This is a genomic window from Neobacillus sp. NPDC093127 (assembly GCF_044754175.1).
Classification (GTDB): domain Bacteria; phylum Bacillota; class Bacilli; order Bacillales; family Cytobacillaceae; genus Neobacillus.
The window spans coordinates 1-57,671 of the sequence record NZ_JBIVOP010000024.1 but is presented as its reverse complement, the minus strand read 5'-3'; the positions used below and the strand labels follow the sequence as shown (position 1 = coordinate 57,671).

Sequence of the window (57,671 nt, the reverse complement as noted above, 5' to 3'; positions counted from 1 at the left end):
ATCGGATTTATCGTTTATGCAGTTAAAGGCGGAAACCTAATGATCGGTTTCTTGGTTATGGCTGTTATCTGGTCAACGCTTGGAATGATTGGCGGAAAAATTACTTGGGATCAAGCGATGACGCAGATTTTCCAGGGCGGACCGGAAAGCTGGGGAGCGACGGCCGTTGTCGTTGTTTTTGGTAGCTGGTTTGGTCAAGTATTAGTAAAAACAGGTGTCGCTTCAAAGATTATCCGGATGACAGTTGAACTCGGCGGGGACAAGCCTCTCGTAACAACAGTACTATTATCAGTCGTTACAGGTTTAATTTTTACAAGTACATTTGGTGCTGGCGCAGTTGTAGCCATCGGGGTTATTGTTCTTCCGATTCTATTATCACTGGGTGTACCGAAATCTTTGGCTGTTTCTTCCTACATCATGTCAGTCGGTTCAGGTATGTATGTCAACATCGTGTTATTTAAGCAAATGCAGGCGATATTTGCAGGTTTTGAATACGATGCAAACTATTTAAAATTCGGTTTTACAGCGATGGCTGTTCAATTACTCATTGTCATTCTCATGTTGAGCATCAGACTTCGTAAATCAAAAGTTAGTCATGCGTGGGCTGCTACAGCTTCCACTAGTAATGTTCAAAACGTACCAGGAATTGCGCTAATCACTCCGTTATTGCCCGTTGTTCTTGCAATTGGATTTAACTGGCAGCCGATTCCAGCGTTCATAGTATCCGCTTTATTTGCGCTATTTATTACTGGAACAATTAAATCTTACAAAGATGCTGAAAAAGTTATTTCTAAAACCTTCTATGATGGTGTAGTGGACGTTGCCGGTTTACTTGGTTTCTTGTTCATTCTTCCAATGTTTAATAAAGTATCAGGTGCAGTCTCACCATTCTTTGAAAGTATTTTGGGCGGAATCATGCCAACCAGCACCTTAACTGTTGCCCTTTTATTCATGGTCATTGCACCGCTTGGTTTATTCCGTGGTCCATTAACCGTATTTGGCGCCGGTGCTGCAACAATCGGGATTTTAACAGGAGTAGCTGACTTTCCAATTGCATTCTTATTCCCATTAATGTATATCCCGACGATTTCAATGAATATTTCAGCTTGTCCTACTCAATCTTGGAACTTATGGTCCATTAACTATACAAAAACAGATACAAAAAGCTTCCTGCTTTCAGGTGCACCATGGGCATGGGGTGTGTGTATCGTAAATATTGCCGTTGCCTATTTGATGTTCGGTTAAGAAATGCCAAGAAATCGGTTGGTCCTATGGAAGGAGCAGCCGATTTCATTCAAATGATAACGAGTTGGAAATGGAGGAGTCATCATGGCTAAAAGAGCTATTCGCGTCGGTATAGATGTTGGGGGAACTCATACAAAAGCAGTCGCAATTAACAATGAAACACATGAAATCATCGGTAAAGGCTCCGTTTTTACCACCCACGATCATCCAAGCGGTGTGGCTGCAGGTGTTATCGAAGCATTTAAATTATGTTTAACAAAAAACAATATTAATCCTGAAGATGTAATTTTTATCGCACACAGTACGACGCAAGCAACAAACGCTCTTTTAGAGGGCGACGTTGCCGAGGTTGGGGTTATTGGGATCGGTAATGGCGGCTTTGGCGGCTGGCTTGCAAAAAAACAAACGAAAATTGATGATATTGATTTGGGTACGGGCCGAATCATTAAGACACATCATCGCTACATAAAACAAAAAGAGATAAACCAGGAAAGTATTAAAACAACAATCAAAGAATTAAAAGACGAAGGCGCAGGAGTGTTTGTCGCTTCCAAGGCATTCGGTGTGGATGATTTGACAGAGGAAAAAGAAATCCAAAAACTAGCTGATGAGCATGGCATTCCAGTATCGGTTGCATCTGAAATCAGTAAGCTGTACGGTCTGACTCGAAGAACAAGAACAGCAACCATTAATGCCAGCATTCTGCCAAAAATGCTTGAAACAGCAAACAGTACAGAAGGCAGTGTCCGTCAAGCCGGAATTCAGGTTCCATTAATGATCATGCGCGGTGATGGCGGGGTTATGGGAATCGAAGAAATGAGAAAACGTCCTGTCTTAACCATGCTGTCCGGTCCTGCCGCCAGTGTTGTTGGTGCATTGATGTATTTACGGGCATCAAACGGTATTTATTTCGAAGTAGGCGGAACGAGTACGAACATTGGCGTTATTAAAAACGGACGTCCGGCTGTTGATTACTCAATCGTCGGCGGACATCCAACATATATCAGCTCCTTGGACGTACGTGTATTGGGGGTAGCCGGAGGAAGTATGGTCCGGGCATCCAAAGATGGTATTGTTGACGTAGGACCAAGAAGTGCCCATATTGGTGGTATGCCTTATGCTGTCTTTACACCGATTGAAGAAATCGTCGACCCGCAAGTTGAGTTTTTCTCTCCTAAAGAGGGGGATCCGGCTGATTATGTTTATATTAAACTTAAAAATGGCAAGAAGATTACGATTACAAATAGCTGCGCAGCAAACGTATTAGGCTATGTAACGCCTGAACATTATTCATATGGAAACCCTGAGGCTGCCCGGAAAGCAATGGAGCCGCTCGCCCAATATATGAATAAGACGGTTGAAGAAGTGGCTGCAGAGATTTTGCAAAAGTCATATGAAAAAATTAAACCAGTCATCGAAGAATTCGCAGAAAAATATAAACTGGAAAAAGACCAAATTTCTCTCGTTGGCGTTGGAGGAGGCTGTGCATCGTTACTTCCATTTACCGCTAAAAATATGGAGTTGGAGTACAGCATTCCGGAAAATGCCGAGGTTATTTCCTCCATTGGTGTTGCCCTGGCGATGATTCGTGACGTGGTTGAACGGGTAATTCCATCACCGACGAAAAAGGATATTGCAGATATTAAGAAGGAAGCTGCAGGCATGGCCATCGCCAACGGAGCGGTGCCTGATTCTGTTGAGGTTCAAATCGAAATCGATTCACAAACGAATAAAGTTACAGCGATTGCCATGGGTTCTTCTGAAGTTCAAACGACGGATTTGTTAATGGCCTTAAGTGAAGAGGGTGCAAAAGAACTCGCTGCCAAATCAATGGGTGCTCCGATGGAGAAAACACAATTGCTAACGAAGAGCGATGTCATGTATGTCTTCTCCGCCGAGGGGAAGAAAGAAGGCGCTAAACAACTAAGAATCGTCGACAAAAAAGGTTTCATTAAGGTACAACGCGGAGACGCTGTCGCTGAAAAATGCACCGTAGCAGAAGCACAAGAAGTGATCAGCAAAATGTGGGAAACGTTAGCCATCTTCAAAAGTGATATTAAATTAAGTCCTGATATTTATCTATGTCTTGGAGGTAAAGTATTGGATTATGCAGGCATGCTGGATAAAGATCAGTTATTCATGGTCGTTGATACAGAATTATCAACCATGGAGCCAAATGAAGAAATCATTATTGTCGGAGCAAAAAATGATCTATGATCGCCGAAAAAGTTAACTTTTTAACAAACATAACGGATCAAGAGTGGGGTCGATATGCATTCAGCAGAGACCCTCTCAACCGTAAAGTGACTGATCCTGTAAAACAGGAGCTGATTGAAAAAGCAATTGAATGCGGCAATCACCAAGCTGTTCAACTAAGGCAAACATATCCCGTTCATTCCGTTAAAGAAATAGCAGCCAGGATGAACGCAAAAATAAATTATAAAGATTCATATAGCATAGAAAATTATATAATGTTTGCCGTGTTTAATAGTCCAAACAGCATAACGTTATTTAAAGATAATATTGAGCTTGTCAATAAATTTATCCAAGAACATCAGCTCGGGTTAATGCTCAATCATGTTGATGTGGAGGAGCTTTTAATAGCCCATGAATTGTTTCATTTTATAGAAGAGCATAATGCTGATATTTTTACAAAAAACACGAAAATACCCCTTTGGAATATCGGGAAATTTCAATATAAATCACGGCTGGTGGCACTTAGTGAGATTGCAGCGATGCAATTTGCAAAAGACTTGCTCGCGCTTGACTTTAACCCATTCGTTTTAGATGTTTTAATGTTATTTCCCCATGATGAAGGGAAAGCTAATCAGTTATTCAATGAAATTACTACTATCATAAGGAGGTAATCAGTATGAGTAAAATACTATTATTTGGTGAACCAATGGCCATGTTTACAGCAGAAACAGAGGGTCCGCTGGAAGAAGTCGAGTTATTCAGAAGATCACTGGCAGGTGCAGAGGTGAATGTCTGTACAGGGCTTTCACGGTTAGGACATCAAGTATCCTATGTAACGAAGCTGGGACAAGATCCAATGGCACATTATATTAAAAACTTTTTAAATCGGGAAGGAATCGGTACTGAATTCTTAACCTTTGACCCGATTTATAAAACAGCCACTCAATTAAAGAGCAAAGTTTCCGAAGGGGATCCGGTAGTTGCCTATTATCGCAAGGGGTCAGCTTTTTCACATATGAGTGCCGCTGATATTGATTTAATCGATTTTGATGGTGTTGATCTTGTGCATGTGACGGGGATCCCGCCGGCATTATCGTTAAGCTGCCGTGAAGCAACATACCGCTTAATGGATCGTGCAAGAGAGCGTGGCATCTATATTACCTTTGACCCTAATCTTCGCCCAACTTTATGGGAAAGCGAAGACGTAATGGTAAAAGTGATCAATGAACTGGCCGCTAAATCCGATTTGATTTTGCCTGGAGTATCCGAAGGATTGATTCTGGCCGGCACGGATGATCCTGAGAAAATTGCGGATTTTTATCAGAAACTGGGTGTCAAAGAAGTCATTATCAAGCTTGGAAGCAAAGGTGCTTACGTAAGAACTGAATCCGGTAGCTTTTATCAAGAAGGCTTTAAAGTGGAAAAAGTAATCGACACAGTTGGAGCCGGAGATGGCTTTGCAGTAGGTGTCGTTACCGGTAAGCTGGAGGGGCTGTCGATTCAGGAAACTATTACCAGGGCGAATGCGATTGGTGCGATTCAGGTCACATTTGTAAGCGATAATGAAGGTCTACCAACGAGAGAAGAATTAGACAAATTTATTGGGAGTCATTAAAAATGAAACTTCAATTAGCAGTGGATCGGGTATCGATTGAAAAAGCGATTGACATAATCCGTGAGACCGAAAATGATATTGATATAATTGAAATCGGCACTTCGCTGATCAAGGATTTTGGTCTCGAATCTGTAAAGCGAATCAGAAAAGAATTTCCGGACAAGATCATTTTGGCCGATATTAAAACAGTGGATGAAGCAGAATATGAATTCGAAGCAGTTTATCAGGCTGGTGCCGATATTGCCACTGTTCTTGGGGCTGCTTCCTTGGAAACAATCAGGATCTGTCAAAAGGTCGCCCAGAACTATCAGAAGGATTATATGATTGATTTGCTTGAGACGTCACCTGAAAAGCAAATAGAACTTAAACAATTTACAGACGGTATCCTTTGTGTTCATCTTCCGTCGGATAAAAGCACAGGTTTACTATCGTTAATAGAAAGTACGTTATCGCAGATTCATGATTTTCCAAGATTGTCTGTTGCTGGGGGAATCAATTCTCAAACTATTGCCGAAATCAAGAAAGCTAATTTTGAAATAGCGATTGTCGGTAGTGCCATAACGAAATCCGCTAATGTAAGAGAATCAGCAAAAATCTTTAAAACGATTGTGGATGGAGATGATGAACATGCTTGATGACATTTTAGAAGAAATAAATGAAGTCGTTTCAAAAGTTGATGAGCAATCAATAGCAGATGCTGCCGCGGCTATCGCAAGGGATAAGAGAATCTTTGTGGTTGGTGAAGGCCGTTCGGGGCTTATGGCGAAAGGATTTGCCATGAGGCTCATGCATTTAGGCTATGAGGTTTATGTAGTAGGTGAAACCATTACACCAGCAATTAAAGAAAATGATGTAGTAGTTGCGGTTTCTGGTTCAGGCAAAAGTGCGAATGTGGTTTCCGATGCCAAAAAAGCAAAAGAAAAAGGAGCAAGAGTTCTAGCGTTTACCAGTAATTTGGAATCTGATTTAGCAGGCAGTGCGGATTTGTCTGTATTGGTGCCTGGCACTGTAAGAGGAGACCAGGGCGGTAACAGAAAATCAATACAATTGTTAAGTTCTTTGTTCGATCAAAGTGTTCACATCGTTCTAGATGGTTTATGTTTATATTTGAGCAGACGTGATGGCGTATCTAATGAAACTGCCACAGGAAAGCATTGGTAAATAAAGAAGATACATGGAAAAGTAACTCTATTATGAAGTCAACCCCTGTCACGTTTAAAAGTGCAGGGGTTGCTTCGTCCAGCAACCATTCCCAAGGATCAGTCCCTCGGTGAACTAAAGCTTTTCCGTGCCGAGGGAACTGATCCCTTTTTCCCTTTTTCGAAATATGGTTATAAATGTAAAGAATAGAATAGGAAAAAGGCTCTATAGAATCTTCCCTACGGCTTTCTGTTATAATATATAAATATATTAAAATAACATTAAGGGAGAAGAATATATGAATTACATAAATAACCTGCTTTTACAATTTGAAATAAATCCTACCTTAGCTGGGTATCTTTCTATTATTATTATGGTTCTTTTTATAGCGATTATCTGCATTGTAGCCCATTTTATCACAAGAAAAGTAGTGATCAGAGTTATTACTCATATTGTGAAAAATAACAAATTTACGTGGGATAAGATGCTTTTGGAAAGAAGGGTCTTTCATAAGTTATCTCATTTTGTCCCTGCTATCATTATTTATTTTTTTGCACCAACCTTTCCAAGCTATCAGAATTTGATAGAAAAATGTGCAATTGCCTATTTAATCATTATGGGATTAATGGTGATGAACAGCGTTTTAAATGCGGTTAATGATATTTATCAAACCTATGAAGTTTCTAAAATTAGGCCAATAAAAGGATATATCCAGGTAGTTAACATTATTGTAGTAACGCTTGGTGTTATATTGGTGATCGCGAACCTAATTGGAAAGAGTCCACTTGTTTTTCTAAGCGGGATTGGTGCTCTCTCTGCCGTCCTGATGTTAGTTTTCAAAGATTCATTATTAGGGCTTGTTGCAGGGATTCAATTGGCTTCTAATGATATGGTTCGGGTTGGCGACTGGATTGAAATGCCGAAATACGGGGCAGATGGAGATATAATTGATATTTCTTTAAATACCGTAAAGGTACAAAATTGGGATAAAACGATTACAATGGTTCCAAGCTATGCGATGATATCTGATTCCTTTATAAATTGGAGAGGGATGCAAACCTCTGGAGGTCGACGGATCAAGCGATCATTATTTGTTGATACAAATAGTATTTCCTTTTGTACCGAGGAGATGATTAAGAAATTTACTACAATCGACTATCTCTCAGACTATATTATCGCTAGGGAACGTGAAATTGCTGAGTACAATGCGAAGAACGATATTAACCTGAGCAATCCAGTGAATGGAAGGGCTCTTACCAATATAGGTGTATTTAGGGCGTATATTAACAATTACATTCAACATCATCCGGGCATCAATCAAGAGATGACCTTATTGGTAAGACAGCTAGCCCCAACAGAACACGGGCTTCCAATAGAAATCTATGCATTTTCAAATGATATAAGATGGGCAGTATATGAATCGATTCAAGCGGATATCTTTGACCATCTTTTCGCCGTAGCACAGGAGTTCGGACTTCGCTTATTCCAGAATCCATCTGGTCATGATTTGAAAACGATCGTGGATGATTCAAAGAGGGTAGTAATGAAATATAGGGACTGACCCTCCGTAGTCTTAAAGTCATACTCCCGATGCGCTAACACTTAAGTGCGCAGTGGGTCTGACCCACTGGCGAGGGCGAGGTCAGCGCCGTTCAAGCAGCGGTTGATACAATAATAGATTGTTAATGTCAGGCACCTTCTAGGATTTTGGAAGGTGCCTTTTTATTTAGTTAAGGTATTGTGAATATATTGCAAATATTTAAAATATTAATTTATAAGTAAGTAGTTCCGGTATAACATAAAGTTACTATTTGGTTGGTATCGTTTTTAATGTATTTTACTGATATTTAGTTTACCAAACAAATAGAAACAAACATTTGAAAATGTGGGGGGGAAACTTTTTATGAAAAAAGGCTCATTATTGAAAATGGCCGCAGTTGGAATTTTATCAGTTTCATTGTTTGCAGGTTGTTCAAGCACTTCTAAAACCGATTCAAAAAATTTAGATACTAGTAACCTAACCCTTGAAGAAATCACGAAGAAAGCAAAGGAAGAAGGAAAACTAAATTCAGTCGGTATGCCTGATCAATGGGCAAACTGGAAACAAACGTGGGATGATTTAAAATCAAAATACACCATTGAACATATTGACACGGACATGTCAAGTGCTGAGGAATTGGCGAAATTTGAATCCGAAAAAGAAAATGCATCTGCTGATATCGGGGATGTCGGAATTAATTTCGGACCCCTTGCAAAAGAAAAAGGATTAACCCTCCCATATAAAACCTCCTATTGGGATGATGTGCCTGAGTGGGCAAAAGATGATGAGGGGCATTGGATGGTAGGATATACAGGTACAATTGCCTTTATTACAGATAAAACAAAAGTAAAGAATCCGCCAAAGTCATGGAAGGATTTAGAGAATGGTGATTTTAAAGTAACCGTTGGAGATGTCTTAAAGGCAAGCCAGGCCCAATTTGCCGTATTAGCAGCTGCTTTTGCTAAAGGAGGAGACGAGGCGAATATTCAGCCAGGGATTGATTTCTTTGAAAAGTTAGCGAAGGAAGGCCGTCTTGTTACAACTGACCCGAAAGTAACAACATTAGAAAAAGGGGAAGAAGATGTTTCCCTTGTTTGGGATTTCAATGGTTTAGGATATCGTGACAATATTGATGCAAATCGTTTTGATGTCACCATCCCTGAAGAAGCATCAGTCGTTTCTGGTTATGCATCGGTAATTAACAAATATGCTAAACATCCTTATGCAGCGATACTGGCAAGAGAATATATTTTCTCAGATGAAGGACAGGCAAACTTAGCCCGTGGCTATGCAAGACCTATTCGCGATAATGTAAAGCTGCCTGAAGATGCTAAAGCGAAGCTTCTGCCAAATGAACTATACAAAAATGTTAGACCGGTTAAAGATATGAAGGCTTGGGAAAAAACAATTCCAACATTGCTGGAATTATGGGAAAGCAAGGTATTAATAAATGTCAAATAAGCTGATTTTTTTAAATGGGGGCGCCTTCTATTTAAGAAGGCGTTTTTCAATAGTCGATTTTATTTTTGAAAAACACAAGCGTTTGCTTTATGCAACGAAAGGGGTTTTTGAAATTGAAACATATGAATGGAATGTTTCTCATTAGTATCATTCCGTTTTTCATTTTGGTTCTTTTGTTTTTATTTGTCCCGCTTTTTTTTATGCTTTATAGCAGTTTTCAAGGCGAGGGCGGATCAGGATTTACCTTCAAACAATATCTAGAAATATTTCAAAACACTTATTACCACCAGGCATTTAAAAATAGTATCATCATTAGCTTTTTCTCAAGTTTAATCGCTATAGTCCTTGCAGTGTTCGCAACTTACTCAATCACCCTATTTTCAAAAAAAATACAAGACCGAATCCTGGTATTTGCCAACCTAACTGCGAATTTTGCGGGAATTCCGTTAGCGTTTGCCTTTATTGTAATTTTAGGAAACAGCGGTTTGTTTACCTTATTATTTAAACATTTTGGCTGGGATTTACTGAATTCCTTTAATCTTTACTCCTGGTCGGGATTGGTCCTCATTTATATTTATTTCCAGCTTCCGCTTGCTGTCATGCTGATTTATCCGGTATATCAAGGGATTCAAGCACAATGGAAAGAGTCGGCAGCCCTTCTTGGAGCGTCACCATTACAATTTTGGCTAAGAATTGGCGGACCAATTATTTTGCCTAGTATCGCAGGGACCTTCAGTATTCTTTTTGCTAATGCAATGGGAGCTTATGCCTCAGCATTTGCTTTGACAGGAAGTACCTATAACCTCGTTACGATTCGGATTGGCGCTCTTACAACGGGAGATATTTTTGCAAGACCTGAGCTCGGAAGTGCAATCGCAACCCTATTAGGCTTAACCTTAGTTGTTGCATTACTAATAAATGAATGGTTGACCCGCAGGATTCGGAGGGATTTATCATGAAAAAACCATTCTATCATTATATTACGATTGGCATTGTTCTATTGTACTTACTGATTCCCTTACTAGGTACATCTCTATATTCTTTTGCTACCTCTTGGCATAAAACTATTTTACCGGAGGGCTTTACAATAAAATGGTATGTTGAATTATTTGGCGATCTTCGGTTCCTAAAATCTTTAGGCCGATCTCTGATTATGTCACTTGGTGCAACCATCTTAACACTAGTTATCATGGTCCCTGCTATTTTCTCCATTGTCTTATACGCACCGAAGTTAGAAAAAATGATTCAATCTCTGATCGTAATGACGTATGCAATGCCAGGAATCATTCTTGCCGTAGGATTAATCCGCGCCTATTCGACCAGTGGGATTTCGATGGTGTTTATTACCATCGGTGCTTACTTTGTCGGAATCCTGCCTTATATGTATCAGGGGACGCGTAACTCTTTGAGGAATATAAATGCAGAGTCCTTGATGGAGGCGGCAGAAATATTGGGAGCAAGCCGCTATACGGCCTTCCAAAAAGTGATTGTGCCAAATATTATGTCGGGAATTCTTGTTTCGTCATTACTCTCTTTCTCGATTTTATTCGGGGAGTTTGTACTTATTAATTTATTAGTCGGCGGCCATTTTGAAACAGTTCAAATCTATTTATTTCAAAAATTAAGCCAGAGCGGTCATATAGCAAGTGCTATTGTCGTTTGCTACTTTCTCCTAATTAGTATTCTATCAGTAATAATGATAAAAATGACACGTAAAAAAAAGGAGTCCGTATAAATGAGTTTTTTAACGATAGAGAAAATTAAAAAGTCCTTTGACAATGAAACAGTTTTGCACTCTTTAAATCTTTCGATAAAAGAAGGAGAATTTATTACATTGTTAGGTCCAAGCGGCTGCGGGAAAAGTACTCTGTTACGGACAATTGCAGGATTAATCCATCAGGATGAAGGTAAAATCCATATTGATGGAAAAGATGTGACTGAGGTAAAGCCAAAAGACCGCCAAGTGGGTATGGTGTTTCAATCGTATGCGCTATTTCCGAATATGACCGTTCAGGAAAATATCGAATTTGGTTTGAAAATGAAGAAGCTGGATAAGGAAACGGTTAAACAAAATGCCGCGAAGATTGTCGAACTGGTTGAATTAACAGGGAAAGAAAAATCGTATCCCCGTGAGCTGTCAGGCGGTCAGCAACAGCGAGTGGCATTAGCCCGTTCACTGGTAACACGGCCGAAAGTGTTATTACTCGATGAGCCGCTTAGTGCCTTGGATGCCCAAATTCGTAAAAACCTGCAAAAACAACTTCGCAATATCCAACAGGAACTGAATATGACAACGATTCTGGTTACACATGATCAAGAAGAAGCCATGGCGGTAAGTGACTATGTTTATATTATGAATAAGGGCCATATTGCTCAAAGCGGGACACCTCATGAAATTTATACCCGCCCTGTTAACGAATTTGTTGCACGGTTTATTGGCAACTATAATGTTTTAAGCCGGGAGGAAATATCGAATTTATTTAAAGGAGAGGAAAACTTTAAGAATAAGATGTATGCCATTAGACCAGAAGCCTTTAGTGAGGCTCCTATTCTAGACGGCTATGAAATAACAGGGAAAATACAAAAAACGTCCATGCTCGGCAATATCACTCGTTTTGAATTAGAGGCCGATAATGTTTGTTTTATCGCAGATCGGTTACACAAAATAGATGAAGATGCTCAAAGACAAGAGACTAAAACATTTTATCTTAACCGCAACGACGTGATTCCACTATCATGAATGTACTGTTAAACGGGCGGCAGCAGTACATTTTAGAGCAATTAGAAAGAGAGAAAAAGGATAGTTTAAATGGCACCATCCAGAATTATGGAGGGTGCTTTTTTATCGTTTTATCAGGGATTATGAATGTTCGGATGACTTATCATTTTTATAAATCCCCTTAATCTTTTTACCTTCTACAAATGATGGTGTTTCTAACTCTAGTAAATCGTAAATAGTAGGAGCAATATCTAAATTTGACATTGCATTTATTTGTTTACCTTTGCGAAAGTCAGGCCCAACTGCCATAAAAACAGGTCTAAGCATGCTTCTGGCTGGATCTCCTCCATGTGTTCCCAATTCAATTGGAGGTGTTACATTTTTTGAAGTACCGCTGCCTATCACATAGCCGGGGGCCCCTATCAACACAACATCTCCTGAATTTGGATGCTCCAAAAGTGATTTATTATCATCCGTGCTTTTCATTACTTGTTCATAAGGATGAACTTTTCTTTCAAAAAGATATTTCCAAGTATCTTTGAGATTCTCTTGAACATCATGAAATGAGGCAGTATCGCTCTTAAAAGCTGACATCATTTCTTTCACATTATGTTGAACGATTGAACCCTTTCTTTTTTTTACCTCTAACCCTTTAAAAAGTTGAATAATCTGGTTACGAACCTTGTCGTACTCCTCTGGAGGGACAATGCCATCTTTTTCCCGCTTCTTCAAGTTAATGTATACATGTGCTGTGGACCCGCTTGGAATGGCATATGCTATTGATTCTTTATAGTTGATTTTATTAGTCTTATCAACTTTTAGTAACCCGGCATCTTTTAATACTTTGTTAGGTGATAGAGTGGAATGAGCTGGTTCCATTCCATGATCTGAGACGACAAACAATGCATCCTTCTTATTTAGGGAATTCAAGGTTTTACCGACAACCTTATCCGCTAACTTATAGGACCATTCGATATAAGACATATATTTTTTTGACTTCTCAGTTGAGTATCCTGGCTGCCTAGGATCTATTAATAAATACTTATGCTGTTCATGATCAATTTGCGGGGCATAAAACATCAGTAAATCAGGATTATATTTCTGTTTAATATAGAGGGAAACATTTGTGACCCACATGACAAATCGGGAACTGATATCCTGATATTCCTTTCTAGAAATCCATCCTTTTTCAAGGGCCATATCATCATCCTGAACCGGAAAAAAACCAAACTGTTTCTGAATATCATCTGAAAATCCTTTAGGACCACTAATTAAGCCGGAAGTAACTGCTGTCCGGTACATCTGAATAGGACTGTTTAGATCGTAGTTATCTGTTTTCATTTTGAACCAAAAACCAGCTAGTTGATTTTTTGTATGTAAAGGAAGAGATCCCCATTGCTTTCCTTTTATGAGGGAGTCATCTTGATCTGCCTTTTTGTCTTCAGATAACAAAAAAGTGTCATAATTTTGCTTTTGATCATCGGTAGTGTCGATAGCCAAGATGTGAATGAGATGATTGACCTCGTTTTTCATGTTGATGGTGAATTCTGCTTCTTTTAAAGGACTGAAGCTTTTAGGAGGATTAATCCACTCGGTAGTATTTTTGAAGGTTAACGACTCCAAAGAGCTTGGAGACCATGTTTTCCCATAATAAATAGAATAATCACCTTGTTTACCATTCTTAGGATTAGCTCCTGGAAAAGCAATGGTAGCGGTTGTTTTCCCTTGTTTTCTAGCCTCTACCCACAATGGAGGTACCTGAATTTCCGCTTGGAAACCATCGTCTTTATTTTCTAAGGATTTATTCAGTTCATGCCATTGATTACTTACAATCCCTGTCAGGTGAGGTGTCGCTCCTGTAGCGATTGCAGCGTGGGAAGGGGCTGTAAGCGAAGGAGTAATGGTTCTGGGATGCTTTGCCCATACTCCATTTTCACGTAGCTGTTTGATATTAGGCAGTTTATTTTCATTGATATATGTATTTGTGTAGTCATTTTTCATGCCGTCAAAAGAGAGGAGTATGACCTTTCTGTCGACTTCTTGATTATGTTTGGCTTCTACTGTATGAATCTGTGGAAGAAAACACAGGTTTAGAACGAGTAGGCCAGCTATTAAAGGTTTTCTCATTTTCTTATCCTTTCTGATCTTTATGGCTAATCAAACGGTGTATGAGATAAGCAGAGGTCAGAGCCCCCGGTAGTTTTACTTCTTAGGGATTCTGACCTGCCTATTAAAATCTTTCAGTATCAGTTGTTCTTATCTTCTAGATAGCTGTCACCTTTTTTGTATGGTATATCTCCAATTTTGGAGTCAATCCCTTTCCTATCCAGCAGTTCCTGGTATTCTTCCAACTTTCTGGAAGGAAGCACGTTTTTTTGCTTACCTGTGATGTCAGTGGCGGAATAGGTTTCGTAATCCTCTGTATACGATTCTTCGTTTTTCCCTTTATTATATAGTTCATTAAAGCTATCATAATCCCCAACCAAGTCGGAAGGAGTTTCCGAGGTTCCAAACCTGGCTACTTCCTCAAAGCTATCTTCAGTATCGACAATCCCATCTCTCGAATTATGCCTAAAGGAATTTACTTCGGCTGGCTCTAAGAGGTCTTCCTCAACCGGGCGATCATCTCCGCCTGCTGTTTCCGGGGAGTGATCTACACAATATAAGGCTGTTGGAAGAGCCTCCAGGCGCTCAAAAGGAATTTCTTCTGCGCAAACCTGGCATTTTCCATAGTCTCCGTTTTCAATGGCCCCCAGGGCCGTATTTATTTTTTCAAGCTCTTGAACACGGTGTTCTTCTAATGCAACTTCCCGTTGACGGTCGACTAATTCTGAAGCCAGGTCAGCAGGATGATTGTCATAAGCCGATAATTCATCGACTGTTTCACGCAAGCTTTCACCCATATTATTGTATTTCTTATTAAAATTCATCTGGCGTTTAATCTCCTGTTTTTCCTTTTCAAGCTTTTTGTTTAATGTATCAAGTTGGTTTGAAGACAGCATGATGATTCACATCCTATTCATAATTCTATTAATCTCTCTGAAAGTATTACCCTTTCTGTAATTAATAAAAACCTGAGATAGAATAGTAAGTACTCTCTCCTGTTTTTAGATTTATTTCCTTCTAAAATATCTATCATCATACCCTAAGCGTTCGGAGGCCTCTTTCGCAGCCTCTTTGACCACACGGATAATTTGGTTCATACGCCCTGACATCATCCCTTTACCGTGCCCCACCACCGTAATCGCCGCAACAACCTTTCCTGTATAATCGCGAATTGGAGCAGCAATAGAAGCAATATCATCACTAAATTCAGCATAACTCAGGGCATAGTCATCTTCCCTTATACGCTTTAATACATTTTTTAATTGATATGGGTCGGTAATCGTGCGGGATGCATAGCTAGATAATCCATTTTCTATATAGGCATCAATAAACTCCTCACTTGAAAAGGCAAGCAGAACTTTACCAGAGCTTACAGCATGGGTAGGATTCCGTTTTCCCAAGTAGGTTTTCATTTTTGCCTGGTGTACGCCTTCCTCCTTATCAATATAAACCGTGTCGAAGCCATCTAAAATCGCAATATGAGCAGTTTCCTTTGTTGTTGCTACGACATTGGCCAATACGGGTGCGGCTTCTTTATGAATTTCTAAGTGATGGGTTAAAACTCCGCTTAATGCAAGCACACCAAGACCAAGGCGGTACTCTTGTGTTTCAGGGTCTTTTTCCAAGAAACCCTCTGAGGCAAGTGTACTAACCAATCGACTTACGGTACTCTTTGCCAAGCCTAATTCCTTTGCTAAATCGGTCACTCTTCGGCTTGGCTGACTTATACTAAATGATTTCATAATATGGATGGAATTTCTCACAGAGGCGAGTCCGCTATTTCTATCTATATTCGTTGTCATGGCCACACCCCCTACTTTAAAAATTTTTATCCTATAGGCAAATAAACAGCCCCAGCTTCTTATTGTTATTATACCTAACAAATAATTTTAGTTAAAAAAATATTCTAAAAATTTTTCAACTGTTCCACATAGAGGAACAATTCGGTATTTTTAGTATTTACTTACTAGTACTATGAAAGCGTAAACAACAGAGTGAACATAAATTACACACTCTTCTTAGAATAACTTTTTAGCATTTTAATAAAAAACTAACAAGGAGGTAGTAATATGATTGCTACAGAAAAGAAGACCATGCAAGGAATAGATTGTCAGCATTGGATCAACGGAAAATATGTCCCAACAAAAAACGGAAAGACATTTGATAACATCAACCCTGCTACAGAAGAAGTGATTGGGACTGTTGCATTAGGCGGCGCAGAAGAAGTAAATGAGGCAGTAGCTGTTGCGAAAATGGCACTAAAAGGTGAATGGGGATCCATGCCTCTAAGAAAACGCTCCGCCATTCTTCGTAAGGTTGGAGATCTTATTTTAGAACGGAAAGATGAATTAGCCATGTTAGAAACATTGGATACAGGCAAGCCATTATGGATGTCGAAAACCATTGATATCGAACGTGCTGCATTTAACTTCCACTTCTTTGCGGATTATATGATTAGCGCACAAGATGAAGCATTCCATCAAGATGATATAGCGATTCACTACACAAAGAGAAAACCTTTAGGGGTGGTTGGCTTAATCAATCCTTGGAATCTGCCGCTGCTTCTCATGACTTGGAAGTTAGCACCAGCATTAGCAGCTGGAAACACTGTTGTCATGAAGCCATCAGAAGTGACACCAATGACTGCAACCGTTCTTGCTGAAATTACAAAAGAAGCTGGCGTCCCAGATGGTGTAGTTAACCTTGTCAATGGTTTCGGTGAAGCAGGAGCAGCATTATCCAGCAACCCTGATGTTTCAGGGATTGCCTTCACAGGTGAGACACTAACAGGTTCAGCTATTATGAAAGCAAGTGCACCCACTTTGAAAAAATTATCCTTCGAATTAGGCGGTAAAAATCCAAACGTCATTTTTGCCGATGCAGATTTAGAAGATGCCGTGACAACTACCGTTCGTTCAAGCTTCCAAAACCAAGGTGAGGTTTGTCTATGCGGCTCACGTATCTATGTTGAACGCTCAATCTATGAAGAATTCGTTGCAAAATTAGTTGCAAAAACTAAAGAATTAAAGGTTGGCGATCCATTAGATGACAGCTCCAACATGGGTTCAGTTGTCAGTGAAGAACATTACAACAAAGTATTAAGTTACCTGGAACTGGCGAAAGAAGAAGGCGGCAAATTTGAAATTGGCGGTAGTAAGGTTGAAGGGATCGAGAAAGGATTCTTCATCGAGCCGACCATTATTACAGGCTTGGGAGATAATGCCCGCTGTGTCCGTGAAGAAATCTTTGGCCCGGTTGTTACTATCCAGCCATTTGATACAGAAGAAGAAGTATTAGAAAAGGTAAATGATACCACCTACGGATTATCTGCTACTGTTTGGACAACTAACTTGAAAAAGGCACATACTTTTGCCGGGAAAATCGAAGCAGGTATTGTCTGGATCAATACATGGTTCCTTCGTGACTTACGTACCCCATTTGGCGGTATGAAGCATTCTGGTATCGGCCGTGAAGGCGGTCATAATAGTTTCGAATTCTACACAGAAACAACCAATATCACCGTTAAGCTATAGGAGGCAATAGCAATGGCAAACCAAACAGAAACAAAAATACAAGAGCTTTCTGAGCACATTGCCAAAGCCTATGAATTAAAAGAAGGGGTCCGGCCAGTAACTGAGCTGGTCCCTGACCTTGAGATTGACAAGGCTTACGCAATCCAACTGGAAACAATTAATGTTCAATTAGCAACTGGAAAGAAAATAACTGGTAAAAAAATTGGTCTAACCTCTGCAGCGATGCAGAAAAGCCTAGGTGTAGATGAACCTGACTATGGACATCTCTTTGATGATATGGCCTATGAAAACAATGCAACAGTGCCATTTGATCGGCTGCTGCAGCCTAGAGTAGAGGGAGAAATTGCTTTTGTCCTTAAAAAAGACTTGGCTGGACCAAATGTAACAAGTTTTGATGTCATGATGGCGACGGATTATGTTGTTCCGGCACTCGAGATTGTCGACAGCAGGATAAAGGATTGGAAAATTAAATTGGAAGATACTGTTGCCGATAATGGGTCCAGTGCATTGTATGTGCTCGGAAATAACCCGACGAAATTAACAGATATAGATTTGAAAATGGTCGGTATGACCTTCTATAAAAATGGGAAACTAGTAAACTCCGGAATTGGGGCAGCAGCTCTTGGAGATCCGGCAAAATGTGTTGCCTGGTTAGCCAATAAACTTGCTGCCTACGATATTACGTTAAAAGCTGGAGAAGTGATTTTATCAGGTGCTCTTTCGGCGGCGATACCAGCAGAGCCGGGAGACAGCTTCACGGCTAAATTCTCACACTTTGGAGAAGTAACTGTTACATTCAGCAAGGAATAGAAGGAGTGAAAACAATGGGAAAATTAAAAGTCGGCATTATTGGATCCGGAAACATCGGTTCAGATTTAATGATGAAATTACTTCGCTCAGATGTTTTAGAACCTACCGTCATGATTGGGATTGACGCCACTTCTGAGGGGATGAAACGTGCGGAACAATTGGGTTTACACTGTTTCGCAAATGGAATTGACGGATTTGCTAAACAGCCAGAATTAGCAGATGTCTTATTTGATGCCACTTCGGCAGGCGCCCATCAACATAATGCTGAGGTCGCAAGGAAATTAGGAAAGGTCATGTTTGACTTAACACCTGCCGCCATTGGCCCTTATGTCTCACCGCTGGTAAATATCGATGAACACATAAATAAAGATAATGTCAATTTAATCACTTGCGGCGGTCAGGCAACCACTCCGATTACCAAGGCGATCAGCGAGGTTGCGCCAGTTAAATACGCAGAGATTGTAGCAACAATCTCAAGTAAGAGTGCCGGTCCAGGAACACGGGCAAATATTGATGAATTTACGGAAACAACTAGTAAAGCGTTAGAAGTCGTTGGCGGTGCTGAAAAAGGAAAAGCCATTATTATCTTAAATCCAGCAGAACCTCCAATCATGATGCGGGATACCGTCTATGCATTGGTTGAACCTGAAAAAATGAATGAAGAGGAAATTACCCGTTCCATTCATGAAATGGTTAAGAAAGTACAGGCTTATGTACCAGGCTACCACTTGCGGACAGAACCATTATTTGATGATAATAAAATAACGGTATTTGTTGAAGTAGAGGGCGCTGGTGACTTCCTGCCGAAGTATTCCGGCAACCTTGATATTATGACAGCCGCAGCGGTAAAAGTGGCTGAAGAATTTGTTAGTAAAAGATTACAAGTGAAACAAGAAGCATAGAAAGAAGGGAAAGTCATTGGCAGAAAATGTAGATGTTATTATAACTGAAGTTGCGCTTCGTGATGGGAGTCATGCTGTAGCCCACCAATTCACAGTAGAACAGGTTACAGCGGTGGCTAGAGCCTTAAACGAAGCAAAAGTTCCTTATATCGAAGTAAGTCATGGAGATGGACTTGGCGGCTCAACTCTGCAATATGGACTTTCTAAAGTCAATCAATTTGAATTAATCAAAGCAGCTGTAGATGTATGTGACTATTCCAAGATTTCCGTTTTACTGCTCCCAGGGATTGGAACAGTTGAAGACTTAGAAAAAGCACATGCCCTTGGTGCAAAAATGGTTCGTGTCGCCACACATGTAACAGAGGCCGATATTTCCAAACAACATATTGAATATGCGAAGAACTTGGGAATGGAAGTAGTCGGATTCTTGATGATGGCACATATGGCATCGGTTGAAAAAGTAGTAGAACAAGCAAAATTAATGGAAAGCTATGGCGCAGATATTGTTTATGTAACAGACTCAGCAGGTGCAATGGTTCCTGCTCAAGTAACCGATAAGATAAAAGCTTTGAAAGCAGCCTTACACATTGAAGTTGGCTTCCATGCCCACAACAATTTAGGGCTTGCAATGGGCAATACCCTTGCTGCTATTGAAGCGGGTGCAACACGCATTGATGGCAGCATACGTGCTTTAGGTGCAGGTGCCGGGAATACCCAAACAGAAGTCCTATGCGCAACCCTTGAGAAAATTGGTGTTAAAACTGGCATCAATTTATACAAAATGATGGATACAGCTGAGGACATTGTGGCTCCCATTATGCATGGCCCACAAGAAATCACAAAGGATAGCCTGACACTAGGATTTGCCGGTGTTTACTCAAGCTTCCGACTGCATGCACAGCGGGCTGGGGAAAAGTTTGGCCTCGATCCTCGTGAAATCTTAATTGAATTAGGCAATCGAAAAGTTGTCGGCGGACAAGAGGATATGATTGCAGATGTTGCAGCAGAAATAGCAGCGAAAAAGAAGCAAACAACAGCCATTTAGAGGAGGTTCCAATGAATACAGAAACGATTAAAAAAGTGGCAGATTCCTTACACAGTGCCGAAAAGGAAAAAAGAGAAGTTGTCCGTTTAACAAAGGAAGTTTATCCCGACTTCAGCATCGAAGACGCATACCTTGCCCAAGAAGAAATTGTAAGACAAAAGTTAGCTGAAGGGCATAAAATTGCAGGACCCAAAATGGGCCTAACAAGTGAAGCAAAAATGAAACAAATGCATGTTGAAGACCCTATCTATGGCTATGTCTTTGATTATATGCAGGTCGAGGATGGTGAAACCATTCGTGTTTCAGATTATATCCATCCAAAAGTAGAACCTGAAATTGGCTTCGTATTGAAAGAAGACTTAACAGGACCAAATGTAACCGCTGAAGAAGTATTAGCAAAAACAGATTATGTCTTCCCAGGTATTGAAATTATCGATAGCCGTTATGAAAACTTTGATTTCAAATTACCAGACGTGATTGCAGACAACACCTCTGCAGCAGGGGCTGTTTTTGGGACAACCATCAGAAGCGTCGAAGGTATGCACCTAGATACAATCGGAGTTTCCCTTGTGATCAACGGAAAAGTTGCCGCAATGGGAACGGGGGCAGATGTTTTAGAACATCCAGCAAATTCCGTAGCCCGCTTAGCTAATATGCTTGCAAAAAAAGGTAAATCAGTAAAAGCAGGAGAACCTATTCTAACAGGCGGTATTACGGCAGCCGTTCGTATCCAGCCTGGGGATCATGTTTGCGCTAAATTTGGCGAAGGGCTCGGTGAAGTGAACCTGCTTGTCAAATAAAAAGCAGGTTCCCTCTCAAATTTAATAAATTTTACAAAAGGAAGGCGAGAAAATGCCGCTTATACAAATCAGCATGATGGAGGGCCGTCCTCCAGAAAAAATCGAAGCGTTAATCAAAAACGTAACCGCTACCGTATCGGAAACATTAGATGCTCCGAAGGAAAATATTCGGATTCTGGTTACAGAATTACCGAAAACTCATTGGGGAATTGGCGGGAAATCAGCTAAACAACTGGGCAAATAAATAAGGGGCTTCATTGCCGCACACAAATGTAAGCGGTTTATTATAAAAAAACTAAAATTAAGGGAGAGTTTCCATTATGGCAAAAGAACCAATGTTTGACACAGCCCAATTAGCACATGCAGAGTTATACACACCAAAGTTAGAAAAATCAGTCGAATTCTTTACTAAACTTTTAGGAATGACCGTTGTTCATCAAGAAGGAACGTCCGTATACCTGCGTGCTTATGAAGATTCTTATATCTATTCATTGATTCTTACCGAAAACGATGAACCTGGTTTAGCCCATGTCTCCTGGAGAGCAACTTCAGAAAATGCCCTATATCGCCGTGTCGAGGCTATTGAAAAAACAGGCCTTGGTAAAGGGTGGAAAGAAGAAAGCTATGGTCACGGCCGAGCCTATCAATTTAGAACTCCAAACGGTCATAACATGGAGATTTTCTGGGATGTGGAACGTTACCAAGCACCAGCCGGACAGGAATCTGTCTTATTAAACCGACCGCAACGACGCCCATTGTCAGGTGTCCCGGTTCGCCGTATTGATCATATTAACCTATTAACTGCTGATGTGGAGGCAAATAAAGATTTCATGGTTGATAATCTAGGGTTCAACGTTCGTGAAGGATTAATTGATGATGAAGGCATTTACCATGCTACTTGGCTATCTGTCAGCCCAAGCGTACATGAAATCGCCCTTATGGAAGATGAATTAGGAAACGGAAACAGATTGCACCATCTAGCCTTCTGGTACGGACTTCCTGAAAACCTAAATGACCTTTCCGATCTATGTGTGGAATATGGTGTTCCGATTGAAGCTGGTCCGTTAAAACATGGTGTATCACAAGCATTATGTATGTATATCCTTGAACCAGGCGGAAACCGCATTGAGTTATTTGGCGATTCAGGTTACTTGATCTTTGAACCAGACTGGGAACCTAGAAAATGGACCGGCGACTTAAAAGAACAAGCCATTATCTGGTACGGCGGCAAATTACCAGTAACCTACTTCCGCTATGGAACTCCGGTAATCAACGACCCAATCGAAGATGCCAATATCTATTTTAATACACCTGAAAACTTGCTTTGCGATTTCAAATTCAGTGAATTTGGCAAACCATATGGAGTAGATAAAGTAACAAAATAATGAATCACGGGGACAGTTCTTTTGCTGCAATGAAGCAGAAGTACCGTCCCCTTGTTTTATTTTCGATGCATCTTAAATTGTAAAAACAAATCGTTGTAATAAATAGGACTTTTTGTTTAAAATGCAAGAAAAATGTTGGTTATTGGAAGAAAAAGCAGGATTTTAATTTTTAATAATGAATATATAATACAATATAATTCACTATTCAGAAAGCAAAGGATCGGAACCGTTTTATTCATCCATCCATCCATCCATCCATCCCAATCCATGTATGAAAGAGGTATGCGGTATGAACGAAACTTTTTTTGCGGACTATAAAAAGTTTATTGTTACACCGGTCGGTGAAATGACAACTGGTAACGAAGTATTTGATCCGAAAAATTATTCCTCACATTATATCCTGACACTCTCTATTTATAATTCTCGCTTGTCAAACTGGAGGGATGCTAGTAAATATGATATAGATGTTGAAAAAAGTATCAAAACGGTTCTGATGGAATTCAATCAAAAGCAGAATGAAAGGTACCATCTTGAATTACTTGAATTAGACAGGTTTAAAAATTATTTTGTTTTGGCTCTTTCGTCAAAAACAAAATTTGAAACAAAGGAAGAAAATGACCGTATATCTTATGTTGTTGATAGAATGCTGACGAATCCTTTTTATGTTGGACAAGGATGGTTCAATTTAATTGGGGAAAAGGGAAGAGTTGAGCGTAAGCTATTTTGCTGTTCTTTTATGAAATATGAAATAGGTAACCGTGAACATCAAAAAATAGACAATAATTTTAAAAACATTACTGAACTAATTCCTAAAAATAGTGAGATTAAGCTAATAAAATAATTAAGTAACCATGATATATGTTTCTGTTCCTCTAATATCTCGATATTTAACTAGTCTTGTGGATGAATTAGGGCAAGTAAAGTGTGAAGTTACAATAGAAGAAAAGGTAAAAAATCAATATAAAGGGGCTGCCAAAGGCCAGTTATCTGACTTTTTGGACAGCCCCTTTGCTTTTTTCAGTAGTTTTTCTTAGTGGTTGTCATTTTTTAAGAAAATTGTTCTGTTTGATCTTCCTGTATGGTAATCGAACTTAATTTATTATTTGTGAGATAAATAACAAACGCGGCAATCGCACCAGGTATAGCAAAGGCTATAAAATTAATTTGAATGGAAGTGTTTGAAGAGAGTAATATTCCTCCAACCGTCGGACCAACAATGGCACCAATCCGTCCAATTCCAAGTGCCCAGCCTAATCCAGTAGAACGCATGGAAATAGGATAGTATTGTGATACATAGGAGTTAGCTATATTTTGTGTCCCAATTGTAGCTGCTCCTGCGAACGCAACCAAAATATATAATAAAACCATATTTTGCGCAAATCCCAAACACATAATCGTTAGTGCAGCAAGAGTATAAAAAAGAATTAACACTCGTTTTGTACCCCAAGTATCTGCTAACCATCCCATTACGACAGCACCAATGGTAGCTCCAATATTTAAAGCCAGCAGGAAGCTTAAACTAGAACCTAGAGGGAAGCCAGCTACCGTCATTAATTTTGGCAGCCATGTGTTTAGACCATATATCATAAGAAGGGACATAAAGAATGCGATCCAAAATAGAATGGTTGATAACCCTCTGCGTTCCAAAAATAAGGTAAAGACCGGGAAGGAAGCTTTATTAGAACTTTTGAGAGTGAGTTGTTCACTTTCAGCCGGACTGTATTGTGGTTCTAGTTTTACAAGAATCTCCTTTGTTTTTGTAAATTCTTTTCTAGCCATATGTGACCCTATTGTATCAGGTAAGTAACGTATCATAAAAGGAATAAACAATAATGGAAGCCCCGCAAAGACGAAAACAGATTGCCAGCCAAAGTTAGGCACCAAGATTATGCTAAGGGTAGCAGCAATCATTCCCCCGATTGAATATCCGGCCATCATAATAGACACCATTCGGCTCCGAAGAGCTTTAGGTGAATATTCACTTATAAGGGCTATTACATTTGGCATTACTCCGCCAAGTCCCAAACCAGTAATAAACCGACAAAGCCCGAATGCTTTTGGACTAGTTGTTAAAGCTGTTAAAATCATAAATAGGCTAAAAATAAACACACATATCAAGATGACTTTTTTTCTGCCTAATTTATCAGCAAGAGTTCCAAAAATCATCGCACCAAACATCATGCCGAATAAGGCATAACTACCAAGAACTCCCGCCTCAATAGGTGACAGATTCCAATTTTTCATTAGGACAGGTACAACAGCCCCGTATACTGTTAAGTCAAAGCCATCAAAGATCATTAAAAATGAACACCATAAGAGTACCATCAGATGAAACTTATTAAACTTTGCCTGATCTATTAACTGTTGTATATTCGTTATCCTCATAATTTCCCCCCTATAAATTACCTTCCTATTGGACTAGCCTAAAACTCGTATTCTACTTTTCTAAAAAGTGTAAAGCATTTCCGCCTAACATAGCCTTTTTTATTTCCGGACTTACATCATCAAGTTCTAAAATGGCTCTACCAGGAGGGGTTTCCCTAATGATAAAGGGGTCATCTGAGCCCATTAATAGATTTTCATAGCCAATCAAATCCATTAAATATTTCGTATTCCCCTTATCATAAACTAAAACATCATAATAAAATTTATTGGCATAATAACTAGGCGGATGTTCGGTTTTTCTTAATGCTGGCCAAGAGTTCCAGCCTATATCCACTCGTGGGAGAATATAAGGGAATGCCCCGCCTCCATGTGCTAAGCAAATTTTTATAGTCGGAAACTTTTCGAAAATTCCGGACCATACTAAACGAGTTGCTGTGAGTGATAATTCCATTGGCATTCCTACCGTGATGCTAAGGTTATCATTCATTGTACGTTCATTTCCTATCATTTCGCAGGGATGGATAAAAAGCGGAACGTTCCATTGTGCTGCCTTCTCAAAGAATGGTAAAAAACAAGGGTCATCTAAATCCTTTCCATTCACATTGGAGCCTATTTCAAGGCCGCTTAACTTAAGTTGATGGACACACCGCTTCATTTCAAGAATGGCAGCGTCAACATCCTGAAGTGGAACCGTTCCAAGTCCTAAAAAGTTGTTGGGATATTCTTGTACAACATCTGCAATAAAGTTATTTTGCCATTTGGCAAATTCAACTGCTCCCTCAATAGGAGCCCAGTAACAAAGAGTTACTGGGATAGGGGATAAGACCTGCATATCGATTCCTTCTAACTTCATTTTTTCTATCCGTTTGGCAGGATCCCAAGTCTCTTTTGATATTTTTCTAAACACCTTTCCTTGGACCATTATATTGGCTGTGTCTTCATCCAGCATCTTAATACTTGGCCATCGATCACCTTCAAAGGTTTTCTCAAATTCAGGTATTGTTAATGGGATAATATGAGTATGAAAGTCTATTCGCTTTACTGTCATAGTTCAGCACTCCGATTTTAGAGAATTTTATCCTATTTTACCAATCGAACCAAATCGTGGGTCTGGAGTCCCTCCCCACATATCCAATGTTTCTAGAGTTGGTTGCAGTACCCTTGGCTGGCGGGGGGCTTCTTCAGGAAACTCTTCCATTCCTTGGCTGTATTCTAATGTTAATCCATCAGGATCTAAGTAATACAGAAATAGACTGCCAGATGGGGCGTGTCGGCCTGGACCAAATACAATTGGGACATGATTGTCTAATAAACGTTTTTGACTAATTCCTAAGTCATCGATTGCTTGGATTTGGAATGAAATGTGATTAAGCTTTCGCTCTTTTCCACGATTAATCGCAAACGAATGATGTAAGGGATTCGGAAAGGCCCTCATCCATGCCCATCCTATTTGGTCGCCGGATACGTCTGATATTTTAAAATTTAATGTTTCTGTTAAAAACTTATACAGGTCATCAAAGTCTTGATCTTCAACCTCAAGGACAGCATGGCCTAACTGGGTAATATTCACTGGTTTAGAGTTGATTGGTTTGGAGGCAAAAGGTGCTTCAAATTGCTCAATATCAGAATATAATTCAAACGTGACGCCGGATGTAGGCTCGGTAAAGCGAATGGTACGACTTTGATGGAGTGATTCTATTTCGGAATCATCCACCTCCTGCCAGTTTACTCCTGTTTTAGTAAGGCGATCGATGGCAATTTCGAGCTGATTTGCATCTTCAACCTCGAAGGCAACTCGTTTTAATCCAGGATGTTGAGAGGGATAAAGAACAAGATTATGATGATCATAGCTGCATCTAAAATAGGCAATTTTATTTGGGACTAATTCCACTAGTTCAAGCCCCACAATATCTCGGTAAAACTCAGCCGACTTGTTCACATCGGTAACATTTAGTGCTACATAACCTAATTTCTTATAACGAATCATTGTTAGAAACACTCCTTTTAATAAATAAAAATTTTTTAACAGAAAAAATAGCTTATTAAAAATTAACCTCCTTATTTTTAAGATGAAAATGCTTATATTTTTATGTGAGTTTGTAATATAAACTCTGTAAATATAGTGTAAATTAAATCAAATAGTGTAAACAATTCTAATTTTCTGTATAATTAATTCCAAACGGGAATAAATGGAGGAGGAAGCTTCCTTGAACATTGAGCAATTAAAATATGTTATGGCAATTGTCAAACATCAACATCTAACAAATGCTTCCTATGAAGTTTCTATATCACAGTCTTCTTTATCCAAATACCTTATCAAGTTGGAAAAAGAACTAGGCGGGGTACAATTATTCGACCGCACGACTAGAACGGTTAAACTTACTGCTGCTGGTCAGGAATTTGCTAAATATGCAGGCCGTATTTTGAATGAATATGATTATATGTTAAATGAAATGAGAGCGTATACAGCCGGTGAGAAAGGAGTACTTTCAATAGGAACCATACCTGTTTACAGCAGCAGGGGACTTATTAGTCTCTTTTCATCTTTTCAAAAGAAGTATCCAGAAATACAATTAGAAATCACTGAAAAGATGAGTAGTGGACTAATTGAGCTTCTAAAAAAAGCAGAACTAGATATGGCCTTTATTGCCCTGCCTGGAAACTTTGACAAGCTAGAGACATTATCGGCCTATCCAATGATAGAGGATGAAGTGGTATTAATTACCCAAAAGTTGCACCCTTTTGCAAATCGAGAATCTATAAGTCTATCAGAGGTTAAGAATGAACCGTTTATCCTAATGAATCAAGCAAGTACTCTTTTTCAAATTTGCATGGAGGCCTGTAAAAGGGCCGGATTTACACCAGATATTACTCATGAAAGCAGTCAGATAGATATTATTGTAGGGCTAGTAGCTGAAGGATTAGGTGTCTCACTATTAACATCAAAGGAAGCTGATTATTTTTCAAAGGCTAATATCTCATTAATCAGGCTTGAGAAACCAATCAACCATACCACAGCGCTTGTTATTAGTAATCGAATAACCAAGTCAAATGCCATGAAAGCATTTATAAAACATGCACAGGAATGGGAGGGAAGGACTCCGGGAGCTGAGGTTCTAAAAAGTAATAAAAATATATGAAAGGAAATATTTAATGTTAAATATTAATGTCAATTAATATAATTGATATAACAGAAAATTCAAATAGTGTTCTAGGAGGTGTACTTTCATAATGAAGGCTTTAAATTGGCTATGCGGTTTTGCATTCTTATTTGGAATTATCTTTATCATATTTGGATGGACTCAATCATGGGATTTTAGTTGCCGTACTGGAGAATGTGAGGAAATGCTTATTAAGCATACTGTTAAAACGTATGTTTTTATAATAGGCGGGGTCATTCTACTTTTTGTGGGTACTGTAATAGAAGCGATAAAAAGACATTTGAATTTTTTGGAGAAGGCGAATTAGTTGAATCAGCAATAAAATGTGGGATTTAAATCATGTGCAGAGCGGATGAAAGTAAAATACGAGGAATACCTGGATGATATTGGGGGTAATGGAATGAGTGAGAGACAGGAAAACAGGAACCTACATAAAACATATACACTTTTGGGGGCCGACAAGAAACTTTATAAGAGTGAAACTCCAGGAACATATGGCGGTAATAAAAAAACAAAAGTATATTGGTCGAATGGATTGTCCAGCTGCCTTACGTGCCATCGCTAAGTGGGGGTATGTTAAAGATAGGGTATTTTTTGCAGATGAACAAACCGCAATAGAAGCTGGATTCAGACCTTGTGCCGCATGCCAGCGTGAGAAATATAAAATATGGAAATCGTTGCAAACTAACCATTAAATTGTACCTTTAGTGTGGTGGAGGTCTAGCCTTTTTTGGGCAGAACATGCTAGATGAATTAAAAAAGTGAATGCGCGGTAACCTATCAGTGTCAGGCACTATGTGGAAACTCAACACTACGTAGATGGAAGAAAGGAGAAATAAAATTGGATTTTAAAAAAGAGAGTAATCGTTTTTATAAATATGATGAGACCAGTAAGTTACTGGCTGAGGTCATATATGAACCTAATGGAGAACATCAAGTACTTTTAACACATACATTTGTAGATACCAGCTTAAGAGGACAGGGAGTTGCGGAACAATTGGTGGACTGTGTAGTAGCTGAGATGAAAGCAGAAGGCAAAAAAATCGTCCCTGTTTGTTCGTTTGCAGTTGCTCTATTTAAAAGAAAACCCGATAAATATAAGGATGTCATTGCAAACTAAAAAGGGCGCTTGAGAAGGCAATTTGAACAAAATTAATGGGTGGCTGACACTATACAGCGGGTGTCAGGCACCCATTTTCTATGGAATTATTGTAGCGCAAATGAGCGTTTATTTGCAGCTGAATTAAAAATAGACCTAATAGATTGTTGCTTTCTAAGCTTCGCAGATAAATTGCTTGGAATCGCAGATATATATGTCTTTATCGCAGATAAGTTACATGGAATTGGAGGTTAGTATAAAAAGTAGACACCGGCTTTGGCGTCATGTTTAAATCATATCAAGACGAAAAAGGACGTGTCTAACATGGCGAAAAAAAACACCTATCCAAAAGAATTTAAAGAATATGTTACCAAGCTAGTAGTTCTAGATGGCCGAAAGATAGTTGATATTTGCCAAGAGCTCAATATCCCTTACGATACCCTACAAAAGTGGGTGGCCAGTTATCGCAAGAAACAACAGGAAGACGAGCACTTAAGGCAGAACCAGCTCATGACCGCTTCGGAATACAAAGAGTTGTATGAAACAGAGCGACGTAAGAAACTTGAGCTCGAGGAGGAGCTGGCTATTCTAAAAAAGGCCATGCACATCTTCACGCAAGGAAAGAACTAAGGTTTGAATTCATATATGCTCACAAAGAGGAGCACTCAATCGTGAAGATGTGCAAGGTACTTAATGTCTCAACGGCTGGTTATTATAGGTGGCGAAAGCGTCAGGAAGACGATAAAACTGAAAGGGATAGGTTTAATCAACTTCTTGACGATAGAATCTTATTCCATTTCAATGACAACCTTGGCACTTACGGCAGGCCAAGAATTCATCGCTTGCTTATAAGGGAGGACTTAAAGGTATCTGAAAAGAAAGTAGCCAATCGTATGAGAGAGCTAGGTTTATTTGCCATGCCTCCGAAAAAATATATTCATACTACGGATTCCGATCACGTCAAGAAAGTCTATCGGAACGAGTTGGATCGGAACTTTAGGCCGGAAGCGCCAAACAAGGCGTGGGCCACGGACATTACTTATATCCATACAGGAGAGGGATTCCTTTATCTCAACCCTGTCCTCGACCTGTTTTCACGAAGGGTTATTAGCTACGCGGTTGATGACCATATGGATCAATCCTTGCCACTTCGTGCCTTAAGAAGGGCGATAGCTGAACGGAACCCATCAGAGGGTTGGATCCACCATTCTGACAGAGGTTCCCAGTATTGTTCAACCAGGTATATTGATGAACTCTTAGAGACCAAGGCTACCATCAGTATGAGCCGAAAAGGAACCCCGTATGACAATGCTTGTGTAGAGTCATTTTTTGCCTCACTGAAAAAAGAATATATTTATAAACATGTATTTAAGACCAAAGCAGAAGCAATCGCAGCCATAGATTTTTATATCAACTTTTATAACAGAAAACGTATACACTCAACGTTAGGATACGCCAGTCCAATCGGGTATGAAAAGGCGTATGAAATGGCGCAACGACAAGTCGCCTGTCAAGGTCATATAACCTCTGCGTAAAGGAATAATTGGTTTTTAAATTATTCCTTTGCGCAGAGGCCTCCAAGCGAAGCGCGGAAGTTAAAAAAATACGCCAAATCAAGCCGGATAAATATCTATTTTATTGACAGAAGTCCAGAATCGCAGATATATGCTAATTTACCGCAGATAAATCATGTGAAATAGTTTAAATGTGTAACTTTACACCGAAAGTACCTCTTTCTTTAGCAAGAAACAATAATATTTACGAAGACAACCTAAAAAAAGACCATTTGTGAGGCCAGTTTTAGCTATTAAGTATTTCAGTGCTTTATCATATGCAGATAATTGCAAAACGGAAATTCTAAAGAACTATTCTAGATTGTTTTCAATTACGACCATTTGAATGAGCTGTGATAAATAGTCAAAATTTTATCACATTATGGTTGAGGAAAGTAATCTTAATTATGATAACCCGGTCGCAGCGGCACTTTTAAGTAAAATGGGATATACTGACAGAGAGAGAACAGAGTTAAAAGTACAGTTTTTATTTATGCTGCTTCGCTTGAAATTGGACCCAACAAGGCAGACGTTAATTATGGGTTTCTTCGATACCTACCTACAGTTAACAGATGATGAAGAACAAAAAGTAAAAGAAGAGGTGAAGAAGATGAGTGGGACAGAGGCCGATAAAGTAATGGAAATAATGAATTCTTATGAAAGACGAGGGAGGGAGCTTGGGAAACTAGAAGGCTTTGAGGAAGGAAGGCAAGAAGGACGAGAAGAAGGACGAGAAGAAGGAAGAAAAGAAGGAAAGCTTGAAGCAATTAGGATGGTCGCAAAAAGAATGAGAGAAAATGGTAAGCCAATAATAGAAATAGCTGAAATTACTGGTCTTAAAATGGCGGAGATTGAGCAACTGTAAATAGATGTTAATTTATAAATTACAGAGGATGAATGGTGGTATAAATGTAGAGCTAGAAAAAAAGAGAAGGTTTGAAGTAATTATTGAAAATAATCTTTATCATTATGGGGAAATGATAAATAAGTTGAATAAACCAAGGTCAGATCCATGAAACGCTAGCACTTTAGCACACTGGGAGTCTGACCCTTTTTTCATTTTTTATGATTGTTTATGATAGCGGAGCGTTTTTTAAACTTGTTTATAGATTTCTCCCATATCTGTTTTAGTCAAGGTTTAAATACTTATTTAGGAACTTAAGTACACGGCGTGTATACTCATTTTTATTCAAGCGATACGAATGAATGTGCTCACAATCGTTCGTCAGCCACAATTCTTTAGTGTTTTTTGATGAAATGGATTGAAATAATTTTTCGCTCTCGGCATAAGGAATAGCTTTATCTGTCTTACTATGGATGATAAAGAAGGATTTTCCTTTCGTATTTTTCACATGATTGATCGGTGAAACTTCTGTGGGGTCAATTTTGAGGAGCTTGCGCATGGAATGATATACAATCGGTGTAAATGGCCGTTTTGGCAGCTTGGTCCAATGTGAAAGATTTTCTCTTAGAAAAGGTTCTAAATCACAAAAGGGACTGTCAGCAATGATGACGGAAACAGCAGGGTGTTCGCATCCAGCAATAAGCGCAGTGGCAGCTCCCATACTCCAGCCAAGGAGAGCAACTTTTTCCTGATGTTTCTCCTGAATCGCATAATCAATCGCTGAATACAAATCGTGTCTTTCAAAATATCCAATCCCCGTGGTTTTTCCCTTCGATTTCCCTGCATTGCGAAAATCAAACATCAATACATTATAGCCCTGTTCTGAGAGAACTTTAACGAGTTGCAGTCCTTCAATCTTTTCCATGGCACGTTCATTCATGTAACCGTGTGCCGTGATGACTGTTTTCTTGCTTTTCTTTGAAACAGCTGGAATCCACCAGCCAGACAGTTTTACTTGATCTTTTCGGCTCAAAAATTCAATCTCTTCGAATGCAAGACCATATTCCCCTGGATTTCTCGTCGTATTTGCCGGGAATGGATGAGTTAGATACAAACCGATCCCTAATGGGGCAAGAAAAAATAAAGCGGGTGCTGCCAAAAGCGGTTTCCACAGGGACTTACCTGATTTACTTGATTCCCCATTCTTTTCCTCACTCAACAGAACTCCTCCTTTCCATTTCAAGTCATCGGTACATTATCATATGTAAGTCAACACAAAAACGGAAAATTCTAGAGTCCCATTTTTTAAAAAAGTTTTATTAAAAGCGGACTCAGTAAGGGGAGCAGAAATTTTAGTTGATTTAATGAATGATAGTGCCCTAAAGATATTATGAATAAATAACCATATTAACCAGAAAATAAATTTGTATGTCATTGGCTGGGTCTCCTGTATGTAACAATTACGAAGAACATCAAAGGTAAAAAATGAGGGATATTGATGAAGAAATTTATTGTGGCTATTGCTTGTATGGTAATAGTATGGTCAAGCGGTGTGATAAACGGCAAGGCAACCACAACTAATTCCCAAACACTTGTGGTTGGGGATAAAAAAGCAGGCGTCTATCTTTACGCAACTCCAAACCCAAAAGAGGAACGATTTACTGATTTTCGGGTCAAGATTGGTAATGAAATAGTGGAAACAGAGGGATGGGCCGTTTCAATGAGTGAAACACGCCGGCCTGAATTACATGTGATTGATGTAAACGTGATGGCAAAAAAGAGATAGTTGTCATTTTTATAGTAGGTTACGGAACATGGGTAGTACAGAAGGAAGCGCACATACTCCAGCAGGTAGAAACGCCAGATGGGCTGGCTTATGAGGAAATGGACATCGACAATCCCGTTCATACTATTGAACGAGATTTTATGATTACTGCAACCGATAAAACGATCCAGGTAAAAGGACGAGGTCATACATGGAAGGCAGCCAATCAATGTGGAAAAACCTATTATCGTCACCGCTTTCCGCTTTATCAGTCTGTAAATTGGAAAGTGGAGGGCAACACCCTTCTTGCTGATGTCGGTTTGACCATTACAAATAACTGCGTACCAGCTGGATTTATCCTAAAATACAAACAAAAAGGCGAGATCTACATTGCTAAACAAATAAAAGTGAATTTGTAGAAGAAAAAGGAGCAGGCACCAGCCGGTATTGAAAAAGTTAAAGGGCTAAAGTCTATTCAATTTTTCCAGTAACATATGTTGGTACCTTTCTATAAAAGTAAAATGCACCTTTCCTAAAGAAGGAAGGTGCTTTTTACTTTTGTAATAGTATTTATCGGTAAGGTTTAATGCTCTATAGAGCTCTATTTTGAGTTTCAAAGATGTTTTCGGCTGTATTTAATTTTTTTCTCATAGGGAAGTAATATAATACAGCAGGGACAACTAATCCAATAACCCAGGCAATATCGGCTCCGTTAAATGCTTTGGCGACAGGTCCTACGTAGAAAGATGTGTTAATAAAAGGGATTTCGACTAGGATGGAGACAAGAAAAGCGATACACGTAATCCAATTTATTTTTCCATACTGGCCATTTAGATCAAAAATATCCTTAACGTTATACCGGCCATGGCGCAGTATATAATAGTCAACAAGATTAATTGATGTCCATGGAATGAGAAAATAACTGATGAAAAAGATAAAGTTTAAGAAAAATGAAAGGAAATTACTTTGACCTAACAAGCATAGTATCGTCCCGATTACCGTGACACCAAAAATCATTCCGATGCGGACTTTTGCGGTCACTTTCAACTTCATGAATGGTTCAATTGTCGTAATCGTCGACATAAACGCTCCATACAAATTAAAAACATTAATAGCAAGCTGTCCAAAAATAATAATCAAAAACATGATAATCGCAAATCCACCAAACAGATGAGCTAAATTACCTCCAGAGTGGTCAAGAAAATTTGGAATGGCAATTGTTAAGGCTGCCCCTAATGACATCATCCAAATTGTACCAATAGCAGTACCAAAGTAACTATACCAAAATGTTTGCGATGTTGGTGTCGTAACTGGAAGGTAGCGAGAATAGTCTGCAACATAGGGAGCATATGCTAATTGCCATGTCGCAACCATACTAACTGCTAATAAAAACACAGGCAGCTGAACTGACCCCATTTCTAAACTTCCTACAGGAAATGGTAATTGCACAATAATCACGGTTGCCACTAAATAGACAAGCAAAGAGGTCCAAGACAATAACCTCTGCATTTTATGAATTAAGTTATATCCAAAAATTGTAACAATAAAGCACATAATATTGAGGATTAAGATGCTCCATGTTTGATCCATCGATGTTAAACTGCTTAAAGTTTGGGCCGCAAGTAATCCACTGCTTGCAAAAAAGCCTAAATAAACAAACATAACGAGAAACAAGGGAAATATGGCACCAATGATTCCGAATTGCGCCCGGCTCTGAATCATTTGGGGGATTCCAAGTTGAGGACCTTGAGCTGAGTGAGAAGCCATAAAAATTGCCCCAAGGAGTGTCCCCACGATAATTGCGATGAGGCTCCAGAATAAATTAAGGCCTAATGCAATGGGTAATGCCCCTGTCACAAGTGTTGTGATATGCATATTGGCACCAAACCAAATTGGAAATAAATCGCGAGCTTTCCCATGCCTCTCTTCTGCCGGAATGTACTCAATACTGCGAGATTCAACTTTCATTTATACGCCCCCTTTTAAATTATATCTTGCATTCACCATGTACCATGCAAGTTGTTGTACAACAAAACTATAATTGTAAGCGGAATCATATGTCAATATATTCTGATAATTTTTTTAATAAAAAATTTTAACTACATTTTTTTGCGATGCAATAGGGGAGAATTTATTTAACGAAAATAATGGTATTCACTATTTATAATTTTCTTAACTTTCTGTTGACGCTCTAAATTTAATCAACTATAATTCGATTTATAAACCTTGTATGGTACATGGTACAAACGAAAGGAGGAAGATGATCATATCTAGCATCTTGACTTTAGGCATTACGGCTCAAGTTACAAACGCCATTCGCGAAGCAATCGTGACGGCAAAATATGAACCAGGTCAAAAATTATCGGAAACGGTTTTATCAGAGTATTTCAAAGTAAGCAGGACACCTATTCGAGAGGCACTAAAACAACTAGAAAGAGAAGGATTAGTCGAAATCATACCAAGGGTAGGGACTTGTGTTTCAAAACCAACGGAAACTGAACTAAATGAGTTATTTACTTTAAAGGAAGTTTTGGAAGGGCTTGCAGCCGGATTGTTTGCGGAAAATGGAAAGGCTGAAGAAATCAAAAAAGTTCAGCAGGCAGTAACTGACATGGAGAGGGCTTTACAAATTTCCGATAATAAATTGTATGTAGAAGCAAATAGTGTTTTTCATGAAACGATACTGGAAGGAGCCGCCAATTCTAAACTAAGCTTTACGTTGAATATGCTCCTTAACCAAATTCCTTATAACCGATATGTTTTTATAACGATTGAAGATCCTATTCGCCGCGAAAAATCACTACATGAACATCAGACAATCTTGTCAGCAATTATAAAGGGTGACAGTGAAGAAGCGGAGAAAGCCATGCGTGACCATGTAAGAGCAAGTGGAAAGCAGCTAAAAATGGATATAGAGAAAAAACTGAGACAATTTAAGGAGGAATAAGTGATATGAAATTCGGAATTTTCGCAAACCTAGCTGGCCCAGGGAGACACGAGGAATACGATCAAGTACTTGATGAAGCACGCGAGCAGGCCGTCTATTGTGATGAAAATGGCTATGATTCTATTTGGTACACAGAGCACCATTTTGGCCATGAAGGGAATGAATTAATCTCTAACCCAATCTTAATGGGCGCAGATATTGCGGCGCGGACAAAAAATATCCGCATCGGGCAGGCAGCCAATGTTATCACGTTCTGGCATCCGCTCAGGCTCGCTGAAGATATCGCCATGCTTGATCAACTAAGCAAAGGCCGGGTAGAAGTCGGGTTAGCCCGCGGGTTATACGGCAGGGAAGCGGCCAACTTAAATACCTTGGCCGATCCGAAGAACCAGGAACAAAATCGGGCGTTATTCGAAGAAACGGTTGAAATTTTACGAAAAGCATGGTCAAATCGGTTCTTTTCCCACGAAGGCGACATTTATCAGTTCCCGCCGAAGGGATTAAAGTGGAGCCATCCGATGAGTCCATCCACTCCTGAATTCATGGATATGGAAAAAGGCGAGATTAATAAGATCTCGATTATGCCGGGTACGTTTCAAAAACCATACCCTCCGCTATGGCAAGTAATTGATTCCCCACGTTCCATCGAGTGGGCAGCGGAAAATGATATTAAAGGTATGTTCTGGATGCCGACCGTGAAAGAATTGAAGGGGCGTTTTGAGCTGTACCGTGAAAAAGCATCGAAGGCGCGCGGCTATGAACTTGAGCTGGGAGACGGCATTGCATTAGTAAGAGATGTATATGTTGCTGAAACAATGGAACAAGCCCGTCAAGATGCGGCAGAGGCTGTATTGAATAACTATCGCTGGATCTGTCATTGGCGAGGCCTTGGCAACCTAATGGATCCGGGCGAACAAGTAAAACCTGGGCAAGAGTTGAACTATGAATTCTTACATCCTCGAAATCTATTATTTGGTACTCCGGACTATGTGGCGGAGAAAATCCAAGAACTAAAAGATGAGCTTAATTTACAAGAATTATTGCTTTGGGTGAACCACAATTATCTGCCTCATGACAAGATGATGAAGAGTTTGAAACTATTTACGGAAGAAGTTATGCCAAGATTTACAAATGTGAAAGTGGGGGCAATGTAAATGTTAGAAATTCGTAAAGTATATACAGCGGTAGAAGAGACTCGGATTGAAGGCGGGAAGGAATTAGAGACACCTATTCGCATGATTACAACTATGCTTGTTATGAAAAACCCGTGGGCAGGCAGAGGATATGTGGAGGATTTAATGCCGGAAATCAATGAATATGCACCGCAAATTGGTGAGGTATTAGTCAATGAATTATTTAAACATATCGGTTCACCTGATGATGTGGAAGCATTCGGAAAGGCTGCTGTTGTTGGCGTCGATGGTGAGGTTGAACATGCTTCTGCGTTTATCCATACATTAAAGTTCGGTAATAAATTCAGGGATGCGGTTCAAGGAAAAAGCATCTTAAGCTTTACGAATAAGCGCGGCGGAGCCGGAACAGCAGTGGTGATTCCAATGGTGCATAAAAACGACGAATCCCAGCGCTCCCACTTTCTTACATTCGAAGCATCGATTCCAGATGCACCAAGGGCAGATGAAATTGTGGTAGCGATCGGTGCAGCGACAGGCGGGCGTCCGCATCCACGAACAGGAAATCGTCATCAAGATATGGTAGAGATGGGGCTTGTTTAATGTCACTGGCAACGTATGATCAAGGATCCATTTATTATGAAGAAACAGGAAATGGGGAGCCATTAATTCTGATTCATGGTGTGGGCTTGGATCATCACATGTGGGAAAAACAAGTGAAGGGACTATCAAAACAGTATCGGGTTATTTGCTACGATATGCTCGGGCACGGGGGGTCTGACCATCCCCCTGGTCCTTATTCGCTTTCCCACTATGTCGCGCAATTAGCCGGGCTGCTGCTGCAGTTACAAATCGACACATGCCATCTTGTCGGTTTTTCGATGGGCGGAATGGTGGCACAGGCATTTGCACTTGAATTTCCTGAAAAAATCAAAACCCTTACCATTCTAAATGCGGTTGCGAATCGAACAGCAGAACAGAGAAAAGCGATTCTGTTGCGAGTGGAAGAGGTCAAACAATCAGGGGCTGTGTCCACCATTGAACCAGCCATCCAGCGTTGGTTTAATCCTGACTTTCTTGCAGCCAATGAATCATTCGTCAAAGGAATACGTAAACGGCTTCAAACGAACAACCCTCACTCCTATTTGGCTGCCTATACGCTTTTTGCTACAGCCGACCAGGAGTTGTGGCCAAAGCTTTCAACAATTAAACTACCAACATTGATTATCACAGGGGAACAAGATGTTGGGTCAACTCCGGAAATGTCTAAGTGCATGCATCTGCAAATCGAACAATCAGAACTACTAATTTTTCCAAACATGAAACACATGTTACCGGCTGAGGACGCTATTTCTTTAAACCAAGCAATCGATCGGTTTATCAAAAAGAATGCAGTGCCGGCGGTGAGGTAAAGGGGAGTACGTGCATGTCAGAATTGAAAAAATACAAGATGTATATAAATGGGGAATGGATTGAATCAACGGACGGCGAATATTTTCCGAGCTATAACCCTGCTACAGGCGAGCCTTGGTGCTATGTCGCAAAAGGAACGGCGGAAGATGTGGACCGTGCCGTTCAAGCAGCTCATCACGCCTTTTTGCATACCAGCTGGGCAAACATGACGTTCACCGAAAGAGGGCGCCTTGTCAGACGATTAGGCGAGTTAATTTCAGAGAACGTCGATGAACTGGCAAAATTCGAAACACTTGATAACGGAAAATTGATCCGTGAAATGAGAGGACAGCTCTCTTATCTGCCGGAATTCTTCTATTATTATGCAGGCCTTGCGGATAAAATCCACGGGAAGACCTTGCCGATTGATAAAAAGGATATGTTTGTCTTTACATCGAGAGAGCCGCTTGGGGTGGTGGCAGCCATCACACCATGGAATTCTCCGTTATATTTAACGACATTGAAGCTGGCGCCGGCGCTTGTTGCAGGTAACACAATCGTTATCAAACCATCCGAAGTTACCTCGGCGTCGTTGCTTGAATTGATGAAGCTTGTAGATGAAGCTGGATTCCCGCCGGGCGTCATCAATGTTGTAACTGGCTTTGGGATGCCAGTCGGTGACACATTAACGAAGCATCCACTTGTTAGACGTATTGCCTTTACTGGCGGACCGGATTCAGCCCGTCATGTGGTGCGGAATTCTGGAGAAAATTTTGCCCAGGTGTCATTGGAACTTGGCGGAAAATCACCGAACATCGTCTTTGAAGATGCGAATCCCGATAATGCGGCAATGGGCATCATCGCCGGTATTTTTGGTGCATCAGGTCAAAGCTGTGTCGCAGGTTCGCGGGCATTTTTACACGTGGATATCTATGACAAGGTCATGCAAAAACTGGTCGACCGTGTCTCGCAAATTAAAATTGGCGATCCGTTGAAAAATGATACGGAGATGGGCCCACTCGCTACCCAGGCGCAATTAGAACGGGTAAAACAATACGTCGCTCTCGGGCATGAAGAGGGCGGAAAGGCTGTTTTCGGCGGTAAAGTTCCAGAACATTTAGAAAAGGGCTGGTACTATGAACCGACTATTTTTGAACATACCGACCATTCAGCGCGAATCACGAAGGAAGAAATCTTTGGTCCAGTGTTAAGTGTCATTCCATTTAAAGACGAAAAAGAAGTCATTCAACTTGCCAATAGTACCAAATATGGACTGGCAGCGGGCATCTGGGTAAGTGATGTCGCGAAAGCGCACCGCGTCGCAAAGGCTGTCAATGCGGGCATCGTTTGGGTCAACACCTATCGCAGCATCTCCCCAATCGCGCCAATCGGCGGTTCGGGCTTGAGCGGCTACGGCCGAGAAGGAGGATACGAAGCAATCCATGAATATACACAAAGTAAAGTTGTATGGGTAAATACATCGTCGGAGCCAATTCCGGATCCGTTTATTATGAGATAAACAGCGGAGGCGCTATCCGCTAATTACCAAACAGGAGGGGTTAAAAAATGAAATTATTAGCGATTTCCGGTACGATTACTGGTTCGAAAACAAAAGTAGTGGTCCAAAAAGTGGCCGACGAAGTCAAGAAGAACCATCCAAAAATCGAAGTCGAAGTACTAGATTTAAAGGAATATGATATTCAATTCTGCGATGGACGCGATCCTTCCACCTATACAGGGGACACGAAAAAAGTCATCGATATCGTTTCATCGGCTGATTTTTACATTATCGGAACGCCTATCTTTCAAGGGTCGATTACAGGCGCTTTGAAAAACCTATTTGATTTAATCCCTCCTAAGGAATTTAGAAATAAAGTGATGGGCTTTGTTGCAACAGGCGGCACGTATCAACATTACTTGGTCATTGAAAACCAGCTGAAACCAATCGCAAGCTATTTCCGCGCTTTTGTTGCACCAGCATCTGTGTATGTGACGAATGACCATTTCAATGCAAAAAATGAGATTGCCGATGCTGATGTGTTAAGCCGCATCTCCCAGTTGAGCAATGAGATTGTTCACATGCAAAAAGGTCTGAAACAAGTACTCCAAGTTCATCTTTAAATATAGCTTTTTTTAGATTCGCCCATAGAATGGCGAAAATCGCTCATTGAACGCCATAATTCTCTCATTGACGGGTTATGCCGATAAATAAATCAGAAAATGTAAGAATTGAAGTGAACATTTACATCAAAAATGAGTTTGCCTTTGATTTATAACAACATTAGGTACAAAAATAGCAATAAATTAAGAAGTATTAGGTGGTGCTCGATATGCACAATTTTTCAATCGTAGAAAAAAGTGATTCCACACCGAAAACAAGGATCAGCGGAAAAGTCATCCACGGAAATCAAATTGGACGCACCATTGGTTTCCCCACGGCGAACCTGCTCTTGCATGAGGAAGTTTTATTACCAAAAGGGGTTTACGGGGTTCACGTGACCCATCAAAACCAGCTCTATTATGGCTTAATGAATGTAGGCGTCAGACCGACTGTCAATAAAGAAGAAATGATCATTCATTATGAAGTTCATATCTTTGATTTTGATCAGATGATTTACGATGAAGAATTGGACGTAGAGGTTTGTCATTTTGTCAGAGAAGAAAGGCTGTTTAGTTCGATGAAGCATCTTGTTTTACAAATCAGGAAGGATGTAGAGACCGTCCAGCGTGTGTTTCACATCGAGCAGCCTGCAATTTTAAAAAGAGAGTTTAAGCCCAGTTCCGAAGAGTATATCCATTTAACGGACCTGGCGTTTATTCAGCTGTGTGAAGGCAAGCACGGCATTAATCGCGGCGTCTATAACACGATTGATAATTGGATTTATAACCAAGGAATTAAAAACATATTAGAACGCAGAAGACTGTTATTAGCCTTTCTAGAGTCAATAAGGGACCACGAGAATTCCCGTAAAAAATTCGGGCCAGGCGGCCTAAGACCAAAGCTGGAGGAATTTTTTTACGGAAAAGTTGAGGAAAAGACGGCCTCTAACCTTTAGTTAAAGACGGAAGGATTTGTATACGGATGACATATGTCGAAAAAATTACAAAAAAGAATTTGCTCATTAATGGCGAGTGGACAGAAGCAAAGGCGTATAAGCCATTATACTCTCCTTATTCTGGTGAAGTCCTTGCCGAAATTCCTGATGCAACGGAACAAGAGACGGCCTTGGCCATTGAAGCGGCTGATCGTGCCAAAAGGGTAATGGCCAAATTACCTGCCTATAAACGGGCAGAAATTCTCGAGAATTTGGTGCAATTATTGAAGGAACGGGCAGACGAAGCAGCAGAAATTATTGCTTTAGAGGCGTCTAAACCGATTACAGCGGCAAAGGGCGAAGTGGCAAGAACAATTGAAACTTATAAATTTGCCGCAGAAGAGGCGAAACGAATCCACGGAGACACCTTGCCTTTAGATGCCGCAAGCGGTGGAGTCAATCGACTGGCCTATACCGTACGCGAACCGCTTGGCGTGATTGGGGCGATTACCCCATTCAATTTTCCGATGAATCTAGTGGCACATAAAGTCGGCCCGGCGATTGCCAGTGGAAATACGATTGTTTTAAAACCAGCATCGCAAACCCCATTATCCGCCTTCTTTATTGCTGAACTCCTTCAACAAGCGGGATTGCCGACCGGTGCGCTCAATGTCGTTACAGGCAGCGGCCGTGTGGTGGGAGAAAAGATCGTGAATGACGACAGAGTCAGCATGATTACATTTACCGGAAGTCCGGCGGTAGGGATTGCCATCCGCAACAAAGCTGGACTAAAGCGGGCAACATTGGAATTGGGATCAAACGCGGCGGTTATTATTGATCAGGGTGTGGACCTTGATAAGATTATCCTGCGCTGTGTAGAAGGTGCATTCTCCTTCCAAGGTCAGGTGTGCATTTCCTTACAACGGGTTTACATTCACGAGTCCTTATATGAAGAATTTATTGAAAAATTTGTTCCAGCAGTGCAGAAGTTAAAAATTGGCGATCCGCTTGATCCTGAAACGAATGTATCTGCCTTAATTACGCCTGGTGATGTCGAACGGTCGTTAGAGTGGATTCATGAAGCTGCCAGCTCCGGGGCTACGATTGCAACAGGCGGCAAAGCCGAAGGGAATATTCTTCTGCCAACCGTCCTTGTTGATGCGGCTGCGGATATGAAAGTATCGTGCCAAGAGGTGTTTGCTCCAATTGTGATAGTCGATAAAGTAACTTCTGTTGAAGAAGCTATCCAAAAGGTAAATGATTCACGTTACGGTCTGCAAGCAGGAATCTATACAAATGATATTCATACCGCATTGAACGCCATCGATGCCCTGCATGTTGGCGGTGTCATGGTCAATGATATTCCGACGTTCCGCGTTGACAATATGCCATATGGCGGTGTAAAAGAAAGCGGAAATGGCCGGGAAGGCATTAAATACGCTGTTGAAGAAATGACCGAATTAAAACTCGTCGTTTGGAATCGGAATTAGGTGATAGCTGATGGCTTATTTCGCAGCAATTTTACACATGATTGATACTGAAAAAAATAAAGAAGTACTTCCCCGTCATATTCAATATTTAAATGAACTGGATGCGCAAGGGAAAATTTTTGCAAGAGGCCCTTTTTTAGACGAATCTGGCGGGCTTGTAGTATATGTGGCTGATTCATTTGAAGAGGCTCACGCCTTAGCTGTTAAAGACCCTCATGTGGTCGAAGGATTACGGGAGTTAGAATTGAAAGAATGGAAGATTCTCGTAAAAAGTTAGCGGGCTCTAAACCACTATCATTACTTGCATGGTACATGGTAGTGGTTCGGATTTTTCAAAAGGAGTGAAGAGAATGAATTTGAAACAAACAGCCCTGTTGTTGATTGATCTCCAGAAGGAAAGTGGTACATCGGATGTTGTGGGGATGCGTGAAGTGGTTCAAAACGCCGAGCTTCTCATCCGCACCTGCCGTGAAAAGGGAATCCCGATTATTTATACGCGCCATATTGGCAGGGCAGATGGAATCGGACTTGCGAATAAAGAACCGGTTAATGAACTCGGTGCACCGATCTATTATCATGCCGAAACGGAAAACGTTGAAATTATCGACGAACTAAGACCCGGGAAAACCGACATCGTGGTGGATAAATATCGCTACAGCGGTTTTTACGAATCCAGCCTTGATTTAATGCTGAAAAGTTTAAATGTGAAACATTTGATTGTTGGCGGCGTTCTGACTGATTGCTGTGTATTAGCCACCGTTTTAGATGCCTATTATCGCGATTATCAAGTGAATCTTGTCAAAGATATGTGTGGAACCACAACCGAAGGTGCTCACATGGCTTCTATATTAATGATGGCTAACTGGATATATGATCTAAAAGTTTATGACGCCAAGCAAATGACGAAGAGAATAATCGGTGAAGACTATCACGTTTGGGAATCTTCTGGGCCGGACGAACTGCAATTCTCACCGGAAGATGTGCGTGGGATTTTTGCCAAGCTATCACCTAAAGTAGGGATCTAGATTTTTTCAGAAAAAATCAAATGGGGGAATGTATGTGAAGGTTGAAACGCGGAGTATTGAATATGTTCCAGAGAATGAAAGACACGGGGAGGCGAGAGATTTATTTCCAATCTGGTTTGGGGCGAATATGAATATTACAACCCTTGTGTCTGGGGCATTGCCAATTATGTTGGGACTTAACCTCTTCTGGAGTATCGTTGCGATTATTATCGGCGCCCTTATTGGTGCTATTTTCATGGCATCCCATTCTGTGCAGGGACCAAGGCTGGGAATCCCGCAAATGATTCAGAGCAGGGCGCAATTCGGGGTCATTGGGGCGATTATTCCTTTATTTCTCGTCATGTTTATCTACCTTGGCTTTTTTGCAAGCAATACTTTGCTGGCTGCCCAAACGATTGGCGATATTCTTCCGATTGGCCAAACGTGGAACATTATCTTTATTGGGGCGATCTGTTTTGTTGTCGCTTTATATGGATACGACTTAATCCATAAAGTACAAAAGTGGTTCTCAGCGGCTTCATTGGTGCTATTTTTAATCATGACGGTTATCGTATTTCTATTACCGGTACCTGCCGAGCAATGGGTGCCTACTGAATTTAACTTATCGGCGTTTCTGCTCTCCGTCAGTATCGCTGTAACGTGGCAATTATCTTATGCCCCCTATGTGGCCGACTATTCCCGCTATCTTCCTACCAATACACCACCAAAACAAACCTTTTGGTATAGCTATTCGGGCACAGTGATTGGCGCGGTATGGATGATGGCTTTAGGAGCTGTCTTAACTATTGCAATCCCCAATTTCGCTGACAATACCGGTGGAAATTTAGCCAGTCTATTTGGAAGCTTTGCTATTATCATGTTTGTCTTGATTATCTTTGGCCAGTTGGCAATCAACGTGTTTAACCTGTACGGCGCATTTATGTCTTCCATTACAACTATTGAACCGTTTTTTAAATTCAGAGTTACGCCAAAGGTTCGCTTTGCCTTTCTGCTTGTGATCACAATAGTTGCCACAGGGTTATGTATACTTGGGCAAGGGAATTTCTTAGACTTTTTCTTAAACTTTATATTCTTTATGAGCTATTTCTTAATCCCATGGACATCTATTAACCTAGTGGATTATTATGTCTTGCGTTCAGGCGAATACAGCGTCAAAGACATCTTTGACCTTAACGGCAAATATGGTAAGGTCAACTGGATCGCATCGTTTGCATTTGTTGCATCCATCGTTGCTGAAATCCCATTTGTAAACGCTTCATTTTATGTGGGCCCAATTGCCAATCTGCTTGATGGGGCAGACTTAGCCTGGGCTGTAGGGCTTTTCTTACCGGCTGCTCTTTATTACTTCCCCATGAAGCGTAAGTTGAGTCGTTCCGATGCATCTCTAGAAGCAAATGTATTAGGGGGAATGAACGAGGTGGAAGAAATTTAAAAAGAAAAAGTGCCAGGCACCAGCCAGTAATCTGGAAGGTGCCTGGTACTTTTTCTTGGTCGAAGGATCACGGGAGTTAGAATTGAACGAATGGAAGATTCTGCTGAAGGAATAATGGGGAATCTAAACCACTGCCTTAACGAAGTAACCATCCCAGCGGAAATAGACGAGGATGGCAACACGATAATGCCTGAGATAAATGAACTTCAGCCTATGTTAAATCCGAATTGGGTATCGAACAGGGAATATCAACCTAGAATAAACAGACCCGAATGGGTGGCGGTGGGTCTAATTGGGCAAATTCTTGTACGTGATAGATGGTACTTGTAAAACCCATGGTTATTGTTGGGCAAATGATGAGGGGATCGCCACTACTTCAGATAAAAGCTATTTTGTATTGAAACGTACAGGAGAAAATCAAATTTTAATTCTAGTAAAATAGTTATTAGCTTATTTGGAGGGAAAAAAGTTGAGTAGAGAAATTGAAAAAGAATGGCTCAGCAAGGCTGATCGTAGAATAAAAAACGCCAAAAAAATTTTAGATAATCGAAAAAGAAACAAAAAAAAATCATTAGAAAATAGATTAATCGCTCTTCAACAAAGGGTCCCATTCGAATTAAAACAATCAAAAATACCTTTTGATTTTCAAAATAGTTATAAACAATTATAAAAATGTAAAAAAGTCTACAGGTGCATTATAGCTTTGACTCGCCGGGGGTCTACGCTTTTTTCGACTCCTCACTCAAAAAAGCCTAAAAATCACCTCAAATTGCAAAAAACGCCTTCAAAAATCATTTTTGAAGGCGTTTTTTGACGTTTTGCTCTAAAAATACCTTCAAAAATGAAAAACGGAGATTCGCTTTACCCCGCCAATCTCGATATCGTAATAGTACTGAGAGCCGGGCTTTTTTCATATTGCCCTTGCAAAGGACAAGGTGATGAAAAGGTGTCATAAAATATTAAATTTCTATTGAAAAACATATGACCATTTTCTTCATTTAACTATAAATAAGTAATGGAGAAAATTTTATTATAAGAAAGGACAGTGGTTGAAGATGGCAAAGTTTAGAATGGTACGAACTGATTTTTGGAAGAATCCTATTGTTTCAGAAGAGATGACCCCGGAGGATAAGTATTTTTACCTATATTTGCTTACAAATCCGCAAACTACTCAAATTGGAATCTACAAAATTACCAAAAAACAAATGGCTTTTGATTTGGGCTATTCGATTGAGAGTGTTCATTCGTTAATGGAACGATTCATATTGCATCACAAGTTGATCCGTTACAATCCGGAAACGAGAGAGCTGGCGATGAAAAATTGGGGGAAGCACAACCTAGAAAGAGGCGGGAAACCAATGATGGATTGTATTTTTTCTGAGTTAAAGGATGTCGAGGATCTCTCACTTATTCAATATGTTTCGGAAGCCATTCAAAAGCAGGAAATTCGCAGCCTATTTGAATCGTTTTGTAAACAAGAAGATATGATTTACGGTAACGAAGTGAGCGGCAAAGAAGCAAAAAATACATATTTAGAATCTGAATGTGGAGGGCATGACGATACGTTGACGCATCGTGAAACGAAAGGGGGACAAAAAGAAGAAGAAAATGAAAAAGAAAAAGAAAAAGAAAAACAACAACAAGAACAAAATGCTTTCCATCCAACTTGTGAGTTCAATCCAGAGATCAAGAATCCATTACAGAGTAATCAAAATGATGTGAAAGAAATTGTTGAGTTCTGGGACTACAATGGATTTGGTTTATCGAACCTAAATGCTAAACAGCAGCTGTTAGCTTGGTTGGATGATTCTAGTTTTTTACAGCCGAAAGATGCGATTTTAAAAGCGATGAAGATTGCATGTGCTAATAACAAGCGAAGGCTTAGCTATGTCGTTGGGATACTAAAGAACTGGGAAAATGAATCGTTATTAACCGTAGAAGAAATTAATACGTATCATGAGAATCAAAAGTCAGTACCAAAGTATAGACAATCAACCGAATTGTTTCAAGCTGGAAGGGATATTCCAAGGAGATTTGAACTCGATCTTACGGCAGGTGAAGAGTGATGAGTGTAGCTGAAAAAGCGTTATTAGGAAGCTTGATGAAGGCGGAGTACCTACTCAAGGATACCGTGATTCAACCTGAGCAACTGGAAAGTACACGGAATAAAGAAGTCATGAGAAGAATGCTGGATTTAACACGAGCTGGCAGGAATATCGATTTGATCACATTGTCAACCTTACCCGACCTCGAGTCATTGGGGGGAATGTCGTACCTTGCTGAACTGTTATCGTTTGCGGATCCTGAGAAGTTTGATGGAATAGAGAGGCTCATTCTTGATTTGTGGAAGGAACGGCAAAAGAGAAATATCTTAACGGTTGCTGCCATGAATGATTGGGAGATTGCGAAAGTCATTGCCGAATTGGATAAAATAAACCAAATGAAAATGGATGATCACACGCCCTTACAACAAGCATTGGCAGATATCTATGAGGCACCCTGGGAGGATTCTATACGCCAGAAAAGTGCAACAACGGGTATAAAAGAGCTCGATGAAGTGACGGGGGGATTTCAGGGCGGAGAAGTGACGATCCTAGCGGCAAGACCATCGATGGGAAAAACCGACGTGATGCTTCATTTTGCAAAAATGTCGGGTTGGGCAGGGTTTCTGCCACTTGTATTTTCCTTAGAAATGCCTGAAAAGTTGATTACCTCCCGATTAATGGCATCGACAGGAGGCTTTAACCGCGCCAAAATGCGGGATCCGAAAAAAATGCTAACTCAAAATCAAAAGAATAAGTGGTCGGATGTAATTGGTGACCTCTCTGAAACCCATCTGCAAATTTTTGATGGGGCCGGACAAACGATTGCCGAAATAAGAGCGAAAACGAGAAAGCTGATAAGTCAATTTCCATACAAGAAGCCGATTATTTTTATCGATTACTTAACACTGATCCGATCAAGCGAATTTTACGGAGGGAATTCCCATTTACAAGTAACGGAAATATCCAGATCACTCAAAACGATGGCGAAGGATTTTGATTGCCCGGTCATTTGTTTGGCGCAGCTTAATCGGTCGGTGGAATCACGTGCCAATAAAAGGCCAATGATGTCTGATATTAGGGAATCTGGAAGCGTAGAACAGGATGCCGATGTCATTTTTTTCTTGTATCGTGAAGCCTATTACGACAAGGACTCTGAGGACCATTCCCTTGAAATCATTGTCTCGAAAAACCGAAATGGTCCAGTTGGAACCATCGCCGTGAATTACAACGAGCATACAGGGACGATTGAGGACCAAAAGGAAAAGAATTTTGCATATGTATAACCTTCAATTAGACCTTTAATAACGAAGCCGCGGCTGATAAAAAAATCTAATATCGAGGTGTAATCACATGTTTGTGGAAGAACTTTACTTGGATTCTATCCGTTTTGAAGAATCCTCATTGGCCCATTACATCCACCATTTACTAACAGAGCAGAAAATTTCATTAGATGATAACATATCCAAATTAGACTTTGATCAAGCAGATCATCAGAAAGTAGCGGAAATGATTCAAACCAATGTGTTAGGTTTTCATAAGATTTGCATCTACTCACTGAAGATGAACCCGAAGGAATTTGTCTTTATTTTTGCAGCAAACGAGCATGAAGCAATTCAATTCTATATCAAAACATTTCAGCAAACCCCACTGAATTGTCACGAATATACGCTAGATTACCAGCTCTCTAGAGGAAATGATGTGATTTCATTTCGTGACATGAGGAAGGAATTCACTATTTTTCCAGCTATAGCGATGTATTTTAAGAGGGAGAGCTGACACTCAGCACGTATAAATCCGGCGGGTCTAGCGGCTATAGAGTCAGACCCCCGACGTGGAATATGTACTTAATTAGTAGTCTTAGAAAACCAGTAGAAAAGGCAATCATTGAAAATAATCGAGGGATTTAAGTAGTGGCAGCTAATTCAATGCCACTATTTTTTTTGGTACAAAAAAATGATTTAGTAAGTCACAAAGCAAATAGTGACTAAATATTGAAAAAACAGTGAACAAACTGTCACAATTAAAATAATAATTATTGGCGGCATTCTAAGCAGATAAAAAAACATTTAATTTAGATAATTTAAGAATAATTGAGAAAAAACAGCTTATAACAAAATAAAATCAATATTTTACTATAATTAGGAAATTTGTCAAGGTTCCGCTAAAACCTGCACATAAGAACAACATCAAGTGTTAAGTTCGCAAAACGAACATAGGAAAATTCCAATTTACAATTGTTGTTAGATATAAATATAATATTATCGGGAGGGGTGATGAAGATTGTCGAATCTTGACTTTAGAACAATTATTGAAGGAAACGGCTATAATCAGTTTGGAAAAAAGGTATTGGCGACGCAATTACGTTTTTCAACTTTAGAAGCGCTATTTGAAGTTGATCCCGAAGTTCAGCGTAAATTAGATCCGCAGCGAAGATCGGAAATTAGAGAGTTTATTTTAAAATCATTAAAAGGCAAGGATTTTTATTTTTCACCATTTATCTTTTCAGCGAGGGAGGGATTTATAAAAACTGAACTAGGTTGGGCCTTAGAGCCCGGCACAAAGCTTTACATCCTGGATGGCCAACATCGAAGTTCCGCTATGGCGTCAGCATTAAGCCATTTAAAATCACAAAAAGAGACAGCAGAAGAAACCGGTAATTATAAAGAAGCAAACAAGATACAAGTCTACATTGACAAATTGAAAGAGTATCCAGTTGCGATGCAGGTGTATTTAGACTTAACGCAGCAAGAAGAGAGGCAGCTTTTCACCGATATCAATACTGAGCGAAAAGAAGCACATATTGGTTTAATCATGCAATATGACCACCGAGATGTATATACAGAATTAACAAGAAAGGTAGCCAAACGACTGCGGTCGGAATTTGAAATTGAACAAGAATTATCTCGACTTACAAACTATAACTCCGCCGTTACTTCACTAACCATCATGAAAAAATGCTTACTTGCCTTGTTTGAAGGCAACTTAACTGTAAAAAAAGGAGATCCGAATTTTGGAGATTATCATCCGGATGAGGTAATCGCTATTTCACAATCATTCTTTGAATCTTGGCAGGAATTATTCCCAAAGCAAATGGCCAATCGCCGTAAATTCGTGTCCGGCCTAACTGGAATTCAAGTTGCCTTAGCCTATACAGTTTTTCATCTCACCAAGAATTACTCCATTTCACATCAAGAAGCAATCATACAGCTTAGAAGAATAAAAAAATATTGTACGTGGAAACATGATGACCCGCTCTTTGCTCATCTTTACGATCCCGCATCGAGAAGAATTAAGCATCATTCGTCAACGACTTCTATTCAAAGAACAGCATGGCAATTTAAGGCTATTATCGATAAAGAAAGGATTGGGTCTACTTGATCGTTAACAACGTATTTTCCAAGCGGCAATCGATGGCAACCTACACCATTCAAGAACTGACAACCTTAATCCAAAACGGGCAAGTGAAATTACGAGAAGTTAACAAACTGCATGTCAGAGCGATTAAAAAATATATTCTTGAAAACGTTTTAACAGAGCAGATATACTTTCCACCAATCGTTGCGGCAACCGATAATCTAGGTCCTGACAAGCCTTTTGAACTGTTCATTATTGATGGGAACCAACGATTAAAAGCATTTTGTCAAATTGAAGACATGGGAAGCAGAGCAGTAAAGAGTGAAAATAATGAACATATGAAAATAGGATATAAACTGCTTCATTTTGTTCAAAAATCAGAAGTTGCCGTACAGTTATTTGAAGGATTAACAAAAGAAGAGGCAGATCAGCTATTTATTGACCTGAATACAAAAGGGAAAAAGGTAGCATTATCAAAGCGGATTGCCTTCGACTCCAGAAAAGAATTGAATAAAATCACCAATGCCATTTTGAAAAACAACAAACAACTAAATATCGCCGGCGTGGAGATTGAGAAAAGGGCAATTGTTAGACCAACGAATAAGAAGTTGCTGTCTCTATCGCATCTGCGGCAGATTGTGGCTATTTTTCTAACAGGTAAAATGATTCATCGTGCGGTAGATGATCGCTACGAAGCACATCTTGAAGCCAATGACTATATCAAACTAATTACTATTTGGTTCGATGAATTGTTTCTGCAGTACCCTCCAGAGCGAATCGGTGATTTTGAGGAATCGATGCTCGCCAATTTTCCCTTACTTTTGGCCATTGCCTTTTATGTAAATAAAGGAATGGAAAAATGCACATTTGAAGAACGACAGCAATTCCTAGTAAACCGGATGGAGCAGTTAAGTAAAGTAAATTGGAAGCGGGATAATCCAATATGGGAAAATTTTAAAGGTACAGTGAGGGGAGGCTACTATTATTTAGCGAATGACAAAAGCAATATAGAAAAACTAGCCGCGTGGCTGGATCACCAAAGGGGGTGAGGAATATGTGAATAAAAATATAAAAAACCCATAGGCGTCTAAGTCCTGCCCGACAGCGCCCATGAGTTTTCGGATGTTGGGTATACCAACTAAGTTAGTATACCCTTATTCGTAAAAAAATCAAAGATGTAAGATTACAAGAATTATAAACTATTATGAAAGAAGGTATACTAATGAACTTAAAGTATGATTACTTGATTAATGAAAAAACTGTGTTGTTTTACGGAGTACGTAACGAAAACGGCGAATTATTGACACACGTGATAGATAAAGACGACGAATTTTTGGTACCGATGTCACCAGTCCAGCTCATTGACAAATCACTCATAAGCTACGGGTCAAGCTTTAAGGGAGCACTCTATAGCTCCACTCAGCTGCTTGGTGAAAATCGTCGGATGTATCCAATTAAAATAGATGCATCATTAGACATCTGGCTCTTTCCAACAAAATCATACAAAAAGGAAACCTGCATCTGGTTTTCACTTAACCATGTGAAAGGATCACAACAGCTAGGGCTCAGATTTACAAAAGTATTCCTAAGTTATGGTCATACGACTGAAATTGCCATGAAGGAATCAGCATTTCGTGAAAAGCGCCTGAATGCAGAAGTATTAAAAGAAAAGATCACAACCAACACTAAAAACTCTATGAGTTTCATGGTAGAACCAAAGTATGGGTTTATAATTGTAGAGGAAAAAGGTCGGTACAAATGCAGAGCTAGAAATAAAGAGAAGGTTTGAAGGGATTAGAAAAGGAGAAATAAACTTTACCATTCTTGAAGAATGGAAAATAAATTTATATTTAGACCACCGAGGTGCTATCGCTTTAGCGCGCTGGGGCTATAACCCTTTTTTCGGATTTTGGGAAATTTGACAGAATGGAGAATCTCGTTCTTTATCTGTGGAAAGAACGGGAAAACTGTCAAGGTCCAGTGGTCTACATTGTTTATGTTTGGGATATACTGAAACCTGACATCAAAACAACTTAGACAGGTGATTTGTATGCAACTTGTATCCAAACTTAAACAATACCAAGATAAATTAAATGACCTTGGTAAAGACAATAAAAGCATCCGTTTCATCCAATTTAATAAATCTTATATTGATTTATCCACGATGCCCAAAGGGAGAGTAAGCATCTTTGAGTTACTTGACCATATCATTCGTCACCGACAAACCAATGGCTTAAAAGTCACTGAATCGAAGAGTCCTTTGATGAAAGAAACAAGATGGACCAATAAATTAAAAGATCTATATAAAGAATGGAATACTCGCCATATGGAGACGGGAGAAAGAGATTTGTTTGTGGGTTTCCCATTTCTTTCGGGAACACTACATGATGGTACGTTTATTCATGGTCCACTTCTATTTTATCCCGTTGAGTTGAGTAAGAAAGACGGAGATTGGTTTCTTTCCTTTGAAGAAGACGGGGAAGTGATTTGGAACCGAGCGTTAATGCTGGCTATCCAACAAGCCAACGAAATTAAGATTACCGAAAGTCAATTGGAGCAAGCGCTCCCGTTGAAAGATTCCTATGATCTAGATTCTTACCTAAAAACATTATGGGATTGGGGTATACCACTTCACTCCCCACAACCGAAAGAAGATTTGTTACTTGTCTCGTTAGAAGACAATGTGAAGCTGTTAAAGGACGCGGTCGCCGAAGGGGATTCAGGAAAGAAGTTTACATGGGATCAAGTTAAGACTCCGCTCACCCTTGTCCCCCATGCGATTCTTGGAAAGTTTAGCCAAGGGAAAAAGGGGATTTCAAAAGACTATCAAGCGTTAATTAAAGAGGTTGAGCAGGGCGAGAAAGCCGAGTTAGTGGCAGCACTATTAAATGAAATGACATTGGAACTCGGAGAGACGGACGAAAAAAAGGTATTGAATGTCGATGATGGGAACGAAGAGGAGCATTTGTTTTTACTCGATTCCGATTCGTCGCAAGAGGAAGTGATTTTGTCTGCACGCTTTGAAAGAGGACTCGTTGTCGATGGGCCACCGGGTTCAGGGAAGTCTCAGGTGATAGTCAATTTGATTGCCGACACCCTCCGAGTTGGCAAACCCGTACTGTTGGTTGCTGAAAAAAAAGCAGCACTGACTGTCGTAATGCAACGGTTGCAGGAGGTCGGGTTAGAGGAATTTGTAGCGTTGGTCCATAACGATAAAGATGATCGTAAGTCACTCTATGAAAAAATCGTTAAGAATGTACAAGGTCAGCCTGAAGCAGGATATGAGCAAGTCAAACAGGAGTACATTCATTGCTCTCAACAAATTGCAGCAAAAACGACGTATATTAAAGGCATTGCAAATACTTTGTGGGAATCACAATCCAACGGCCTTTCCTTGTTTCGGATGTACGATCGAGCCTTGAAGTATAGAGGACGGGAATCAATATTTCGCCCGCCCTCACAAGGATATGATATGAAGATTCATGAACTTGACAAACTTAAGGGAAAGTTAGAACGTCTTGGCCGCTATGCCATGCGCTATCGCCATAGAGAGCATCCGTGGTCGAAACGAAAGTGTATGGCGGAATGGAATCTTGAGCAGCGTAATAAGTGGCTTGATGCCTTAGGTTCCCTTTTGGCCAAGGAAGAACAGGAAGCACAAGGACGAAAGCAGTTTGAAATTTGGGGATTGCCCTTAAGTTATTTAGTAAGGAATGGACAAGGTTTCGACCAAGGCCAAAGGCTCCTCCGCCGAGCAATGGATCGAAAGTGGTTCGCAAAATGGTTTTGGAATCGTTGGGTCAAAAAGTATCATGACGTTGTGGAACGGTTAGGTGGGAGTTCTGAACTCGAATGGGACAAATTGTTAGAACAATTTTCTAACCTTGGGGTATGGCGGGGAACACGTGAGCAGGTTGAACACCACATTCAAGGGTTAAGCGCCATTTTTCCTGAAGACCATCTCCAAGATCAACTTCAACGTTGGAAACAGGGAGAATCTCTACGTGATTGGCTGGAAGGATTACGAGAGTCATTGCTATCAGATTGGGACGATATGAAACAAATGGATCGTGAAGAAATGTCCCTCTCTCCAACGGAGCGCCTGATCTTCGAGAATTGTATGCAGGTCCTCCCTCCGACGAAGGAACAATCACAAGGACCATTGTGGTATGAACAAGTTGAACAAGCTTACCTTGACTATTGGATCCACCTAGCTGAAGAGGGTAATCCAAGGGTCAAAGATGTTTCTGAAGAAGAATATGAGATTCAGCGTCAACAATACGGCTCCCTATTAAAACGAAAACAAGAGGTCGCCGCTGCTTACCTTAAGTTGAAGCTCCAACAAGAAGTCGCTGAAATCCCTGAAAAGGAGAGGAGCGATATCGCCTATCGTAGCGGATTGAAGAACAAAACATGGCCGATTCGCAAATTGCTACAAGAGTATCCGGATATATTGGCTAAAGTCATGCCCGTCTGGTTGGTGTCTCCTTCGGTTGCGAGTTCCATCTTTCCGTTAGTAAAAGAGATGTTTGACCTTGTTATCTTTGATGAAGCGAGTCAATGTCCAGCAGAATATGGAATACCGGCATTGTATCGAGGACGTCGCATCATCGTGGCAGGGGATGAAAAACAACTCAAACCAACGATGATTGGTATGAAAATCTATGAGATGGATGAGGACGACGAGGACTATTATGAAGACATCCAAATGGCTGATTCCTTGTTGGATTTGGCGAAGCGAAACTTTAAGAGAAAACCGTTAGAATGGCATTACCGTTCAAAGTATGAGGAGCTCATTAATTTCTCGAACCACGCCTTCTACAAGAACATTCAAGTGGCACCAAATGTCCTCCCCACGCAAAATCCGCCTGCTATCCAATGGTTTCATGTGGAGAATGGGGAATGGGCAAACAATTCAAACCTGTCAGAAGCAAAGAAAGTCGTCGAACTTATTGTGGACCATTACCTCCATGGAGATCTGAACTTGTCCTTAGGTGTTGTGGCAATGAATGGACACCAACAGAACCTCATAGAGCGGTTGATTGCCAAAAGGGCACAGGAAGATCCTGAGTTTGGGATGGTTTATAACCAAGTGATGGGAGGAGACTTGGAGAAAACTTTGATCGTCCGCAACATTGAAAATATTCAAGGTGATGAACGTGATATCATTATTTTCTCCGTCACCTATGCAAGGGATATTAAAGGGAATACCTCGGGGCGATTTGGCTTGATTAATTATGATGGTGGAGAGAATCGTTTAAACGTGGCAATTACTCGTGCCAAACAAGGAATGCGTATTGTCGCCTCCCTCTATCCCTCGGAAATGGCAGGAGATGAACAAAATGACGGTGTTTATTTCTTTAAGCGGTATTTGGAGTATGCCCATGAGATTTCACAAGGGAATCTCCAAGGAGCGAAGTCCGTACTAGCTCGGATGAACAAGGATTATAAAATGAGTCAGGATAGTCAAAGGTTGAAGTTTGATAGCATCTTTGAGGAGGAAGTCTACAACTCCCTCTCAGAGAAGGGGTATCGCTTGATAACTCAGGTGGGTGAGTCTTCTTATCGGATTGACTTAGGAGTGGTGGATCCGAATAACCCTAATTCTTATTTGATGGGTATCGAGTGTGACGGGGCGATGTACCATAGTTCCAAAACCGCACGAGAGAGGGATGTCACCCGTCAACGGTTCTTGGAAAAACAGGGCTGGACGATTGAGAGGGTCTGGAGTCGGAACTGGTGGAAACACCCGCAGAAGGAAGTAGCGAGGATTGAGCAGCGAATACAGGAAGAGATGAAGAAGCGTTTGGCGGTAACCTCTTAATAAATAATTTACAAAATAGAATTATTCTACTTTGGCATTACATGCTCAAGGGTCAGCGTATAATGGGAATTAAGTCAAGAGTAAATATTTTAAAAAAAAGGCCGAACTTAAGTAGAACCCCTTTATTCCATTTTTAGTGAATTTACTGGTCAGTCCCCCGGTATGCTAAAGCATTAACGCGTCGGGGGACTAGTATAGAAAATAGGTCAAATAAATTGAAAAAGGCCACCGTTTTCAATATAAAATGGAAGTACCTATCACAGAACTTCTAATTTTACTACCCCCACCAAGGAGTTGAAAACGATGGCATATTCATTATTTAACCATATTCAAGGTAGAAATGGAAGTCGATGGGCAGAGTTTGTACGAGAGACAGGGACTGAAAATTTGTTGATGGTGGCGATTGATGCAGCGAAATTCACACAAAAAGCACTAATTGGTACGTTTTATGGGGATATTTTAGTAAAACCTTTTGAGTTTGATGCGTCTATGACGGGTTTTGAATACCTTAAAAAGGTTATTCATTCGGAGAAGGAAAAATACAAACTTAAAGAGGTAGTAGTGGGTATTGAAACTACTGGGCATTATTACGAGGATTTTGTTCGACGATGCCATTCAAATGGGTTTCATGTTAGAACCTTGAATGCAGCCACTACAGCCCAGGAAAGGCAAGCTCTTTTAAATTGGTCTAAG

At 40.2% G+C, this 57,671-nt stretch carries 57 protein-coding genes (1 of these 57 running past the window's edge); 49 read left to right on the top strand and 8 right to left on the bottom strand.

Annotated elements, in window-relative coordinates; translation table 11 throughout:
* The 11 genes from ACIQCO_RS23885 to ACIQCO_RS23835 all read left to right on the top strand — a co-directional run.
* Positions 1-1,245: the 3' portion of a hypothetical protein gene (locus ACIQCO_RS23885; protein WP_400433702.1), read on the top strand. Its footprint begins 39 nt before the window's first position; the window shows 1,245 of its 1,284 coding nt (coding positions 40-1,284); the start codon falls outside the window, past its left edge; it ends in the stop codon at positions 1,243-1,245.
* 84 nt (positions 1,246-1,329) lie between these two features.
* Positions 1,330-3,462 (top strand): hydantoinase/oxoprolinase family protein, encoded by a 2,133-nt coding sequence (locus ACIQCO_RS23880; protein WP_400433699.1) that lies wholly within the window; start codon positions 1,330-1,332, stop codon positions 3,460-3,462.
* Complete coding sequence (locus ACIQCO_RS23875; RefSeq protein ID WP_400433697.1) at positions 3,459-4,112, top strand: hypothetical protein; 654 nt, start codon at positions 3,459-3,461, stop codon at positions 4,110-4,112. Before ACIQCO_RS23880 ends, ACIQCO_RS23875 begins: the two co-directional genes overlap by 4 nt.
* A 5-nt stretch (positions 4,113-4,117) precedes the next feature.
* The gene (locus ACIQCO_RS23870) at positions 4,118-5,056 is read left to right on the top strand and encodes a sugar kinase (protein ID WP_400433694.1); all 939 of its coding nucleotides are present in this window, start codon (positions 4,118-4,120) and stop codon (positions 5,054-5,056) included.
* A gap of 2 nt (positions 5,057-5,058) precedes the next feature.
* On the top strand, positions 5,059-5,691 hold the full coding sequence (locus ACIQCO_RS23865; RefSeq protein ID WP_400433691.1) for an orotidine 5'-phosphate decarboxylase / HUMPS family protein: 633 nt from the start codon (positions 5,059-5,061) through the stop codon (positions 5,689-5,691).
* On the top strand, positions 5,684-6,217 hold the full coding sequence (hxlB, locus tag ACIQCO_RS23860; protein ID WP_400433688.1) for a 6-phospho-3-hexuloisomerase: 534 nt from the start codon (positions 5,684-5,686) through the stop codon (positions 6,215-6,217). The genes ACIQCO_RS23865 and hxlB overlap by 8 nt, the downstream gene beginning before the upstream one ends.
* A 277-nt stretch (positions 6,218-6,494) precedes the next feature.
* A complete protein-coding gene (locus ACIQCO_RS23855) occupies positions 6,495-7,757 on the top strand; it encodes a mechanosensitive ion channel family protein (protein ID WP_400433686.1) in 1,263 nt (420 codons plus the stop codon).
* 342 nt (positions 7,758-8,099) lie between these two features.
* Positions 8,100-9,197: an ABC transporter substrate-binding protein gene (locus ACIQCO_RS23850; protein ID WP_400433683.1), complete on the top strand. Its 1,098-nt coding sequence runs from the start codon at positions 8,100-8,102 to the stop codon at positions 9,195-9,197.
* Between the two features lie 122 nt (positions 9,198-9,319).
* On the top strand, positions 9,320-10,156 hold the full coding sequence (locus ACIQCO_RS23845) for an ABC transporter permease (RefSeq protein WP_400433754.1): 837 nt from the start codon (positions 9,320-9,322) through the stop codon (positions 10,154-10,156).
* Positions 10,153-10,932 carry an ABC transporter permease gene (locus ACIQCO_RS23840; RefSeq protein WP_400433681.1) on the top strand — a complete coding sequence of 260 codons (780 nt, stop codon included), beginning with the start codon at positions 10,153-10,155 and terminating at the stop codon, positions 10,930-10,932. The genes ACIQCO_RS23845 and ACIQCO_RS23840 overlap by 4 nt, the downstream gene beginning before the upstream one ends.
* On the top strand, positions 10,933-11,937 hold the full coding sequence (locus tag ACIQCO_RS23835) for an ABC transporter ATP-binding protein (protein WP_400433678.1): 1,005 nt from the start codon (positions 10,933-10,935) through the stop codon (positions 11,935-11,937). It begins immediately after the preceding gene.
* Positions 11,938-12,057: 120 nt separating this feature from the next.
* Here the strand turns inward: ACIQCO_RS23835 and ACIQCO_RS23830 are convergent, their stop codons facing one another.
* The 3 genes from ACIQCO_RS23830 to ACIQCO_RS23820 form a co-directional block, all read right to left on the bottom strand.
* Positions 12,058-14,043: an alkaline phosphatase family protein gene (locus tag ACIQCO_RS23830; protein WP_400433675.1), complete on the bottom strand. Its 1,986-nt coding sequence runs from the start codon at positions 14,041-14,043 to the stop codon at positions 12,058-12,060.
* A 119-nt stretch (positions 14,044-14,162) separates the two neighbouring features.
* A complete protein-coding gene (locus ACIQCO_RS23825) occupies positions 14,163-14,918 on the bottom strand; it encodes a TraR/DksA C4-type zinc finger protein (protein WP_400433673.1) in 756 nt (251 codons plus the stop codon).
* A gap of 111 nt (positions 14,919-15,029) precedes the next feature.
* Positions 15,030-15,824, bottom strand: a complete 795-nt coding sequence (locus ACIQCO_RS23820) for an IclR family transcriptional regulator (RefSeq protein WP_400433670.1) — start codon at positions 15,822-15,824, stop codon at positions 15,030-15,032.
* Between the two features lie 267 nt (positions 15,825-16,091).
* Between ACIQCO_RS23820 and ACIQCO_RS23815 the strand changes: the two genes are divergently transcribed.
* The 8 genes from ACIQCO_RS23815 to ACIQCO_RS23780 all read left to right on the top strand — a co-directional run bounded on the left by ACIQCO_RS23815 (position 16,092) and on the right by ACIQCO_RS23780 (position 23,338).
* The gene (locus ACIQCO_RS23815) at positions 16,092-17,555 is read left to right on the top strand and encodes an aldehyde dehydrogenase (RefSeq protein WP_400433667.1); all 1,464 of its coding nucleotides are present in this window, start codon (positions 16,092-16,094) and stop codon (positions 17,553-17,555) included.
* Positions 17,556-17,567: 12 nt separating this feature from the next.
* Positions 17,568-18,365, top strand: a complete 798-nt coding sequence (locus ACIQCO_RS23810) for a 2-keto-4-pentenoate hydratase (protein ID WP_400433664.1) — start codon at positions 17,568-17,570, stop codon at positions 18,363-18,365.
* A 14-nt stretch (positions 18,366-18,379) separates the two neighbouring features.
* Positions 18,380-19,267: an acetaldehyde dehydrogenase (acetylating) gene (locus tag ACIQCO_RS23805; RefSeq protein ID WP_400433661.1), complete on the top strand. Its 888-nt coding sequence runs from the start codon at positions 18,380-18,382 to the stop codon at positions 19,265-19,267.
* Positions 19,268-19,283: 16 nt separating this feature from the next.
* Positions 19,284-20,312: a 4-hydroxy-2-oxovalerate aldolase gene (gene dmpG / locus ACIQCO_RS23800; RefSeq protein ID WP_400433658.1), complete on the top strand. Its 1,029-nt coding sequence runs from the start codon at positions 19,284-19,286 to the stop codon at positions 20,310-20,312.
* Between the two features lie 11 nt (positions 20,313-20,323).
* On the top strand, positions 20,324-21,112 hold the full coding sequence (locus ACIQCO_RS23795) for a 2-keto-4-pentenoate hydratase (protein ID WP_400433655.1): 789 nt from the start codon (positions 20,324-20,326) through the stop codon (positions 21,110-21,112).
* A 52-nt stretch (positions 21,113-21,164) separates the two neighbouring features.
* Positions 21,165-21,356, top strand: a complete 192-nt coding sequence (locus ACIQCO_RS23790) for a 4-oxalocrotonate tautomerase (RefSeq protein ID WP_400433652.1) — start codon at positions 21,165-21,167, stop codon at positions 21,354-21,356.
* A gap of 76 nt (positions 21,357-21,432) precedes the next feature.
* The gene (locus tag ACIQCO_RS23785; protein ID WP_400433649.1) at positions 21,433-22,497 is read left to right on the top strand and encodes a VOC family protein; all 1,065 of its coding nucleotides are present in this window, start codon (positions 21,433-21,435) and stop codon (positions 22,495-22,497) included.
* A gap of 289 nt (positions 22,498-22,786) precedes the next feature.
* Positions 22,787-23,338 (top strand): hypothetical protein, encoded by a 552-nt coding sequence (locus ACIQCO_RS23780; RefSeq protein WP_400433647.1) that lies wholly within the window; start codon positions 22,787-22,789, stop codon positions 23,336-23,338.
* A gap of 206 nt (positions 23,339-23,544) precedes the next feature.
* Here ACIQCO_RS23780 and ACIQCO_RS23775 read toward each other — a convergent pair whose 3' ends face one another.
* The 3 genes from ACIQCO_RS23775 to ACIQCO_RS23765 are packed head-to-tail and all read right to left on the bottom strand — an operon-like array spanning position 23,545 to position 26,869.
* A complete protein-coding gene (locus ACIQCO_RS23775; RefSeq protein ID WP_400433644.1) occupies positions 23,545-24,882 on the bottom strand; it encodes an MFS transporter in 1,338 nt (445 codons plus the stop codon).
* 52 nt (positions 24,883-24,934) lie between these two features.
* Positions 24,935-25,930 (bottom strand): amidohydrolase family protein, encoded by a 996-nt coding sequence (locus tag ACIQCO_RS23770; protein WP_400433641.1) that lies wholly within the window; start codon positions 25,928-25,930, stop codon positions 24,935-24,937.
* A gap of 27 nt (positions 25,931-25,957) precedes the next feature.
* The gene (locus ACIQCO_RS23765) at positions 25,958-26,869 is read right to left on the bottom strand and encodes a VOC family protein (RefSeq protein WP_400433638.1); all 912 of its coding nucleotides are present in this window, start codon (positions 26,867-26,869) and stop codon (positions 25,958-25,960) included.
* Positions 26,870-27,089: 220 nt separating this feature from the next.
* Between ACIQCO_RS23765 and ACIQCO_RS23760 the strand changes: the two genes are divergently transcribed.
* The 7 genes from ACIQCO_RS23760 to ACIQCO_RS23730 all read left to right on the top strand — a co-directional run bounded on the left by ACIQCO_RS23760 (position 27,090) and on the right by ACIQCO_RS23730 (position 31,560).
* Positions 27,090-28,022: a LysR family transcriptional regulator gene (locus ACIQCO_RS23760; protein ID WP_400433635.1), complete on the top strand. Its 933-nt coding sequence runs from the start codon at positions 27,090-27,092 to the stop codon at positions 28,020-28,022.
* 91 nt (positions 28,023-28,113) lie between these two features.
* A complete protein-coding gene (locus tag ACIQCO_RS23755; protein ID WP_400433632.1) occupies positions 28,114-28,350 on the top strand; it encodes a hypothetical protein in 237 nt (78 codons plus the stop codon).
* 187 nt (positions 28,351-28,537) lie between these two features.
* A complete protein-coding gene (locus ACIQCO_RS23750; protein WP_400433629.1) occupies positions 28,538-28,738 on the top strand; it encodes an Ada metal-binding domain-containing protein in 201 nt (66 codons plus the stop codon).
* 146 nt (positions 28,739-28,884) lie between these two features.
* Entirely contained in the window at positions 28,885-29,163 is a 279-nt protein-coding gene (locus ACIQCO_RS23745; RefSeq protein WP_400433626.1) for a GNAT family N-acetyltransferase, read from the top strand.
* A 303-nt stretch (positions 29,164-29,466) separates the two neighbouring features.
* Entirely contained in the window at positions 29,467-29,772 is a 306-nt protein-coding gene (locus ACIQCO_RS23740; RefSeq protein WP_400433623.1) for a transposase, read from the top strand.
* Between the two features lie 11 nt (positions 29,773-29,783).
* Complete coding sequence (locus ACIQCO_RS23735; protein WP_400433752.1) at positions 29,784-30,677, top strand: IS3 family transposase; 894 nt, start codon at positions 29,784-29,786, stop codon at positions 30,675-30,677.
* 400 nt (positions 30,678-31,077) lie between these two features.
* Positions 31,078-31,560, top strand: coding sequence for a hypothetical protein (locus ACIQCO_RS23730; protein ID WP_400433620.1), 483 nt, complete (start codon positions 31,078-31,080; stop codon positions 31,558-31,560).
* Positions 31,561-31,822: 262 nt separating this feature from the next.
* Here the strand turns inward: ACIQCO_RS23730 and ACIQCO_RS23725 are convergent, their stop codons facing one another.
* A complete protein-coding gene (locus ACIQCO_RS23725; RefSeq protein ID WP_400433618.1) occupies positions 31,823-32,758 on the bottom strand; it encodes an alpha/beta hydrolase in 936 nt (311 codons plus the stop codon).
* A 279-nt stretch (positions 32,759-33,037) separates the two neighbouring features.
* On the opposite strand from ACIQCO_RS23725, the gene ACIQCO_RS23720 reads away from it, so the two are divergent.
* Together ACIQCO_RS23720 and ACIQCO_RS23715 are read left to right on the top strand one after the other, a co-directional pair.
* The gene (locus ACIQCO_RS23720; protein ID WP_400433615.1) at positions 33,038-33,325 is read left to right on the top strand and encodes a hypothetical protein; all 288 of its coding nucleotides are present in this window, start codon (positions 33,038-33,040) and stop codon (positions 33,323-33,325) included.
* A gap of 98 nt (positions 33,326-33,423) precedes the next feature.
* Entirely contained in the window at positions 33,424-33,723 is a 300-nt protein-coding gene (locus ACIQCO_RS23715) for a hypothetical protein (protein ID WP_400433612.1), read from the top strand.
* A 172-nt stretch (positions 33,724-33,895) separates the two neighbouring features.
* Here ACIQCO_RS23715 and ACIQCO_RS23710 read toward each other — a convergent pair whose 3' ends face one another.
* A complete protein-coding gene (locus tag ACIQCO_RS23710) occupies positions 33,896-35,272 on the bottom strand; it encodes a purine-cytosine permease family protein (RefSeq protein WP_400433610.1) in 1,377 nt (458 codons plus the stop codon).
* Between the two features lie 310 nt (positions 35,273-35,582).
* On the opposite strand from ACIQCO_RS23710, the gene ACIQCO_RS23705 reads away from it, so the two are divergent.
* The 21 genes from ACIQCO_RS23705 to ACIQCO_RS23605 all read left to right on the top strand — a co-directional run.
* Positions 35,583-36,251, top strand: a complete 669-nt coding sequence (locus tag ACIQCO_RS23705) for a GntR family transcriptional regulator (protein ID WP_400433607.1) — start codon at positions 35,583-35,585, stop codon at positions 36,249-36,251.
* A gap of 5 nt (positions 36,252-36,256) precedes the next feature.
* Positions 36,257-37,405, top strand: coding sequence for an LLM class flavin-dependent oxidoreductase (locus ACIQCO_RS23700; RefSeq protein WP_400433603.1), 1,149 nt, complete (start codon positions 36,257-36,259; stop codon positions 37,403-37,405).
* Positions 37,406-37,984: an amino acid synthesis family protein gene (locus tag ACIQCO_RS23695; RefSeq protein ID WP_024030886.1), complete on the top strand. Its 579-nt coding sequence runs from the start codon at positions 37,406-37,408 to the stop codon at positions 37,982-37,984.
* The gene (locus tag ACIQCO_RS23690) at positions 37,984-38,793 is read left to right on the top strand and encodes an alpha/beta fold hydrolase (RefSeq protein WP_400433599.1); all 810 of its coding nucleotides are present in this window, start codon (positions 37,984-37,986) and stop codon (positions 38,791-38,793) included. The genes ACIQCO_RS23695 and ACIQCO_RS23690 overlap by 1 nt, the downstream gene beginning before the upstream one ends.
* Before the next feature lie 14 nt (positions 38,794-38,807).
* On the top strand, positions 38,808-40,292 hold the full coding sequence (locus ACIQCO_RS23685) for an aldehyde dehydrogenase (protein ID WP_400433596.1): 1,485 nt from the start codon (positions 38,808-38,810) through the stop codon (positions 40,290-40,292).
* A 47-nt stretch (positions 40,293-40,339) separates the two neighbouring features.
* Complete coding sequence (locus tag ACIQCO_RS23680) at positions 40,340-40,894, top strand: NADPH-dependent FMN reductase (protein ID WP_400433593.1); 555 nt, start codon at positions 40,340-40,342, stop codon at positions 40,892-40,894.
* A gap of 209 nt (positions 40,895-41,103) precedes the next feature.
* A complete protein-coding gene (locus tag ACIQCO_RS23675; RefSeq protein ID WP_400433590.1) occupies positions 41,104-41,829 on the top strand; it encodes a riboflavin kinase in 726 nt (241 codons plus the stop codon).
* 26 nt (positions 41,830-41,855) lie between these two features.
* Positions 41,856-43,298 carry an aldehyde dehydrogenase family protein gene (locus ACIQCO_RS23670; RefSeq protein WP_400433586.1) on the top strand — a complete coding sequence of 481 codons (1,443 nt, stop codon included), beginning with the start codon at positions 41,856-41,858 and terminating at the stop codon, positions 43,296-43,298.
* Between the two features lie 10 nt (positions 43,299-43,308).
* Positions 43,309-43,575 (top strand): YciI family protein, encoded by a 267-nt coding sequence (locus ACIQCO_RS23665; protein ID WP_400433584.1) that lies wholly within the window; start codon positions 43,309-43,311, stop codon positions 43,573-43,575.
* 73 nt (positions 43,576-43,648) lie between these two features.
* Positions 43,649-44,323 carry a cysteine hydrolase family protein gene (locus ACIQCO_RS23660; protein ID WP_400433582.1) on the top strand — a complete coding sequence of 225 codons (675 nt, stop codon included), beginning with the start codon at positions 43,649-43,651 and terminating at the stop codon, positions 44,321-44,323.
* Positions 44,324-44,357: 34 nt separating this feature from the next.
* Positions 44,358-45,755 carry a purine-cytosine permease family protein gene (locus ACIQCO_RS23655; RefSeq protein WP_400433579.1) on the top strand — a complete coding sequence of 466 codons (1,398 nt, stop codon included), beginning with the start codon at positions 44,358-44,360 and terminating at the stop codon, positions 45,753-45,755.
* A gap of 90 nt (positions 45,756-45,845) precedes the next feature.
* Positions 45,846-46,085, top strand: coding sequence for a peptidase G2 autoproteolytic cleavage domain-containing protein (locus ACIQCO_RS23650; protein WP_400433577.1), 240 nt, complete (start codon positions 45,846-45,848; stop codon positions 46,083-46,085).
* A gap of 139 nt (positions 46,086-46,224) precedes the next feature.
* On the top strand, positions 46,225-46,425 hold the full coding sequence (locus ACIQCO_RS23645) for a hypothetical protein (RefSeq protein ID WP_400433574.1): 201 nt from the start codon (positions 46,225-46,227) through the stop codon (positions 46,423-46,425).
* A 385-nt stretch (positions 46,426-46,810) separates the two neighbouring features.
* Entirely contained in the window at positions 46,811-47,821 is a 1,011-nt protein-coding gene (locus ACIQCO_RS23640) for a DnaD domain protein (RefSeq protein WP_400433571.1), read from the top strand.
* Positions 47,821-49,083, top strand: coding sequence for a replicative DNA helicase (locus tag ACIQCO_RS23635; RefSeq protein WP_400433568.1), 1,263 nt, complete (start codon positions 47,821-47,823; stop codon positions 49,081-49,083). Before ACIQCO_RS23640 ends, ACIQCO_RS23635 begins: the two co-directional genes overlap by 1 nt.
* Positions 49,084-49,150: 67 nt before the next feature.
* Positions 49,151-49,576, top strand: coding sequence for a hypothetical protein (locus tag ACIQCO_RS23630; protein ID WP_400433565.1), 426 nt, complete (start codon positions 49,151-49,153; stop codon positions 49,574-49,576).
* A 504-nt stretch (positions 49,577-50,080) separates the two neighbouring features.
* Positions 50,081-51,178 (top strand): DNA sulfur modification protein DndB, encoded by a 1,098-nt coding sequence (locus tag ACIQCO_RS23625; protein WP_400433562.1) that lies wholly within the window; start codon positions 50,081-50,083, stop codon positions 51,176-51,178.
* Positions 51,175-52,203, top strand: coding sequence for a DNA sulfur modification protein DndB (locus ACIQCO_RS23620; protein WP_400433559.1), 1,029 nt, complete (start codon positions 51,175-51,177; stop codon positions 52,201-52,203). Before ACIQCO_RS23625 ends, ACIQCO_RS23620 begins: the two co-directional genes overlap by 4 nt.
* 173 nt (positions 52,204-52,376) lie before the next feature.
* Entirely contained in the window at positions 52,377-52,943 is a 567-nt protein-coding gene (locus ACIQCO_RS23615) for a competence protein ComK (RefSeq protein WP_400433556.1), read from the top strand.
* Between the two features lie 261 nt (positions 52,944-53,204).
* Positions 53,205-56,978 carry an AAA domain-containing protein gene (locus ACIQCO_RS23610; RefSeq protein ID WP_400433553.1) on the top strand — a complete coding sequence of 1,258 codons (3,774 nt, stop codon included), beginning with the start codon at positions 53,205-53,207 and terminating at the stop codon, positions 56,976-56,978.
* Positions 56,979-57,281: 303 nt separating this feature from the next.
* Positions 57,282-57,671 (top strand): IS110 family transposase (locus ACIQCO_RS23605; RefSeq protein ID WP_483874176.1); only part of this gene is annotated, 390 nt, incomplete at its 3' end.

What these genes read in the sequence shown, in the direction of transcription:
- ACIQCO_RS23880 (WP_400433699.1), top strand. Translation starts at nt 1,330, where the DNA reads ATGGCTAAAAGAGCTATTCGCGTCGGTATAGATGTTGGGGGAACTCAT.
- ACIQCO_RS23875 (WP_400433697.1), top strand. Translation starts at nt 3,459, where the DNA reads ATGATCGCCGAAAAAGTTAACTTTTTAACAAACATAACGGATCAAGAG.
- ACIQCO_RS23870 (WP_400433694.1), top strand. Translation starts at nt 4,118, where the DNA reads ATGAGTAAAATACTATTATTTGGTGAACCAATGGCCATGTTTACAGCA.
- ACIQCO_RS23865 (WP_400433691.1), top strand. Translation starts at nt 5,059, where the DNA reads ATGAAACTTCAATTAGCAGTGGATCGGGTATCGATTGAAAAAGCGATT.
- hxlB (WP_400433688.1), top strand. Translation starts at nt 5,684, where the DNA reads ATGCTTGATGACATTTTAGAAGAAATAAATGAAGTCGTTTCAAAAGTT.
- ACIQCO_RS23855 (WP_400433686.1), top strand. Translation starts at nt 6,495, where the DNA reads ATGAATTACATAAATAACCTGCTTTTACAATTTGAAATAAATCCTACC.
- ACIQCO_RS23850 (WP_400433683.1), top strand. Translation starts at nt 8,100, where the DNA reads ATGAAAAAAGGCTCATTATTGAAAATGGCCGCAGTTGGAATTTTATCA.
- ACIQCO_RS23845 (WP_400433754.1), top strand. Translation starts at nt 9,320, where the DNA reads ATGAATGGAATGTTTCTCATTAGTATCATTCCGTTTTTCATTTTGGTT.
- ACIQCO_RS23840 (WP_400433681.1), top strand. Translation starts at nt 10,153, where the DNA reads ATGAAAAAACCATTCTATCATTATATTACGATTGGCATTGTTCTATTG.
- ACIQCO_RS23835 (WP_400433678.1), top strand. Translation starts at nt 10,933, where the DNA reads ATGAGTTTTTTAACGATAGAGAAAATTAAAAAGTCCTTTGACAATGAA.
- ACIQCO_RS23830 (WP_400433675.1), bottom strand. Translation starts at nt 14,043, where the DNA reads ATGAGAAAACCTTTAATAGCTGGCCTACTCGTTCTAAACCTGTGTTTT.
- ACIQCO_RS23825 (WP_400433673.1), bottom strand. Translation starts at nt 14,918, where the DNA reads ATGCTGTCTTCAAACCAACTTGATACATTAAACAAAAAGCTTGAAAAG.
- ACIQCO_RS23820 (WP_400433670.1), bottom strand. Translation starts at nt 15,824, where the DNA reads ATGACAACGAATATAGATAGAAATAGCGGACTCGCCTCTGTGAGAAAT.
- ACIQCO_RS23815 (WP_400433667.1), top strand. Translation starts at nt 16,092, where the DNA reads ATGATTGCTACAGAAAAGAAGACCATGCAAGGAATAGATTGTCAGCAT.
- ACIQCO_RS23810 (WP_400433664.1), top strand. Translation starts at nt 17,568, where the DNA reads ATGGCAAACCAAACAGAAACAAAAATACAAGAGCTTTCTGAGCACATT.
- ACIQCO_RS23805 (WP_400433661.1), top strand. Translation starts at nt 18,380, where the DNA reads ATGGGAAAATTAAAAGTCGGCATTATTGGATCCGGAAACATCGGTTCA.
- ACIQCO_RS23795 (WP_400433655.1), top strand. Translation starts at nt 20,324, where the DNA reads ATGAATACAGAAACGATTAAAAAAGTGGCAGATTCCTTACACAGTGCC.
- ACIQCO_RS23790 (WP_400433652.1), top strand. Translation starts at nt 21,165, where the DNA reads ATGCCGCTTATACAAATCAGCATGATGGAGGGCCGTCCTCCAGAAAAA.
- ACIQCO_RS23785 (WP_400433649.1), top strand. Translation starts at nt 21,433, where the DNA reads ATGGCAAAAGAACCAATGTTTGACACAGCCCAATTAGCACATGCAGAG.
- ACIQCO_RS23780 (WP_400433647.1), top strand. Translation starts at nt 22,787, where the DNA reads ATGAACGAAACTTTTTTTGCGGACTATAAAAAGTTTATTGTTACACCG.
- ACIQCO_RS23775 (WP_400433644.1), bottom strand. Translation starts at nt 24,882, where the DNA reads ATGAGGATAACGAATATACAACAGTTAATAGATCAGGCAAAGTTTAAT.
- ACIQCO_RS23770 (WP_400433641.1), bottom strand. Translation starts at nt 25,930, where the DNA reads ATGACAGTAAAGCGAATAGACTTTCATACTCATATTATCCCATTAACA.
- ACIQCO_RS23765 (WP_400433638.1), bottom strand. Translation starts at nt 26,869, where the DNA reads ATGATTCGTTATAAGAAATTAGGTTATGTAGCACTAAATGTTACCGAT.
- ACIQCO_RS23755 (WP_400433632.1), top strand. Translation starts at nt 28,114, where the DNA reads ATGAAGGCTTTAAATTGGCTATGCGGTTTTGCATTCTTATTTGGAATT.
- ACIQCO_RS23750 (WP_400433629.1), top strand. Translation starts at nt 28,538, where the DNA reads ATGGCGGTAATAAAAAAACAAAAGTATATTGGTCGAATGGATTGTCCA.
- ACIQCO_RS23740 (WP_400433623.1), top strand. Translation starts at nt 29,467, where the DNA reads ATGGCGAAAAAAAACACCTATCCAAAAGAATTTAAAGAATATGTTACC.
- ACIQCO_RS23730 (WP_400433620.1), top strand. Translation starts at nt 31,078, where the DNA reads ATGGTTGAGGAAAGTAATCTTAATTATGATAACCCGGTCGCAGCGGCA.
- ACIQCO_RS23720 (WP_400433615.1), top strand. Translation starts at nt 33,038, where the DNA reads ATGAAGAAATTTATTGTGGCTATTGCTTGTATGGTAATAGTATGGTCA.
- ACIQCO_RS23715 (WP_400433612.1), top strand. Translation starts at nt 33,424, where the DNA reads ATGGACATCGACAATCCCGTTCATACTATTGAACGAGATTTTATGATT.
- ACIQCO_RS23710 (WP_400433610.1), bottom strand. Translation starts at nt 35,272, where the DNA reads ATGAAAGTTGAATCTCGCAGTATTGAGTACATTCCGGCAGAAGAGAGG.
- ACIQCO_RS23700 (WP_400433603.1), top strand. Translation starts at nt 36,257, where the DNA reads ATGAAATTCGGAATTTTCGCAAACCTAGCTGGCCCAGGGAGACACGAG.
- ACIQCO_RS23695 (WP_024030886.1), top strand. Translation starts at nt 37,406, where the DNA reads ATGTTAGAAATTCGTAAAGTATATACAGCGGTAGAAGAGACTCGGATT.
- ACIQCO_RS23690 (WP_400433599.1), top strand. Translation starts at nt 37,984, where the DNA reads ATGTCACTGGCAACGTATGATCAAGGATCCATTTATTATGAAGAAACA.
- ACIQCO_RS23685 (WP_400433596.1), top strand. Translation starts at nt 38,808, where the DNA reads ATGTCAGAATTGAAAAAATACAAGATGTATATAAATGGGGAATGGATT.
- ACIQCO_RS23680 (WP_400433593.1), top strand. Translation starts at nt 40,340, where the DNA reads ATGAAATTATTAGCGATTTCCGGTACGATTACTGGTTCGAAAACAAAA.
- ACIQCO_RS23675 (WP_400433590.1), top strand. Translation starts at nt 41,104, where the DNA reads ATGCACAATTTTTCAATCGTAGAAAAAAGTGATTCCACACCGAAAACA.
- ACIQCO_RS23670 (WP_400433586.1), top strand. Translation starts at nt 41,856, where the DNA reads ATGACATATGTCGAAAAAATTACAAAAAAGAATTTGCTCATTAATGGC.
- ACIQCO_RS23665 (WP_400433584.1), top strand. Translation starts at nt 43,309, where the DNA reads ATGGCTTATTTCGCAGCAATTTTACACATGATTGATACTGAAAAAAAT.
- ACIQCO_RS23660 (WP_400433582.1), top strand. Translation starts at nt 43,649, where the DNA reads ATGAATTTGAAACAAACAGCCCTGTTGTTGATTGATCTCCAGAAGGAA.
- ACIQCO_RS23650 (WP_400433577.1), top strand. Translation starts at nt 45,846, where the DNA reads ATGGAAGATTCTGCTGAAGGAATAATGGGGAATCTAAACCACTGCCTT.
- ACIQCO_RS23640 (WP_400433571.1), top strand. Translation starts at nt 46,811, where the DNA reads ATGGCAAAGTTTAGAATGGTACGAACTGATTTTTGGAAGAATCCTATT.
- ACIQCO_RS23635 (WP_400433568.1), top strand. Translation starts at nt 47,821, where the DNA reads ATGAGTGTAGCTGAAAAAGCGTTATTAGGAAGCTTGATGAAGGCGGAG.
- ACIQCO_RS23630 (WP_400433565.1), top strand. Translation starts at nt 49,151, where the DNA reads ATGTTTGTGGAAGAACTTTACTTGGATTCTATCCGTTTTGAAGAATCC.
- ACIQCO_RS23615 (WP_400433556.1), top strand. Translation starts at nt 52,377, where the DNA reads ATGAACTTAAAGTATGATTACTTGATTAATGAAAAAACTGTGTTGTTT.
- ACIQCO_RS23610 (WP_400433553.1), top strand. Translation starts at nt 53,205, where the DNA reads ATGCAACTTGTATCCAAACTTAAACAATACCAAGATAAATTAAATGAC.